Raw genomic sequence first — 40,922 nt, 5'->3', positions numbered from 1 at the left:
GCTCCAGCCCGCGCGGCGACTGGCGCCGCCAGCGGCACCGCCGCCTTGCGCCGCACCGGGCGCGCGGGCCGTGTCGCGCGCACCAGGGCCTTCAGGTTGCGCTGGTACGCCCGCGTCAGCGCTGACAGGGAGAACAGGCGGGAGCGTGGGGCCATGGTGTGCTGGTGTGGGGGAATAGAAAAAAATGAAGGACGGCAAACAAACGGCGGTGGGGCGTGGCCAGTGCAGGCGGTGGGACGCCCCACGGAACAAGGGAAAACCCTAATCACCATAACAGCATCTGGCCTCCCGCGCACGAAACTCTCAATTTGATAGCTGGAACCCCTTGACCATCCAGCGTGGCGGGCCATTTCCTCGGACTTTCCAGAGCCCTTGGGCACCTTGCCGGCATCCACGCGGCAGGTGTCGCCCGATATATGGCGCAAATTGATCGAAACCTGTCCCATCGAGTTCGGACACATCCAGTACCCGCAGGCACCATGAGCGCTGCAAGATACCCGCTGCAGAAGCAGGCCTCTTGAGATTTGTCCGATAGTGATCGGCACCGCACCCTTGCCCGCCCGCTTCCACCCTGCCCATGCCACGAGGATCCACCGCCATGCGCGCCACCGTCTGTGAACTTCCCTGCCAACCCGCGCTGCTGGAGGCCGCCTGGGCCGCCCTGTGCGCGCACACCCGCGCCGAGCGGTCCGGGCTGGTGCTGCTGCCCGAGTTCGCGTTTGTCGAACCCCTGTGGGAGACCCTGCCCCCCGAACCCGCCCGCTGGGATGCCGCCGTGGCGCTGAGCGACGCCTGGCAAGCCCGCCTGCACGCGCTGGACACCGACTGGGTGGTGGGCGCCCGCCCGGTCACGGTGGGCGGACAGCGCTTCAACGAGGGCTTTGCCTGGTCGCGCCAGGGCGGCTACCTGCCGCTGCGGCGCAAGTTCCACCTGCCCGACGAACCCGGCGGCTGGGAGGCGCACTGGTTCGAGCGCGGCGACGCCGCCTTCCCCCGCCTGCAGGCCGGTGCGCTCGGCTTCGGGCTCAATATCTGCTCCGAACTCTGGGCACTGGACACCTACGGCGCCTATGCCGCGCTCGGCGGCGTGCAGGCCATCCTGTCGCCGCGTGCCACGGCGGCGGCCACCACCGCCAAATGGCTGGCGGTGGGCACCGTGGCCGCCGTGCGCACGGGGGCCTACAGCCTGTCGTCCAACCGCGTGGATGCCGCCGCCGGCACCTATGGCGGCGCGGGCTGGGCCATCAGCCCCGACGGCGCCCTGCTCGCGCGCACCACGCCCGCACAGCCCTTTTGCACCGTGGACCTGGACTTGCAGGCGGTCGCCGCCGCGCAGGACACCTACCCGCGCTACGTCTTTTCCACCCCCACGCCACCCCAGCCCGCCACCGCACCATGACCGAAGCCACCCTTGCCCCCCATCCGCTGAAGATCGCCATCCTCGTCTTCGACGACGTGGAGGCCCTCGACCTCGCGGGCCCCTACGAAGTGTTCACCACCGCCACCCGCATGCAGCAGCGCCTGCGGCCCGGCGCACCCGTGCCCTTTGCCGTGCAGTGCGTGGCGCGCGGCATGCAGCCGGTGCAGGCGCGCGCCGGCCTGCGGGTGCTGCCCGATGCCGACTTCGCCACCGCCGTGGCGCCGGACGTGCTCATCGTGCCCGGGGGCGTGGTCGATGCAGCCGCCGCCTGCGCCCAGACGCGCGCCTGGGTGGCCCGGGCCGCGCGCGGCGCGCGGGTCACGGCCTCGGTATGCACCGGCGCGTTCATCCTGGCGGCGGCCGGCGTGGTCACCGAAGGGCCCGTCACCACGCACTGGGAGGACATCGCGGACCTGCGCGCGCAGTTTCCCGCGCTCAACGTGCAGGAGAATGTGCGCTGGGTGGACCGGGGCGCGCTCGTCACGTCTGCGGGCATCAGCGCGGGCATCGACATGAGCCTGCATCTGGTCACACGCCTGGCGGGCTCGGCGCTCTCCCAGCGCACCGCCCGCCAGATGGACACGCCCTGGAATCCCGCGCCCTGAAGGCCGCCCGTGCCGCCCCTCCCCCTCTCCCGCCGGGGCCTGGCAAGGCCGGCTCCGGGGGCACGGGCCCCGGCCGTGCCGATTCTCAAGGCCGCGGACGAAGCAAGGAAACACTGATGCAGGACATGCCACCCGCCCCCATCCACGTCTATTTCGCGCTGCTGCCCGGCAGCCTGGTGCTGGACTGGGCAGGCCCCGCGGAGGCGCTGCGCATCGCCAACCAGACGCTGCGCGCACGGGGCCTGCCCGAGCGCTTCGTGCAGCACTTCGTGAGCCCCACGCCCGAGTCCATGACCTCCGTGGGCGTCGCGCTCACAGGCCTGGCGCCGTTGCCCGAGGTGCTGCCCAGCCCCGCCTGGGTGGTGCTGGTGGGCCTGCCGGGCCGGCGCATCGACGTAGGCCACGGCGAGGCCCAGGCGCTGCTGCACTGGCTGCGCGGCCTGCGCCCGGTGGCCGCGCAGCTCGAGCTGGTCACCGTGTGCGCCGGGGCGGTGCTCGCCGCGCATGCCGGCCTGCTCACCGGCCGGCGCGCCACCACGCACCACCTGCACCTCGACGAACTGGCCGAGGTGGACCCGCGCTGCGACGTGGCCGCCAACCGCGTGTTCGTGACCGACGGGCCCATCTACACCAGCGCGGGCGTCACCACCGGCATCGACCTGCTGCTGCACCGCATCTCGGACCTGTGCGGCCCCACCGTGGCCGTGCAGGTGGCGCAGGCCATGGTGATCGGGCTTCGCCGGGGCCCGGACGACCCGCAGTTCTCGCCCTTCCTGCACCACCGCAACCACCTGCACGCCGCGCTGCACCGCGTGCAGGACGCCGTGGGCCAGCAACCCCAGGCCGACTGGAGCGTGCCCGCCATGGCGGAGGTGGCGCACACCTCGCCCCGGCACCTCACAAGGCTGTTCCTGGAGCATGCGGGCATCGCGCCGCTGGCGTACCTGCGCCGCATCCGACTGGCCACAGCCGAAGCGGCCCTGCAGTCCGGGCGCAACGTCACCCAGGCCGCGCAGATGGCGGGCTTCAGCTCCGACACGCAGCTGCGCCGCGCCTGGCACCAGTTCGGCCGGGGCGGCACGCCGTCCCAGGGCACGGCGCGGCGGCCCCACTGAGAAGGAACACCCAGGAGACCACTGTGCGGCGTGGCGTGGCCAATCCACAAGGGCCCTGCCCCGGGCACACGGACACCGCCGTGCCCGAGTCCCCTCCCGAAGGCGCTGCAGGAGCGGGATGTGGTCCCGACGGTCCAGAGGCTCAGGGGTGCGGCGCCGCAGTCCTGTACTTGAGGCCTTTCTGGCCTCCAGCGCTTGATGGTAAAGCGCTGACAGCTATATAAATAATAGCAATCATCTTGCCCCGAGGGCTTCAGTACGCCTCGGGCACGTACATCGACGCGGGCACCGGCTGGCGCAGGTACTCGGGGTTGCGCACGCGGTCGGGCAGCACCACCGCCGGATGCGGCACCTCCTGGTAGGGCAGCTGCGACAGCAGGTGGGCGATGCAGTTCAGGCGCGCCTTTTTCTTGTCCACCGCCTGCACCACCCACCAGGGCGCCTCGGGGATGTGGGTGCGCTCCAGCATGGTTTCCTTGGCCTTGGTATAGGCCTCCCAGCGCACGCGGCTTTCCAGGTCCATGGGGCTGAGCTTCCACTGCTTGAGCGGGTCGTGGATGCGCCCGAGGAAGCGCAGGTGCTGCTCCTCGTCGGTGATCGAGAACCAGTACTTGACGAGCGTGATGCCCGAGCGCACCAGCATCTTCTCGAACTCGGGCACCGTGCGGAAGAATTCCTCGTATTCGTCGTCGGTGCAAAAGCCCATGACCCGCTCGACACCCGCGCGGTTGTACCAGCTGCGGTCGAACAGCACCATTTCGCCGGCGGCGGGCAGGTGCGCCACATAGCGCTGGAAGTACCACTGCGTGCGCTCGCGGTCGTTGGGCGCGGGCAGCGCGGCCACGCGGGCCACGCGCGGGTTCAGGCGCTGGGTGATGCGCTTGATCACGCCGCCCTTGCCCGCCGCGTCGCGCCCCTCGAACAGGATCACCACCTTCTGGCGGCTGTGCTGCACCCAGTCCTGCAGCTTGACGAGCTCGCCCTGCAGGCGGAACAGCTCCTTGAAGTAAAGCTGGCGCGCCAGCTTGTCCGTGGGCTGGGGCGCGCCGAGATCGTCCACGTTGCGGTCCTCGATCTCCAGCTCCAGCTCTTCGTCGTAGCTGTCGATCAGGTCGTTGGCGATGCGCTGCATCAAGTCCTGGGTGTCAAGGGTGTTCTGGTGAAACATGGGCAACCGATCCGTGCAGGCAAATAGACAGAGAGATGCGCCATCGTGGCGCCGGCAGGTGACAGTGTTGTGACATCGGCGTGATCTGTCACGGCACTGTCACGCCCGCGCGCCAACATGCGGCGGTGCCAGCCTGTCTCCCTCCTTTCCGCCGCGCGCCCTCTTTGCCGTGAATGCCCACCTGAACTACGGCAGCGATGCCGCCGGGCTGATCTGCGGCTATCTGCTGGATGCCGACGCACCCCCGCGCGAAGTCGATTCGGCGCAGGCCGCGCAGTGGCTGAGCGCGCTGCGGCATCCGCCAGCCACGGGCACCGCAGCGCCGCAAGCGGAGCACGCCACCACCTTCCTGTGGCTGCATTTCAACCTGAGCCACGCGCAGGCCGTGCGCTGGATGGAGCGGCACGCCGGCCTGCCCGAGGCCTTCTTCGATGCGCTCAAGGACCGCTCGGTATCGACGCGCATCGAGCGCGACGACGACACGCTGATCGCCGTCCTCAACGACGCGCACTTCGACTTCGCGTTCGAGCCCTCGGACATCGCCACGCTCTGGACCAGCGTGGCGCCGCGCCTGATGGTGACCGGGCGCACGCGGCCGCTGCGCTCGGTGGATGCGCTGCGCACGGCGGTGCGCAGCGGGCAGGCGCCGCGATCCAGCGTGGCCCTGCTGGCCGAACTGATGCGCACCCAGGCCTCGGGCCTGGTGGACATCGTGCGCGGGGTGACCCAGCGCATCGACGACGTGGAGGACGAGCTGCTGGCCGGCCGCCTGGACCACAAGCGCGCGCGGCTCGGGGTGCTGCGGCGCCTGCTCGTGCGCCTGCAGCGGCTGCTGGCCCCCGAGCCCGCCGCGCTGTTTCGCCTGCTGCAGCACCCGCCCGCATGGATGGGCGCGGACGATGCCCAGGAACTGCGCGACTCCACGGAGGAATTCTCGGTGGTGCTGCGCGACATGCAGGGCCTGCAGGAGCGCATCAAGCTGCTGCAGGAAGAGATCGCCGCCAACGTGCAGGAAGCCAACAGCCGCAGCCTCTTCGTGCTGACGGTGGTGACCGTGCTGGCCCTGCCCATCAACATCCTGGCGGGGCTGTTCGGCATGAACGTGGGCGGCGTGCCGCTGGCGGACAACGGGCACGGTTTCTGGATCATCGTGGCCGTGGTGGCCGCCTTCACGGCGGTGGCGGGCTGGCTGGCGCTGCGGGACACCCACGATCGGTAGGTGCGGGCCCGGGCATGTCTACAATCGCGCCCCTTGCCCTGCTCCCGGACCGCTTTCCACCATGAACATCGTCGTCAACGAAGAACTCAAAGCCTATATCGAACCCCTGACCCCCGACGAGCACGAGGCCCTGGAGCGCAGCATCCTGGCCGAGGGCTGCCGCGACGCGCTGGTGCTGTGGGGCGACGTGCTGGTGGACGGCCACAACCGCTACGGCATCTGCCAGAAGCACGGCCTGCCCTTCCAGACGGTGCAGAACCCGCGTTTCCAGTCGATGGAGGACGTGCACCTGTGGATGATCGACCAGCACCTGGGGCGCCGCAGCGTGTCGGACTTCCAGCGCGGTGTGCTGGCACTGCGCAAGCGCGAGATCATGGCCGAGCGCAAGGCGCGCGCCCCGGAGCCTTCGGAGTCACCCGACACCCTGGCCGCGGACGCCCCGGCGGCGCCCGAGGCCACTGCCGCCCTGCCCGCCCCCGATCCGCTGGCCAGCCGCGAGGCCATCGCCCGGGCCGCGCGGCTGAGCAGCAGCCAGGTGGTGATGATCGAGAAGATCCAGAAGCAGGCCGCCCCCGAGCTGGTGGCCGCCGTGAAGTCCGGCACCATTTCCATCAACGCCGCCGCCGCCGTGTCCACGCTGCCCGCCGAGGAGCAGGTGGCGGCCGTCGCCGCGGGCAAGGATGAGCTCAAGCAGGCCGCCAAGCGCGTGCGCGAACTCAACAAGCGCAAGCCGCGCGACGAAGCGCGTTCAGAGGAAGAAGAAAAGGAAGAAAAGGCCGCGCCACAGCCGGGCACGGGCGCCGAGGGAAGTGCCGACGAGCTGCAGGCCCTGCGCCACCGCGTGGCGGAACTCACCGCCGAGAACACCGAGCTGCGCCGGCAGCTGGCACAGCTACGGGCCGACCAGCCCGCGCACAGCGCGCCGTTCTAGCCGCGCAGTGCGTTGAGGCGGTCGGCAATCAGGTCGATGTCCAGACCGTCTTCGGCATGGGCCAGATAGGCCTGCAGGTCGGCCACGGCCTCGGCGGTATTGCCCCGCTCGGCATGGGCCAGCCCCCGGTCGCGCCGCTCGCCCCAGGCCTCGGGCAGCAGCACGATGAGCCGGTCGAGCACGGTGATCAGGCGCTGCCAGTCCTGCTGGGTGCGGTGCACCTCCTTGAGGTTGCGCAGCATGCGCGCGATGATGTCGCGCGGCGTGGCCGCCTGGAGGTACAGGCCCAGCGGCACATCGTAGTCGTCCACCAGGCCATTGCGTCGCTTGTAGGGCTCCAGCCGCTCGGCCAGTTCCTCGCGGCTGAGCGACTGGCCCGAGATCGGGTCGAGCACCACCTGCCCCTTGGGCAGCAGCACCTTGACCATGAAATGCCCGGGGAACGCGATGCCCCGCGCATGCAGGCCCAGACCCTGGGCCAGCTCCATCCACAGCACGGCCAGCGAAATCGGGATGCCCCGGCGCGTGCGCAGCACGGCGTTGAGGTAGCTGTTCTCGGGGTCGTAGTAGTTGTTGACGTTGCCGCCAAAACCCAGGTCGGCGAAGAAGAACTGGTTGAGGGTGCGCAGGCGCTGCAGCGCGGGCGCATCGGCGGGCAGGCGGCGCTTGATGCGGGCGAGCAGCTGGTCCATGTCGCCCAGCAACTGCTGCACATCCAGTTCCGGGTACTCGTCGTGGGCCAGGCTGGCCGCGGCCTCCAGCAGCGGAAAGTGGTCGTCGCTCTGCACCAGCGATGCAAAGTACTCCAGCGAGGTGGGCACGGAATAGCTCAGGGACATATGGCAGGGTTGTAAGTGCCGCGCCGGCCTGCGTCAAGCGACAGAAGGCACCGCTTGGCAGCACATTTGCGGCCTTTGCCGCCGTCAGCGCCGCAGCAGCTGGCGCAGCTTGAGGCCGGCCGCCCACAGCGCGCCGAAGTACAGCACGGCCGCCGCAGCCATGAGCCCGGCCAGCAGCCCTATGCGCCGAAGGGTCTGCCCCTTCATCGCCACCCAGTCGAAGTGCTGCGCGCCCCACGCCAGCAGCAGGGCCAGCAAGGCGCTCGCGGCGATCACCTGCAGGGCGAACTTGCCCCAGCCAGGCAAGGGCCGGTAGCTGCCGCGCCGCAGCAGGCCGATCAGCAGCCAGGCGGCATTGACGAGGGCCCCGATGCCGATGGTCAGCGTCAGGGCGGCGTGCTGCAGGTAGCGCACCAGCACCAGGTTCATCAGCTGCGTCAGCACCAGCACCGCCACCGCAATGAGCATGGGGGTGCGCATGTCGTGCTTGGCATAGAAACCGGGCGCCAGCACCTTGATGGCCACAATGCCCACCAGGCCCACGCCATAACCCGTGAGTGCCAGGGTGGTTTGGCGCACGTCCTGGTCACCAAAGGCCCCATAGTGGTACAGCACCGCCACCAGCGGCTCTGAAAAGACCAGCAAGGCCACCATGCAGGGCACCGACAGCAACACCACCAGGCGCAGCCCCCAGTCAAGCATGGCCGAGTACCTTTCGTCGTCCTGCTTGGCGCGGGCGCTGGCCAGCTGCGGCATCAGCACCACCCCCAGCGCCACGCCCAGCAGCGCGGTCGGCAGCTCCATCAGGCGGTCCGCGTAGGTGATCCAGCTCACGCTGCCGGTGGCCAGGTGCGAGGCGATCTGCGTGTTGATGAGCAGCGAGACCTGCGCCACGCTCACCCCCAACAGCGCGGGCAGCATCAGGCGGATCACCTTGCGCGTGGTGGGGTCCGACCAGGCGGCCCGGATCGCCGCCCAGCGCACCCCGATGCGCGGCAGCAGCCCCAGGCGCGCCAGCGCGGGCACCTGGATGGCCAGCTGCAGCAGCCCCCCCACCATGACCCCGGCGGCCTGCGCGTAGATGGGCTCGATGCCATGGCGGGCGAACCAGGGCGCCCCCAGGACGATGGAGAGAATGAGCGCGATGTTGAGCAGCACCGGCGACGCCGCGGGCACCGCGAACTTCTTCCAGGTATTGAGAATGCCCCCCGCCAGGGCCACCAGCGACATGAAGCCGATGTAGGGGAACATCCAGCGCGTCATGGTGACGGCGGCGTCAAAACCCTGGGGCGACTGCTGGAGCCCGCTGGCCATGCCCCACACCATCCAGGGGGCGCCCAGCACACCGGCAATACACAGCAGCACCAGCGTCCATGCGAGCAAGGTGCCCACATGGTTGATCAGCGCCCGGGCCCCTTCGTCGCCCTCCTGGGCACGGGTGGCGGACAGCACCGGCACGAACGCCTGGCTGAAGGCCCCTTCGCCGAGGACCCGGCGAAACAGGTTGGGAATGCGGAACGCCACATTGAAGGCGTCCGTCATGGCGCTGACCCCGAAGACCGAGGCCATGAGCAGCTCCCGCACCAGCCCGGTGATGCGGGAGACGAGGGTCAGGAGGGAGACGGTGGAGGCGGCTTTGAACAGTGACACCGCAAGAAGTGTAGCCCCCCTGTGCCGCTGCGCGCCGTCCCCCAGGAGCGTCTCCCAGGGAGGCCGCACCCGGTGGCCTGGCAGAGCCGTTTCCAAGGGTGCGCAGGCGATGGCAACGCGCCGGCAGCAGCCGCCGTGACCACGGTAGGTGGCTCTGGGCTATAATCGCGGGCTTTGCTGGCATCATCCTCAGACTCAAGGAATCAAAACCATGGCATCCGCTAAACCCAAGAAGAAGAACCCGCGCCTGGCGTCGGGCCGCAAGCGCGTCCGTCAGGACGTCAAGATCAACGCTGCGAACACCTCGCTGCGCTCCAAATACCGTACCGCTGTCAAGAACGTCGAAAAGGCTGTTCTGGCTGGCGACAAGACCAAGGCGACCGAACTGTTCGCCAAGATGCAGGCCGTGGTCGACACCGTGGCTGACAAGGGCATCTTCCACAAGAACAAGGCTGCTCGCGACAAGAGCCGTCTGTCCGCCAAGGTGAAAGCCCTGGCCCTGGCCGCCTGACCCACTTCAGGCAAACAGCCCGAACGGCATCCGCCGTTCGCCGTTTGTAACGGGTGCGCTGCCAGCAAACGAACAAACCGCCTTCGGGCGGTTTTTTCGTTTCTGGATGCAAATGGCGCGCCCCGTCTCTTTACGATAAATTATTGAAGAACCATAATTATTGGAATTTCATAAAAACCAATAAACCATGACCTTCCGGCGAACCGCCCTCGCGCAGGAGATGGCCACGCAATTGCTGCGGCCCTCGTTTCTCGACACGTCGCTGCGCTCGGGCCTGTTCCTGGCGGGGCAGCGGCGCGTGGGCAAGACCACCTTCCTGGCCACCGACCTGATCCCCGCGCTGGAGGCCCTGGGCGCCATCGTGGTCTATGTGGACCTGTGGAGCCAGCCCCAGGCCAACCCGGCCGACCTGGTGCACGAGGCGATCCGCAAGGCCTTGAAGGAGCTCCAGACGCCGGGCTCGGCCATCCTCAGGCGGCTCAAGGATGTCTCCAGCATCGATGCCGGCGCGGCGGGGTTCAAGTTCGGGTTCAAGCTCTCCGATGTGGGCAAGGAAAAAGGTGTGAGCCTGGCCCAGGCGTTCAAGGAACTGATCGACCAGGCCCGCACGGACGTGGTGCTCATCATCGACGAGGTCCAGCACGCCCTGGGCAGCGCCGACGGCGACAACATGCTGCACGCGCTCAAGGCCGCGCGCGACGCCATCAACACCCGCCCCGGCACGCCCGGCTATTTCCTGTTCCTGGGCACGGGCTCCCACCGCGCGCGGGTGCAGGAGCTCACGCTCAAGGGCAACCAGGCGTTCAACGGCGCGGTGACCAACGAGTTTCCGGTGCTGGGCCGGGACTTCATCGACTACGTGCTGGAGCAGGTCCGCCCCCAGCTCGGGCCCATGCTCCCGGCCCCGGATGTCGCGGAGGCGGCCTTCAAAAGCATGGGGAGCCGGCCCGAGGAGCTGATGAAGGCCCTGAACATCCTGCGCAGCCTGCCGCCGGACGCGCGGCCCGACGAACATCTGCCGACCATCGCCCAATCGCTGGGCGCGGCCGCGGCCGACGTCGAACTGCAGAAGGTGGAAGCCATGGGCCCTCTGGCCGAGGCCGTGTTCTCGCGCATCTGCAGCATCGGTGGCGACGTCAAGGGCGTGTTCACCGCCGACGCCCTCAAGGCCTACGCAGCGCAGATTGGCCGCGAGGCCACGGCCCAGGAGGTACAGGGCGTGATCGGGATGATGACCTCGGCCAACCTGCTCATGCGCGTCCGGCACGGGCACTACGGGGTGACGGACCCGTTCGTGGAGAAGGCCTGGATGGCCAGGCTGCGGTCGGACCAGCTCCTGCGCGCCAGCCCCGCACCGGATCCTGACCACGGCGCAGCGTGATCGCAAAACACTGAACGGCGGTGGAACCGGGGCCCCGGAAGTGGCCGGCCACGCCACGAAAGACGCTCCGCACCCACCGGCGCACCGGGGGAAAGGTCAAGGCCTGGCGGAAGGCGCCGGGGGCGGGTCTGGCAACAGGCAGGCTTCGGCCACCTGCAGATTGTTGTCCCGTGCGAAGTTGATGACGAAGTCCCAGGCCATGGGTTCGTGGTCGCGCAGGTCGCGGTGCACCACCACGCACTTCACCCCGTTGAGCGTGGTCGGAATGCACCAGGGCGAGTAACTCAGATGGCTGCCGGGCCGCGCTCCGCCCGGGCGAAAACTGCTCATCACCCCGGCCAGCCGCTCGGCCCAATCACTGGGGCGAAAGGTCTTCCCGTCATGGGTAATGCCCTGGATGAAGACTTCTTTGGAGGTGGGGGAAACCATCGGGATTGGAGTGGTAGTGGGGCGCGGCCAAGGCAGGATCACTGCATGCTGCACCGCAACGCGCATTCTAACTCTTATATAAGAGCTGGGACCCTAATCCACATGCTGGACTCCGGATCAGGCCCCGAAACAGCGTGGGCCGCGCCGCATTGCAGTAATGCGCAATCGTCAACAGCCATTCATCGTGCTCCCCCTAGAATCGTGCTTCGCTTTCTCGGGCTTCGATCCCTCAAGGGCAGCCCATCACCGTACCGTCAGGAGATTTCTGCATGACCGCCACCACCCCGGCAGCTTCGCCCCACGTGATGAACACCTATGGCCGCGTACCCATCGCGCTGGCCCGTGGCCAGGGCAGCCGAGTCTGGGACGTGAACGGCAAGGAATACCTGGACGGCCTGGGCGGCATCGCCGTGAACACCCTGGGCCACAACCACGCCAAGCTCGTGCCCGCGCTGCAGGACCAGATCACCAAGCTGATCCACACCTCCAACTACTACCACGTGCCGCTGCAGGAACAGCTCGCGGCCAAGCTGGTGGAGCTGTCGGGCATGCAGAACGTGTTCTTCTGCAACTCGGGCCTGGAGGCCAATGAGGCGGCCCTGAAGATCGCCCGCAAGTTCGGCGTGGACAAGGGCATCGCCAAGCCCGAGATCGTGGTGTACGAGAAGGCCTTCCACGGCCGCTCCATCGCCACCATGTCGGCCACGGGCAACCCCAAGATCTACAGCGGCTTCGGCCCGCTGGTGGAAGGCTTCATCCGCGTGCCGCTGAACGACATCGAAGCCATCAGGAAGGCCACCGAAGGCAACCCCAACGTGGTGGCCGTGTTCTTCGAGACCATCCAGGGCGAAGGCGGCATCAACCCGATGCGCATCGAATACCTGCAGCAGCTGCGCAAGCTGTGCGACGAGCGTGGCTGGCTCATGATGATCGACGAAGTGCAGTGCGGCATGGGCCGCACCGGCAAGTGGTTCGCCCACCAATGGGCGGGCATCGTGCCCGACGTGATGCCCCTGGCCAAGGGCCTGGGCTCGGGCGTGCCGATCGGCGCGGTGGCGGCCGGCCCCAAGGCCGCCAACGTGCTGCAGCCCGGCAACCACGGCACCACCTTCGGCGGCAACCCGCTGGCGATGCGCGCCGGGGTCGAGACCATCCGCATCATGGAAGAGGACGGCCTGCTGCACAACGCCGTCACCGTGGGCGACCACCTGCGCGCGGCGCTGCAGCGCGAGCTGGGCAGCCTGCCCGGCGTGAAGGAGATTCGCGGCCAGGGCCTGATGCTGGGCATCGAGCTTGCCAAGCCCTGCGGCGCGCTGATTGGCCGCGCGGCCGAGGCGGGCCTGCTGCTGTCGGTCACGGCCGACAGCGTGATCCGCCTGGTGCCGCCGCTGATCCTCACCACCGCCGAGGCCGACGAGATCGTCGCCAAGCTGACCCCGCTGGTCAAGGCCATCCTGGCCGAATAGGCCCGCCGCGATACATTGCATCCATGAAACATTACCTGCAGTTCAACGACCTCACCGCCGACGAATACGCCTACCTGTTCGAGCGCGCCGCGCTCATCAAGAAGAAATTCAAGGCCTACGAAAAGCACCACCCGCTGGTGGATCGCACGCTGGCCATGATCTTCGAGAAGGCCAGCACGCGCACGCGCGTGAGCTTCGAGGCCGGCATGTACCAGCTGGGCGGCTCCGTGGTGCACCTGACCACGGGCGACAGCCAGCTGGGCCGCGCCGAGCCCATCGAGGACAGCGCCAAGGTCATCAGCCGCATGGTCGACCTGGTGATGATCCGCACCTACGAGCAGGCCAAGATCGAGCGCTTTGCCGCCAACTCGCGCGTGCCGGTCATCAATGGCCTGACCAACGAATACCACCCCTGCCAGATCCTGGCCGACATCTTCACCTTCATCGAGCACCGCGGCGCCATCAAGGGCAAGACCGTGGCCTGGGTGGGTGATGGCAACAACATGGCCAACACCTGGCTGCAGGCGGCATCGCTGCTGGGCTTCAAGGTGCACGTGAGCACGCCGCGCGGCTACGAAGTGGACGAGAAACTGGCCGCTGGCGCCCGCGGGATCAGCGCTGGCAGCTATCAATTCTTTAGCAACCCGCTCGAAGCCTGCCAGGGCGCCGACCTGGTGACCACCGACGTGTGGACCAGCATGGGCTACGAGGCCGAGAACGAAGAGCGCAAGAAAGCCTTCGCCGACTGGTGCGTGGACGCCGAAATGATGGCCGCCGCCAAGCCGGACGCCCTGTTCATGCACTGCCTGCCCGCCCACCGGGGCGAAGAAGTCGAAGCGGACGTGATCGACGGGCCGCAGTCCGTGGTGTGGGACGAGGCAGAAAACAGGATGCACGTGCAAAAGGCACTCATGGAGTACCTTTTGCTCGGCCGCGTGGCCTGATCCACTTCTCCACCATGCCCTGGCGCCGCCAGCCCGTCCATGGCGCCGAACTGCAGGCGCACTGGAACGCGCTGGGCCAGTCGCTGGGCCGCGACATCCCCGCCTGGCGCGCCGAGGGCCGGCGCCTCATCCTGGGCTGGGCCCACTGGCCCCGCGCGTACCACGACACCACGCACCTGTGGGCCTGCCTGCGGCACCTGCAGGCCGTGCAGGACCAGCAGCCCGGTGCCCTGCAAGACCCCCATGCCACCGCCCTCGCCCTGTGGTTCCATGACGCGATCTATTGGCCGTGGAGCAAGCACAACGAGGAGCGCAGTGCCGACGGGGCCATGTGCTTCCTGCGCAGCCAGAACCTGCCCGAGCCCATGGTCCTGCGCGTGCACCAGCACATCCTCGACACCCGCCACAACCCCGGCGCGCTGGCCGGTGATGCGCAATGGGTTGTCGACATCGACCTGGCCATCCTCGGCCAGAGCGATGCGGTCTACCGCCAGTTCGAGCGCAACGTGCGGCGTGAGTACTTCTTCGTGCGCTGGCCACGGTATGCAGCGGGGCGCAGCGCGGTGCTACAGGGGTTTCTGGAGCGGCCGCGCATTTACGGCACCGAATGGTTCCAGACACGCTATGAGGTGCAGGCCCGCAGCAACCTGGCCCATGCGCTGCACGCCTTGAAGGACGGCCGTCTGTACGCCTGAGGGGTGCAGCGACGGCACAGACCTCGCACCCGCCACCCCCCACATTCACGCTCCGCGCGTTAGTCGCAGGGCTGAAAGCGCTTGCACTCCGGGGTCAACTGGATCGAGGTCAGGGTGTTCTCGCCGTCCATGTGGCGCGCCGTGAACTTGACCCATGAGCCCTCCGGGATACCAGTCAGCAGCGCCCGATCGCTCACCTTGAACCTCTGCGTCGTGAAAGGGAGCTTCGTGCTTGGCAGCAGCTTCAGGCGCACATACAGCCGATTTCCATCTTCTTGCTGAACCGAAACCAGGCGCGCCCGGGTGAACACCGGTTCAGTGGGAGCGCTTGCTCCGGGTGCTGTCGCAGGTGCCATCGGGGTTGCGCCCGCCGGCAAAACCAAAGAGGCCAGCGATGACCATGCAATGAAGACCACGCACCGAGCCCATGGCCTCCAGCCCAGGCGTCCTGCAGCCTTCAAAACTGCGTCCCCACGGTGAGGTATGCGCGCGGTGTCCACTGCATGCTGCTGGTGCTCACAACCGGTACAACGCCCGATGCGTCGACGCGATCCCGGCGGAAATGGGCATCACCCACGTTGTAGACCCCCAACCGCCAGTAACCCAGCCCGCGTACCAGCTGACCCACATACAGATCCAGCATGGCGCTTGCGCGATTCTGCCCGGTCAACGTCCCGTTGATGTCCTGGTCGGCCGGCCCCGTCATCGACAGCGTGGCTCCGCCATACCAGCCGCCATTGCGCGGCATGGGTTTTGCCGCTGTCAGCGTGGCCACATAGCGTGCCTGCCCAGGAATGCGCCGTCCTTCGTTGGGCCCGCTGGTCATGCGTGACTGCAGCGCACTGGCATTGGCCGACAGCGTCCATTCGCTCCCCAGGCCCACCCAGCCCAACCCCGTGCGGGCATCGGCCTCCAGGCCCCACACGATGGCGTCTCCCACATTCCCACGTTGCTCCACCCAGCGTGCACCGATCAACTGCAGTGTGGGCGCCAGAACGTCGCTCATCCGGCGCACGAACAGGTTCACGCCCGCGTGGCCCGTGGCAAGACGCCGCTCAAAACCGGTGTCCAGTGTCCAGGCCACCTGGGGACGCAAGTTCGGATTGCCAATGGTGTCAGGATTGTTCAGGCTGTTGCTGCCCTGGCTGGGGATGGCGCGGTCCACCAGATCCCACACGCGCGGCAACTGGGTGACGCGCGCGAGATTCACGCGCCACTGCAGGTCCTCGGACAAGGGCGTGCGTGTATGCAGTGATGGCTGCAGGATGCTCCACTGCTTGCTGCCCGTCACTGCAGAGCTTCCACCGCTCAGCTCCACGCGCTCGCCGCGCAGGCCCAGCGTGAGCGTGGTGGTCGCGGGCAGCTCCCATTCGTTCTGCCCCCAGACCACCCACCGGCGAATGCCGGCATCCAGACCCGAGTTCACCGGCAGGTCGCCACTCGCCGTCGTGTTGACAAAAAGTTTGCGGTCTTCCAGCTGCGCCCCGGCGCTCCACAGCAGTGCGTCGGCCGTACCCGTGAGCTTGGTGCTGAGGTTCCAGACGTCTTCACGCCGGTCGTCCACAAAGCTATAGCTGTCCGTGACTGCAGCACCGCCAACGCCGATGTTGCGCAGCAAGTCGCCCCTGCGGTCCACGGTGTCGCTGGCACGGCTCGCTGACAACGTCGTTTCGAGCTTGCTGGCCGCAAAGCGGTGCGTCCAGTCGGCTGCGGCCTGCAGATAGCGCCGGTCGTAGTTGTGCGCTTCATGCGAACGCGCCGCATACGTACCATCGCCGCTGCCCACGCTGTCCGCGGTACCGCCAAAATCGGCCTTGCTGAGCGTGGCACGCAGCGTCAGCTGATCCGCAGCACCGATCTTTCCGCTGACACGCGGCACCAGTGCGTAGTCGGTGCGCTTGTAGCGGGCACTGGTATCGGACTGTGCGACCTCCGCACCGCCGACCTGCGTGCTGCGGTGGGTGTCCGAGCCCAGCAACAAACCCGTCGCAGAGGCCGCGACGAAATAGGACCACGGCTCCCTGTTCTCCGCCTCGAGCACCTCCTCGGCGCCATCGGAGCCTTGGGCGCCCTTAGCAGGCTTCACAGCGCCGCCCAAAGGCCCCGTGCGCGAAAAGAACGCCTGGCCCGCATTGCGTCCCCACACGTGGTTGTCGGTGAGGCGCAGCACCGTCTCGCGCTTCACAGTGGCCTGGCGCAACACGATGTTGAGCGTGCCGCCCGTGGCGCCCGAAAACTCTGCGCTGGGTGCGCGCACCACCTCAATGCGTTCGATCAGTTCGGGCGGCAGCTGGTCAATGGGCAGCTGCGTGCGCTTGCCACCCACGCGCTGGCCGTCGATCAGCAACTGCGTGGCGCCGCGCTCCATGCCGCGCATGCGGATCTCGACACTGCCATCGGCAGATGGCACTACCTGCACGCCTGGCAACTGGCGCAGCACATCGGCCACCGAGAACGCACCCATTTGCTCGATGTCGGCGCGGTCCACCACGACCAGCGAACCGGCGGCAAAAAAACGCTGCTCCAGCGAGCGGCGCGCGGTCACCGTGACGCCATCGAGCTGCGGCGTTGATGCCCCGGCCCCCGCTCCCTCGGGCGACGCTTGGGCCCATGCGGCGCCACCCGCCAGGCACGCCGCCCAGACGACGACACGGTGGGTGTGTGTTTTTCTCATAGACATCCTCTCTGCCAAGGATTGTCTGGGGACAAGGCTTAAGCGCAGCCTAAGACCAGCACGTTCTGCCCCATGGCGTCGCGGAACTGCTGTATTCCTGCGACAGGCAAATTGCGGCGCCAGCGCACGTTGCGCCTATACCTCGGGTACCACTAGCGGTTTTCGGTAGATCGTGTGGCGCTTGACCGTGTGGAACCCGCAGTCCTCATACACCCGGTTGGCGCCCGTCAGGTTTTCGCCGTCCACCACCAACGCCGACTCCGAAATGCCCTCCTGCGCCAGCAGGCGCAGGCTGCGGGCAATCAGCGCTCTGGCAAGGCCACGGCCACGCCAGCGGCGACCCACGCTGATGAACTCGGTGTAGCCCCGTCGCCTGGACAGATGGCGGTTTTCGTCCTCGTTGATATACGTGCGGACCTGGCCTGCGACCTCTTCGCCGTTCCATGCCACCTGCCAGCGTGCGGGCCGGAAAACTCTGCTGCCCAGCCACGCGTCGTAGTCCTGAGGCGTGGGCGGCGCCATCCCCCAATGGTCCTCAAATGCGGTGTGGTGCGCATCCCAGATGGTGAGGTAGTGCTCGGGCAACACGGGCCGCAGTTCCAGCCCTTCGGGCATGGGAAAGTCGGGCACAGCATGCAGCTGCGTCTGCAGCATTTCGAAGAAATACCGCATAGGCGCATAGCCGCTGGCCTGCAGCAGCCTGGCGCGCGCATCTTCACCTTGTTGCACATACGCATGGTGCACATGCGGGCCGCCCGGCTGCTGCGCTGCCACGGTGTGGTGCCGCTGCTCGATCCAGCCCTGCAGCAGACGGCCAATGCCGCGTCCGCGCCAACGCCCTGGCACAAAGCCAATTTGCGAGTGAAGCGTCAACCCGTCGGCCTGCGTGAATCGCCAGCAACGGCCATAGCCCACCAGTTCACCGTCCAGCTCGGCCATCACCGCGTCCTGATACGGATCGCACTGGGTGAACGCGGCGTAGTCGCGCGCCAGGTCTTCGGGTGCACGCCGTGCGAGCACCCCGTCGGCATCAAAGCTGGCGTTGGCTACCTCGGCCATGCCCGGGAAGTCCGATGGGCCGCGAAGGGGCCGCAGCACCAGCCGTGAAGGTGCCGATAGCCCCATCATCGATTTGTCCTCACCCACAAGGGCATCCTCCCCAGCTTCTTTCATTCATTCTTCTCTCTCAAACGTCGGTGAGCAAGCCATGTTGCGCTGCGCGCGCTGCCATTGTGCAAACCGCTGCCTTAACGTCAGCCAAAGGCGGACCTTCTGGCTCCGCCCAGCAGGCACCGCACCCGCCACAATCTCCCATGCACATCCTGCTCATCGAAGACGACCTCGACCTGGGCCGCGCGCTGCAGTCCGCGCTCAAGGTCGAGGGCCTGACCAGCGAATGGCTGCGCCGCGCCGTGGATGCGCCGGCCACGGTGGACGCAAACACCATCGACTGCGTGCTGCTGGACCTGACCCTGCCCGACGGCAGCGGGTTCGACCTGCTCGCCCGCTGGCGCGCGCAGGGCCAGCAGGTGCCCATCATCGTGATCACCGCGCGCTCGGCGGTCGAGGACCGGCTGACGGGGCTGGACGGCGGCGCGGACGACTTCGTGATCAAGCCCTTCGCCACGGCCGAGCTGATGTCGCGCATCCGTGCGGTGCTGCGCCGCAGCGCGCGGCAGGCCAGCGAGCGCTGGGTGCTGGGCGAGCTGGTGGTCGAGCCCCGGCGCCACCAGGCGCGGCGCGGCGGCGAGCCGCTGGATCTGTCGCCGCGCGAGTTCCAGCTGCTGCTGGAGCTGGCGCGCGAGCCCGGCGCCGTGGTGCCCAAGGGCGTGCTCGCCCAGCGGCTGGACCCGCTGGGCGAGCCGGTGGATTTCGGCGCCATCGAAGTGCACGTGTCCAACCTGCGCCGCAAGATCGGGCCGGAGCTGATCCGCACCGTGCGCGGGGTGGGCTATCTGCTGCAGGCATGACCCGCCCCATCTCCCTTCCCCGCAAGCTGCACACCGCCTGGACCAGGCTGGCGGAGCCCACGCTGGTGCGCCGCAGCGTGATCTCGGTCATGGTGGCCTTCGTCCTGGTGTGGGTTGTCCTGCTCGGCTACAACTACGTCAACTACAAGCAGGCCATCACCTATGACCCGGGCCTGCAGAAGTATGGCGACGCGGTGCTGGACTCGCTGGCTCACCTCACGGACCGTTCGCAAGCCTCCGCCGCTCTGGCCTCGACCGACCACTGGACCAACATCCGCCGCCGCCAGATCGGCCTGCTGCCCGGCACATTGCTGCATGAACTGAAAGACGCCGCCACCGGCCAGCCGGTATTCGCATCGCCCGGACTGCAACCGTTGACGCCGCCGCCCGCCACGCCAGAAGCGGTGGGCGTGATCACGGAGGCCCGTCTGGGCGGCACCGTCTACCGCATCTACACGGGCCACAACGCGCGCTGGGCCTTGCGGGTGATCGAGCCCAAACGCACGGACTCCAACTTCCTGCAGTACAACGGCCGTGCGCTGGTGCCCTATCTGCTGCTGGCCTCGCCCTTCGTGCTGCTGCCCGTCTGGCTGTCGGTGCGCAATGGCCTGCGCCCCCTGCAGCAACTCGCCCGGCGCATCGCACAGCGCAACACCGACGACCTGAAGCCCGTGGGCTTCAACGCGCGGCACCGCGAGCTCAAGCCGCTGGAACAGTCGCTGGACCACCTCTTCGCCCAGCTGCGCCAGAAGGTCGAGCGCGAGCGGGCCTTCGTGCAGGATGCCGCGCACGAGATCCGCACGCCGCTGGCCGTGATCACGGCGCAGGCCCATGTGATGGCGCGCTCGCAGAGCGAGGACGAACGCACGCAGGCCCAGGCGCACCTGGAGCAGGCCATTGCCCGCACCTCGCACCTGGCGCAGCAGCTGCTGGACCTGGCCGCGCTCGACGAGGCGCAGCGCCCCGCACCGCGCGACCTGGACGTGGCGCAGTGGCTGCGCGCCGCGCTCGCACAGGCCGCGCCGCAGGCGATGGCGCGGCAGATCGAGCTGTCGCTGGACGCGCCCGACAGCCTGCCCGCGCGGCTCGACCTGCCCGCCTTCGAATCCATCGCGCACAACCTCATCGACAACGCCGTGCGCTATGCCGAGTCGGGCGGCAGCGTGTCGCTCACCCTGCGCGAGGAAGCCGGCGAACTCCACCTGGCGGTGCAGGACGACGGGCCGGGCATTCCCGCCGCCGAGCGCAGCCGGGTGTTCGAGCGTTTCTACCGGGGCCTGGGGCATGCCGCCAACGGCTCGGGGCTGGGCCTGGCCATCGTGCGGCAGGCCGTGCTGCGCATGGGCGGGCAGGTGCGGCTGGGGGACGGCCTGAATGGCCGGGGCGTGGGCTTTTTCGTCGGCATTCCCCTCCCGCGCGCTGCCTGACAGGTCCTTCCTGGGCCGCCCCGCCAGGCGCATCCGGCCGCCTGCGGCATCTGCGCAGGGCGCCCGTCGCCCTGCCGGGGGGTTCCAGGCCAGAGACCGCGCCAGCCACCGGGCGCGCACGCGGCACGGGCTGCCGCCGCTGGCGGCAGGGCCGATCTTCCAGGCCTGCCACGCAGATCGTTTAGGCTTCAACAAAATGCGAAAGGTGTTGGAAATAACCGACACCATGGTTTTTGCGGGACATGCAAACTTTGTCCCATGCCAACCAGCCCCTCTTCTTCCACAGCCCGCAGGCTCTGGGACATTTCGCCGCCCGTGCACGCGGGCAGCCCCGTGTTCCCGGGCGACACGGCCTACAGCCAGCAGTGGTGCGCCGCCATCGGGCCCGGCTGCCCGGTGAACGTGAGCGCCATCACGCTGTCGCCCCACGTGGGCGCGCATGCCGATGCGCCCCTGCACTACGACGAGCATGGCGCCAGCATCGGCGACGTGCCGCTCGACGCCTTCCTGGGCCCCTGCCGCGTGATCCACGCCATCGCGCGCGGGCCGCTCATCACCTGGGACCACATCGCGCACGCGATGGACGCCACCCTGCCCCAGCGCGTGCTGGTGCGCACCTACGAACACATGCCGGTGGACCGCTGGGATGGCGCGCTGGCGGCCTATGCCCCCGGCACCATCGAGCGCCTGGCCGACCTGGGCGTGCTGCTGGTGGGCATCGACACCGCCAGCATCGACCCGGCGGACAGCAAGACGCTCGACAGCCACCAGGTCATTCGCCACCGCGGCCTGCGCGTGCTCGAAAACCTGGTGCTCGACGAGGTGCCCGAAGGCGACTACGAGCTCATCGCCCTGCCTCTCAGGCTCGCCACCGCCGACGCATCGCCGGTGCGCGCCGTGCTGCGGCGGCTGGCCTGAACCATCGCATTTTCAAACCTTTTTGGCCACCACCGCTTGATGGACAAGCGCCAATAGCTATCAAAACAGAAGCAAACCATCCACCTGCCACCATGACCCTCACCGCACAAGACTGCCGCGCCCTCGATGCGCAAGACCCCCTCGCCCCGCTGCGCGGGCACTTCACCCTGCCCCCGGGCGTGATCTACCTGGACGGCAACTCGCTGGGCGTGGCCCCCAAGGCCGCGGCAGCCCGCGTGGCCGATGTGGTGACGCGCGAGTGGGGCACGGACCTCATCAAATCCTGGAACACCGCCAGCTGGTTCGATCTGCCCCAGCGCCTGGGCAACCAGCTGGCCCCGCTGATCGGAGCGGGCCCGAACGAAGTGGTCTGCACCGACAGCACCTCGATCAACCTGTACAAGGTTCTGAGCGCGGCGCTGAACATCGCCCGCGAGGACGGCCCGGCGCGCAAGCGCGTCGTGAGCGAGCGCAGCAACTTCCCCACCGACCTGTACATCGCCGAGGGCCTGTGCAAGGAGCGCGGTCTGGAGCTGGTGCTGGTGGAGCCCGAGGAGATCGCCGCCGCGCTGGCCCCCGACGTGGCCGTGCTGATGCTCACCCACGTGAACTACCGCACCGGCGCCATGCACGACATGGCCGCCATCACGGCCGCAGCGCATGCCCAGGGCATCCTGTGCGTGTGGGACCTGGCGCACAGCGCGGGCGCGGTGCCGGTCGACCTGCATGGCGCGGGCGCCGACTTCTCCATCGGCTGCGGCTATAAGTACCTGAATGGCGGCCCCGGCGCACCGGCGTTTGTGTGGGTGCACCCGCGCCACGCCAATCGCTTCTGGCAACCGCTGTCGGGCTGGTGGGGCCACGCGGCTCCGTTTGCCTTCACGCCCGACTACCAGCCTGCGGCCGGCATCACGCGCTACCTGTGCGGCACGCAGCCCATCATCAGCCTGTCGGCGCTGCAGTGCGGACTGGACGTGTTCACGGCCGCGCAGGCGCTGGGCGGCATGGCCGCGCTGCGCACCAAGTCGCTGGCACTCACCGACCTGTTCATACAGCTCGTGGAAGAACGCTGCGCGGGCCACGGCCTGGGCCTGGCCACGCCGCGCGACCATACCCGGCGCGGCTCGCAGGTGTGCCTGACGCGCGACGAAGGCGCCGGCGTGAACGGCCAGGGCAGCGGCGCCTATGCCATCGTGCAGGCGCTGATCGCGCGCGGCGTGATCGGCGACTTCCGCAAGGGCGACGGCGGCCAGGGCCCGCACAAGGACATCCTGCGCTTTGGCTTCACGCCGCTGTACCTGGGCTTTGAAGACGTGTGGAATGCCGTGGAGCGCCTGCGCCAGGTGCTGGAGAGCGGCGACTGGCAAAAGCCCGAGTTCAACCAGACGCACGCCGTGACCTGACCGGGAAGGAGATTGACCATGTGCCCCTTCTCGCAAACCCCGTCGCAAGGCGCTGCCGGCGCAGCGTCCGCCACGCCCCTGCCCGAGTCCATCGTGCACGAGGAACGCGCCCAGCTCGACTTCAGCCAGTCGATGAGCTACGGCGACTACCTGCAGCTCGATGCCATCCTCACCGCGCAAAAGCCGCTCTCGCCCGCGCACGACGAGATGCTGTTCATCGTGCAGCACCAGACCAGCGAGCTGTGGATGAAGCTCATGCTGCACGAGCTGCGCGCGGCCATAACGCACATCGCCAACGACGAGTTGCAGATGGCCTTCAAGATGCTGGCGCGCGTCTCCAAGATCATGGAGCAGCTGGTGCACGCCTGGGACGTGCTGGCCACCATGACACCGCCCGAATACACCGCCATGCGCCCGTACCTGGGCCAGTCCAGCGGCTTTCAGAGCTACCAGTACCGCAGCATCGAATTCGCCCTGGGCAACAAGAACCGCGCCATGCTCAAGCCCCACGAGCACCGTGCCGACCTGCTGGCCCAGGTGCAGGCCGCGTACGAGGCGCCCTCGCTGTACGACGAAGCCCTGCGCCTGCTGGCGCGCCGCGGCATCCCCGTGCCCGCCAGCCACCTGGAGCGCGACTGGACCCAGCCCTACGCGGAAAGCGACGGCGTGGAGCGGGCCTGGCTGGTGGTGTACCGCAACCCCAAGGAGCACTGGGACCTTTACCAGTTGGGCGAGGAACTCACCGACCTGGAAGACGCATTCCGCCTGTGGCGCTTTCGGCACGTGACCACCGTGGAGCGCGTGATCGGCTTCAAGCGCGGCACGGGCGGCACCGGCGGCGTGAGCTACCTGCGCAAGATGCTGGACGTGGTGCTGTTCCCCGAGATCTGGAAGCTGCGCACGGACCTCTGAGCAGCGGGGCACGGGCCTGCCAGCACGCAAAAAAGAAGCCTGCCGCCCCCTGACGGACAGGCCCTCGAGATGCCGGCAGCGCTTTCCACACAAGCGCTGGCAGCTATTATTTTTGTAGTTTTTTCTCCCTTGAGCATGCGTCCCGCCCAGCCCGCCACTGGCCGCGCCGGGACGTTCATCCTGGCGCCGCCTTCAGTCCCCCACCTTGGTGAACACCTGCCCGCCCGAGAGCTGGTAGGCGGCGTTGTCCACCTGCAGGCTGCGCTCGCTGGTGATGTCGAAACGCTGGTGGAGCTCGGGCGTGTCGCCGTTCAGGATGGGCGTGGAGACGGCCATGGAGCGCAGCGCCAGCGTGCCAGCGCTGGTGTTCACTTCCAGCCGTGCGGCCCCCTGGTAGCCCCGCAGCGCAGACGATGTGCCGGCGGCCGTCGGGGCCTGGTAGACCCGGGCGGGAAACGCCAGGCGCACCCGGGTGTCCAGGGCCTGCACGTCGAGCACGGGGCGCGTGCTGTCGAGCGTGGTGATGCTGCCACGGCCACCCAGCTTCCCGGCCGCCAGCCGCCGGCCCTGCGCCGGGTTGCGCACGTCAAACAGCGCAAGCTGGATGCCCTCGGCCGTGCCGCCGAGCGTGCTGTCCTTGCCCACGCCCAGCAGCAGCCCGCCGGGCAGCGGGACCAGGTGGTCCGCATGGCCGCCAGCCGCCAGCTCGCCCGCCACCGTGGGGTTCGCCGGGCTGGCCAGGTCGAGCACCCACACGGGCTCGGCCGCGGCGAAGGTGGTGGCATAGGCCCGTGGGCCCGCGAAGAACACGGTGTCCACCTGCTGGTCGCCGCGTGCCGTGCGCGGCTTGAGGGCCAGCTTGGCCTGCACGCTCAGGCGGCTGTCGCTGCCACTGTCGCGCAGCACCGTCAGCAGCGCGGGCGAGGCCTGCTGCGCCTGGATGGTCACCGGCGGCATGCCGCTTTGGCCCGCCGCGCCCGTGAAGGTCAGCACGCGCAGGTCGTTCTGGTGCTCGTTCAGGCGCGACGGCATGCGGCGCAGGTCCCAGCCCAGGTGGCCGTCCACGCTGCCCGATGCGTCGTAGTCCACCTGCGCGCCCCGGAAGGTGAACTTGTGGATGTCGGTGCGGCTGCCCGCCGGGAACACGGTGTTGATCACGTCGCCGCCATAGCGGTACTGGCGCGAGCTGGCCACGTACACGCTGCGCGCGCCCAGGTGCACCGCCTCGCTGCCCCCCGCGAAGCACCGGCTCGTGCGCGCCAGGTTCGATGACGCCAGGTCGATGGCCGTGATGGAAGTGAGCTGCAGCGACAGCGAGGCATTGCCCGTCTGCACCAGGCAGTCGGCTTCGTTCACCAGCGGCTGGGGCTGGCCGCCGTCCACGCGCAGGGTCGGAATCAGCGCGGCGGTGTTCAGGTCCTTCAGCGCGGCCTCCACGGCCGATGCCGAAGCCCCGGCAGGCACGTTGAAGCGCAGAAGGTCGGGCGACCAGGTGGTGACCAGGTACAGCGTGTTGCCAATCAGGCGGCTGCCCACCAGCAGCCCGTCGATGCGCATCTGCTTGAGCTGCATCGGGGCCGCGTCCTTGCCGACCGAGAACAGGTCCAGCGACAGCATGCGGCTGTATTCGGGCATCACGGTGATGCCCGCGTCCGCCGCCACGATGGGCTGCCGGTCGGCATACGGGTCCTGCTGGGACAACACGGCGGCACGCGTGCCGCCGCCCGCCACGTACAGGCCATGGGGGATGAACTTCGCGTCCAGCGTGACGCGGCCCACGTTGCTCAGGCTGCCATCGGCCGCGCGGGCCAGGGTCGAGAAACGCGGAGGTTCGCGGCCCGCGTCCGTGGCGTAGGCCCGGTGCAGGCCGTAGAGCATGCCGCCCTCGGCCTTGATGAGGCCGTCTTCCTCCACCGCAGGCCCGGCCAGCGGCACGCCCGTGTTGGCGACCACGCTGCCCGCGGCGCTCAGCGCCCCCACGGTGGGCACGGTGATGGCCGTGCCGCTGTAGCCCAGCGCGGCACGCTGGGCGATCTTGGCCTTGAAGTACGCCACCAGATCGCCAGAGCGCGTGACCTGCAGCCGCGCCTCGTTGGGCGTGAGCGGCCCGCCGCCATCCCCGCTGCCCCCGCCGCACCCGGACACGAATGCGGCCGTTGCCACGGCCAGCCAGGCGGGCGGCACGCCCGCGACCTTCTTCATCAACCCTCGGTATGCCATTCGATTTTTCTCCCTGTGGATGGATCTGGGCCCCGGGCGCCTTCGCCACCGGCCTCGATTTGGATAAGTGGGATAATATCCCACAAAATTTCCACCGGTCAACCGTATGACAATGGCCACCCGCCCCTGACACGCCCCGCGCCCACACCCGCATGCCTTCCCGCTCCGCCATCGTCCTGGCTTCCGCCCTGCATGTGCTGCGCCCTCTGGCGCGGTTGCTGCTGCGCAATGGCGTGGCCTACCCGGCCTTCGCGGCGGCCATGAAGAAGGTGTTCCTGGAGGCCGCCCAGGACGAACTGCAGGGCACGGGCAAGAAGGCCACCGACAGCGCCCTGAGCCTGATGTCCGGCGTGCACCGGCGCGACGTGCGCAACCTGGGCCGCCTGGCCGAGCCCGCCGCCGAGGACGGGCCCGCCGAGACCCCCCTCAGCATGGCCAGCCAGGTCGCGGCGCGCTGGCTGAGCCAGGCCGATTGCCTGGACGACGAAGGCCAGCCCCGCGCGCTGCCCCGCAGCAGCAGCAGCAGCAATGGCGATGCGCCCCACTTCGATGCGCTGGTGGCCGGCATCAGCAGCGACGTACGGCCCCGTGCCGTGCTCGACGAGCTGGTGCGGCTGGGCATGGCCGAGGAAAGCGGGGACGGGCAGGTCCGGCTGCTGGCGGCGGGCTTCGTGCCGCGCCAGGGCTTCGCGGAAATGGCGCGGCTGATGCAGGACAACCTGCACGACCACCTGGCCGCCGCCAGCCTGAACCTGCAGGGCGGGCACAACTACCTGGAGCAGGCCGTCTTCGTGGACCAGCTCAGCGAGGAGTCCGCCCAGCGCCTGCATGCGGTGGCGGCCAGGGCATGGCGCCAGGCGTTCAAGACGGTGATGACCGAGGCCCAGGCCCGCTACGACCACGACCAGCACAACACCCCGCCCGGCGAGCGCAACCGGCGCGCCCGCTTTGGCAGCTACTTCTATGCCGCAGACAAAGATGAACGTCCTTCCTGAACGCCTGGCCCGCGGGGCCAGACTGCTCACACTGGCCACCTTGCTGGCCCTGGCCGCTTGCGGCCCCGGCACGGGCGGAACCGGCACGGGGCCCATCAGCGGGGTGCTCAACTTCTCGGGCTCGGGTTTCTCGGCGGGCGTGCCCTGTCCCACCTGCGGCCAGGTCAATCTGCGGCTGGAGGATGAGCTGGTCGAGCTGACCGTCACCTGCCGGCGCTTCATCCACACCGGCCCCTGGGAGATCGACGCCCAGGGCCTGGCCGTGCTGGAAGGCACCCTGGAGACCACGGGTTTCGACAATGGCCTGGCGCTGACGGGCACCGTGCCCGCGGTCCTGCGGCTGCAGTTCAGCGAAACGCGGGCTGACAACAGCCGGGAGGTGGCCGCCACGGTGCGCGACGCCCATGGCAACCACCTGGTGGAGCCGCTGACGCTGGAGCAGCGCCCGGCCGCCGCCTCGCCCGAGGCGTGCACCGCCGGCAGCTAGGGGCCGGGCGGGCGGCGGGCGGTGCGGCTGGCGGCACAGGCCGGGCGAACGGCCGGCGCAGCCCGCCTTCCGTCATCACATCCGCCCGCACGCACGCGCGCCGGATAGTTGGACTTCGGCCGCAGCCACGCGAAGTACGGGGTTCAAGGGAAGGGGATTGCCCGGGCCGCACGGAGCCTGGCGCGCGGGGCACCTGCCCGCGGCGTCGCACAGGCCCTGGGCACGAACATGGAGCGGGCGCCACGCAGCACACCGCAGGGATGGCCGGCGTGCGCCATGCCACCGGCCCCGCGGCCCCGCCTGAAGGAGAAGGCGAGGAAAAAAGCGGGGCGGAAAGGAAGGCTACCGGGCGCTGCCGGCCACCATCATGGGGCGGCTGCTGCGGCACCAGATCGGTGCCAGGTGGCCGATCTGGATGGTCAGCTCGTTGCCCTTGCCCAGCACGGTCGTCGGGCCATTGCTGTAGGCATACCCCGTCTCGGCCACCTGCTTGGGCAGATCGACCGTCCAGCCACTGCGCAGCAGCACACCCATGCCCTGTTCGGGATAGAACTGCATTTCCACCTTTTCGCCGTTGCCGCACGCGAACTGCATGCTGCTGCGGTCCACCGGCTCACTGAAAGCCTGCAGGGCGGGCGGCTGGCTCGCACAGCCCGTCAGCATCAGGGTCGCCAGCGCACCTGAACTCAGCAAAACCATCTTCTTCATCGGTCACTCCTGACGTCGCGGTGCACCTTGCAGCCCACCCGACAACTTCCAACGTCCAACGGCTCGAGGCCCCCTGGCCCCATAAGCACGAACCTTGCCACTACCACCCACTGCCTGCGCCATCCTGCTTGCGAGAGACCGAAACCAGCGACTTCAGAACCATGACCCACACCGGCGCAAGGCATGCCCACAAGAGTGCCTCAGGCCCCCTGGCCCGTCATTGGGGTGATCCCCACATCGAGAGCCTCCTCTAAAGTCTGCCCCGCCCCTGTGGCGCCCTCGTGACGGACCCCAAAGCCCCTTCGCGGGGTGCCATTGAAGCCACGCAGCGGCGCAATGCGCTGCGCTGCGCCCGATTGAGAGCACATTTCGCCAAAGATGCCGGGTGGCCGACACGCCGCGCTGGCCGCCGGCAGGGGATCGGGACATACCCTAGGCGCCCCTTCGCGCGGCGCCCTCGCAGCCGCCCGGCTTGTCCACCAGCGACAGCCAGGGCGCCGCCGTGCAGTTACCCTCGGTGGGCAGCGCGCCCTTTGCCTGGTTGAACCGCAGTCCGGGGCGCCGCGCACTACAGGAGATCCATCACCGTGCAGGCGCCCCCTTCCCCCACGCCCTCCCCGCTTCTGGCGCCCCGCGCCGCCTGGGCCATGCTGCTCGCGCTGGTCTCCGGCTTCGCGCTGAGCCAGGCGTTTCGCACCATCACCGCCATCATGGCCACCGGGCTGCGCGCGGAGTTCGGCCTTTCGGCCGAGGCACTGGGGGTCTTCGCGGGGGCGTTTGCCTTCGCCTTCGGCACCATGCAGCTCTTCATGGGCATCGGCATCGACCTGTACGGCGTGCGGCGCACGCTGCTGGTGGCGTTTCCGCTCGCCATCGCGGGCTCGCTGCTCTCGGCGCTGGCCCCGAGCTACGGCGGCGTGTTGCTGGGCCAGGTGCTCATCGGCGTGGGCTGCGCGCCCGCGTTTCTGGTCTGCACGGTGTTCATCGCGCGCTACTTCCCCGCCAGCCGCTTCGCGATGGTGTCGGGCGTGGCCATGGGCGTGGGCGGGCTGGGCATGCTGTTCACGGGCACGCCGCTGGCCTGGCTGGTGCAGCAGTCGTCCTGGCGCATGGGCTTCGCCGTGCTGGCGGGCCTGGCCGCGCTGGCCTGGCTGCTGATCTTCTGGAAAGTGCATGAACCCACCCACCCCGTTCACGCCGCGCAGGCCCCGCAGCCGCGCGAGTCGGTGGGTGATGCGGTGCGCGGCTTCGGAGCCCTGTTCCTGCTGCCGCACACGGCGGGGATCATGCTGCTGGCGCTGATGACGTATGCGTCGTTCCTCACGCTGCGCGGGCTGTGGCTGGGGCCGCTGTTGATCGAGCGGCACGGCTATTCGCTGGTGGCCAGCGGCAACGTGGCCATGCTGTCGTCGCTGGTGTCGCTGTTCACCCCGGCCTATTTCGGCCGGCTGGACCCGGGCCCCGCGCGGCGCAGGCGCTGGCTGGCGGGCTTTACCGTGCTGCTCGCCGGGCTGTTCGCCGCCATCGGCTTCCTGCACGCCGAGTGGCTGGACGTGGGCGGCTCCATCGCCGTGGGCCTGCTGTCGGGCTACATGGTGCTGCAGTACGCAGACGTGCGCTCGTCCTACCCGGCGGCCATGACGGGGCGTGCCATGGCGGTGTTCACCATGGCGCTGTTCCTGGGCGTGGCGCTGATGCAGTGGGTGACGGGCCTGGCCGCCTCGCAGGCGGCCGCGCGGGGCGCGGACCCGTACGTGGCCGTGATGCTCACCATCGCCGGCATGCTGGCCGCGGGCGTGCTCGCCTTCAGGTTGCTGCCCGCACCGGCTCCCGCGCATTGACGCGGCCGCGGCCGGGCGGGCAGGCCGCCAGGCCCGCGCCCGCCACGCGCCACCACTGCAGCACGCCGAACAGCAGCTCGAACGCGGTGAAGCCCAGCACGATGGCGCTGGCCCCATGGGCCACGGCATAGATCTGCCATGCCGCGAACAGGAAACGGGCCACGCCATCGAGCCGCCCCAGCAGCAGCGAAGGCGCCGCGATGCGCGCCGCCGACCACACGACCACCACCGACCCCAGGAGGTTGGCCAGCAGCATGTGGGTGGTATCAAGCGGGTGCAGCGTGCCTGGCAGGGCCAGCGCCTGGGCGACAAGCCCCAGCTGCGCGTAGAGCCAGGCAAAGGTCCAGGGCAGCGCGAACGGCCAGGTCACGAGCAGGTCGTACCAGCCGCTGGCACGCACGACGCGCAGGTAGCGGGATTCGGAAAAGGCTGGGAACGTGGCAGCGAAAGTGGCCATGGCGGTGCGGTCATCGAAGTGGAAGAGGCCCCGAGCTTCAGGCCTGAAGTACGCTTCAGGGTCAAGCACTTTTTTGGGGCATCCGCATGGACCTTCTTCAGCTGGCCGACCTGCAGCCTGCCGACATACGCCAGATCTGGGCGCTCGCGGGCGGCGCGCCGGGCCCCGCGTTGGCGGGCACCGTGGCGTGGTCGTTCGAGGGCAACGGCATCCGCACGCGCACCACGTTCATCCAGGCGTTCCGGCAGCTGGGCCTGGCGTTCACCGAGCTTCCCCATCTGCTCAAGACCTGGGAGCGGCCCGAGGACCTGGCCGGCTACCTGGACCCGTTCTACGCGCTGTACGTGGTGCGCGAGTCCGACCACCCCCGGCTCTCGGCCTTCGCGGCGGCGTCGCGCCGGCCCGTGATCAATGCGATGTCGGCCCAGGGCCACCCCTGCGAGGTGCTGACCGACGCGTACTACGTCGACAGCCGGATCAAGCCGCTGCGGGAAGCACGCGTGTGCCTGTGGGGGCCCAGCACCAACGTGTTCCGCTCATGGCACGAACTGGCACGGGTGATGGGGTTCGGGCTGGTGCAGGTGTGCGACCGGCGCTTTCACGAGGCGCTGCCGAACGTGCAATTCGTGGAACCGTCCGCGCTGCCGGACGCGGTGGATGTGGTGGTCACCGACAGCTGGCCCGCCAGCGCCGAGGCCGGCGCCACCACGCAGGCCGACCTGGCGCCGTTGACCGAAGAGCATCTGGCCGCGATGGGCCACCCCGCCCTGCTGCCCACGCCGCCTTTCACCCTGGGCCGCGAGCTGGCGGTGGACCCGCTGGCCTACCCCGGCTTCGTGGGCTACGCACAAAAGGAACTGCTGCTGCCGGTACAGGCTGCCATCCTGCGCTGGGTGCTGGCATCGGAAAAAAAGGCCGGCACCGGGGACGCCCATGCGGATCGGTGAGCTCGCCGCCGCCTCGGGACTGAGCCGCGAGGCGCTGCGCTTTTATGAGCAGCAAGGGCTGATCCGCTCGCGCAGGCTGGCCAACGGCTACCGCGACTACCCACCCGAAGCGGTGATGCTGGTGCAGTACATCCGCATGGCGCAGCAGCTGGGCTTCACGCTGGCGGAGATTGGCGACCGGCTGCCCGGCATCTGGGACACGCCCGACCCCGCGCCCGCGCTGGCGCAGGTGCTGGCCACCAAACTGCAGGAGATCGACACGCGCATCGCCGCGCTGCAGGCGTTGCGCCAGACGCTGGCCGAACGCGTGGCCACCGACTGCCCGCTGCGCGCGGCGCAGGCTGGCTGAGGCCCGCTCCGCTTCAGAACTTTCAGCAAAAAGAGGCTCTTGCGCTTATCCATAAAGCGCTGCAAGCTATTTAATTAATAGCATCAAGGCAGTGATTGCAGTGGCGCCACGGGCACGGCAGGGCCGTTCCAGCCACCGCAGCGGCGGCTGGAACGCGCTCACGCAATGGACCCAGGCACCGTGTGCAGCAGCACCGGGTGGTTGCCGTAGGCGTCCACGCTCTCGATCTGCACGCCAAAACCCCACAGGCGCGCCACGTGCCTGAGCACCTCCTGCGTGTCGTCGCCCAGCGGGCGGCCCTGGTACTGGGTATGGCGCAGGGTCAGGCTGCGGTCACCGCGCAGGTTCACGTTCCACACCTGGATGTTGGGCTCGCGCGTGCCCAGGTCGTATTGCTGCGAGAGCATCTGGCGCAGGCCGCGGTAGCCGTTCTCGTCATGGATCTCGCTGACCACCAGCTCGCGCTCGTTGGCATCGTCGTGCAGGGCGAACAGCCGCATCTCGCGCATCAGGTGCGGGCTCAGGTACTGGCCGATGAAGCTCTCGTCCTTGAAGTTGCGCATGGCATGGTCGAGCGTGGGCAGCCACGGGGAGCCCGCGATGTCGGGGAACCAGCGCCGGTCTTCGGCCGTGGGGTTCTGGCAGATGCGCTGGATGTCGCGGTACATGGAAAAACCCAGCGCGTAGGGGTTGATGCCGCTGTAGGCGCGGTGCCCCACGGGGGGCTGGAAGATCACGTTGGTGTGCGAGCCCAGCCATTCGATCATCACCCCGTCGCTCAGGTAGCCCTCGTCGTACAGGGTGGTGAGCAGGGTGTAGTGCCAGAAAGTGGCCCAGCCCTCGTTCATGACCTGGCTCTGCCGCTGGGGGTAGAAATACTGCGCGATCTTGCGCACGATGCGCACGATCTCGCGCTGCCAGGGCTCCAGCAGCGGCGCGTTCTTCTCGATGAAGTACAGGATGTTCTCCTGCGGCTCCTTCGGAAAGCGGTGGTGCTCCTGCGCCGCGCCGTCCTTGCCGGGCCGGGTGGGCAGGGTGCGCCACAGCTCGTTGACCTGCTGCTGCGCGTAGGCCTCGCGCTGCTCGCGCTCCAGGCGCTCGCGTGCCAGGTTCTTCTTGGAGGGACGGCGGTAGCGGTCCACGCCAAAGTTGGCCAGCGCGTGGCACGAATCCAGAAGCCGCTCCACCTCGTCGAAGCCGTAGCGTTCCTCGCACTGGGCCACGTAGTCCTTGGCATACACCAGGTAGTCGATGATGGAGGAGGCGTCCGTCCACATGCGAAACAGGTAGTTGCCCTTGAAGAAGCTGTTGTGCCCGTAGGCCGCATGCGCGATCACCAGCGCCTGCATGGCGGTGGTGTTCTCCTCCATCAGGTAGCTGATGCAGGGGTTGGCGTTGATGACGATCTCGTAGGCCAGCCCCATGTGGCCGCGCCGGTAGCGCCGTTCGGTGGCCAGGAACTCCTTGCCGTAGCTCCAGTGGCGGTAGTTCACCGGCATGCCCACGCTGGAGTAGGCGTCCATCATCTGCTCGGCGGTGATGACCTCCAGCTGGTTGGGATAGGTGTCCAGGCCGAAGCGCTCGGCGGTGGCGGCGATCGCGCCGTGGTAGCGCTCGATCAGCTCGAACGTCCAGTCGCCCGGGTCGGGCAGCGGCTGGGCGGGCCGCGCCCCGGCGGGCAGGAGCTGCTCGGGCACGGTGCGGTGGCGGCGCTCGCCGACGAGGGCGGTCTTCCAGGGGTTGTCGCGGATGCGACGCTCCAGCACCGGGTATTGGGTCATGTTCATACCTGCACCCCCTCGCTCTTGAAGAGGTCGCGGAACACGGGATAGATGTCGCCCGGCTCGGAGACCTTGCGCATGGCGAAATGGGGATGGAGCGCCAGCAGCTGGCTGTATTCGTCCCACAGGTTCTGCTCTTCCTGGGCCACCTGCACATAGGCAAAGTAGCGCACCAGCGGGAGGATCCGCTCCACCAGCAGGCTGCGGCAATTGCCGCTGTCGTTGGTGAAGTTGTCGCCATCGCTGACCTGGGCGGCGTAGATGTTCCAGTCCCCAGCGGGGTAGCGCGCGCGGATGATCTGGTCGAGCAGCACCAGCGCGCTGCTGACCACCGTGCCACCACTCTCGGTGGAGTGGAAGAACTGCTCCTCGCTCACCTCGGTGGCCTGGGTGTGGTGGCGGATGAAGACGATGTCGATCGTCTCGTAGTGCCGCGTGAGGAACAGGTACAGCAGGATGAAGAAGCGCTTGGCCAGGTCCTTGCGGGCCTCGTCCATGGAGCCCGAGACGTCCATCAGGCAGAACATCACCGCCTGGCTGTTGGGCACCGGCACCTGCACCCTGGCCCGAAAACGCAGGTCGATGGGGTCGAGGTACGGAATCCGGTCGATGCGCTGCCGGAGCGTGTCGATGCGGCGCTGCAGCTCGGCCACCGCCTCGCTGGTGCCGTCATCCTGCGCCAGCAGCGCGTCGAGCTGCGCCTGCAGCGCCACAAGCTCGCGGTGTGGCGCCTTGCCCAGCGCGATGCGCCGCCCCAGCGCCCCGCGCATGGTGCGCAGCACCGCCAGGTTGTTGGGAATGCCGTCCTGGCTGTAGCCGGCGCGGCGCGACTTCCATTTCGGGTTCTCGCCGATGTGCGTGCGCAGCAGGCGCGGCAGCGCGAGGTCTTCGAAGAAGAGCTGCATGAACTCTTCCTTGGTCAGCGTGAAGGTGAAGTCGTCCTCTCCCTCCCCGCTGTCGCTGGCCTGCGAGCCGCTGCCGGTGCCCCCCTTGGGCCGCGCGATGCGGTCGCCGCGCACATGCTCCGCATTGCCGGGGTGCACCACGTCGTGGATGCCGCCCTGGCCATGGTGGAACACGGGCTCGCCAATGTCCTTGCGCGGGATGGTGACGCTCTCGGCCTGCTCGATGTCGCGGATGCTGCGCCTGGACACAGCGCGGCGCACGCTGTCCGCGATCTGCTCCTTGAAGCGGCGGACAAAGCGCTCGCGGTTCCCGACCGACTTGTTCTTGCCTGCGAGCCTGCGGTCGATGATTTGCAATGCCATCTGCTTAGCTCCCATGCATGGACAGGCGCCCCGGCGGGACGCGCTGGCAACCCCGATCAACTGCTTTTTCGAACGCGCAGGTACCACTCGCACAACAAACGCACCTGCTTGGGGGTGTAGCCCTTGTCCACCATGCGGGTGACAAAATCCTCGTGCTTGCGCGCCTCCTCGGCACTGGCCTTCGCGTTGAAGCTGATGACGGGCAGCAGCTCCTCGGTGTTGGAGAACATCTTCTTCTCGATCACCAGGCGCAGTTTCTCGTAGCTGGTCCAGCTCGGGTTGTTGCCCTGGTTGTTGGCGCGCGCGCGCAGCACGAAGTTGACGATCTCGTTGCGGAAATCCTTGGGGTTGGCAATGCCCGCGGGCTTCTCGATCTTCTCGAGTTCGGCGTTGAGCGCACTGCGGTCGAACACCTCGCCGGTGTCGGTGTCGCGGTACTCGTTGTCCTGGATCCAGTAGTCGGCGTAGGTGACGTAGCGGTCGAAGATGTTCTGCCCGTACTCGCTGTAACTCTCCAGGTAGGCCGTCTGTATCTCCTTGCCGATGAACTCGGCATAGCGCGGTGACAGGAACTCCTTGATGTAGCTGGTGTACTTGGTTTCCAGCTCGGAGGGGAACTGCTCGCGCTCGATCTGCTGCTCCAGCACATACATGAGGTGCACCGGGTTGGCCGCCAGCTCGGCGCTGTCGAAGTTGAACACCTTGGACAGGATCTTGAACGCGAAGCGCGTGGAGATGCCGGTCATGCCCTCGTCCACGCCGGCGTAGTCGCGGTACTCCTGGTAGCTCTTGGCGCGCGGGTCGGTGTCCTTCAGGCTCTCGCCGTCATACACCTGCATCTTGCTGAAGATGCTGGAGTTCTCGGGCTCCTTCAGGCGCGTCAAGATGGCGAACTGCGACATCATCTTGAGCGTGCCCGGCGCGCACACGGCGTTGCCCAGCGACGATTCGCGGATCAGCTTCTCGTAGATCCGTATCTCCTCGCTCACGCGCAGGCAGTACGGCACCTTGACGATGTAGATGCGGTCCAGGAAGGCCTCGTTGTTCTTGTTGTTGCGAAAGGCCTTCCACTCGCTCTCGTTGCTGTGGGCCAGCACCACGCCGTCGAACGGGATCGCGCCGAAGCCCTCCGTGCCCTTGTAGTTGCCCTCCTGCGTGGCGGTGAGCAGCGGGTGCAGCACCTTGATGGGCGCCTTGAACATCTCCACGAATTCCAGCAGCCCCTGGTTGGCCAGGCACAGGCCGCCGCTGTAGCTGTAGGCGTCGGTGTCGTCCTGGGCAAAGGTCTCGAGCTTGCGGATGTCCACCTTGCCCACCAGGCTGGAGATGTCCTGGTTGTTCTCGTCGCCCGGCTCGGTCTTGGCAATGCCCACCTGCTTCAAGATGCTGGGGTAGCGCTTGACCACGCGGAACTGGCGGATGTCGCCGCCGAACTCGTCGAGCCGCTTGACCGCCCAGGGCGACAGCACGCGCTGCAGGTAGCGCCGGTGAATGCCGAACTGCTCCTCCAGCACCGGGCCGTCCTCCATCGCGTCGAACAGCCCGAGCGGCGACTCGTTCACCGGCGAGCCCTTGATCGCATAGAACGGCACCTTCTGCATCAGGTACTTGAGCCGCTCGGCGATGGAACTCTTGCCCCCGCCCACCGGCCCCAGCAGGTAGAGGATCTGCTTGCGCTCCTCCAGCCCCTGCGCGGCATGGCGAAAGAAGCTCACCACCTGCTCGATGGCATCCTCCATGCCGTAGAACTCGGCGAACGTGGGGTAGCGCTTGATCACCTTGTTGGCGAAGATGCGCGACAGGCGCGGGTCGTTGCGCGTGTCCACCATCTCGGGATCGCCGATGGCGGCCAGCATGCGCTGGGCCGCCGTGGCATAGGCCATGGGATCGCGCTTGCACTCGGCGAGGTACTCGTCGATCGACATTTCCTCTTCGCGGCTGCGGGCGTAGCGCGCGGCGAAACTGCTGATGGCATCCATACGACCTCCTGTGGCGGCACCCCTGGCGGGCCCGGGAAGTGCCACGGTGTTGCAGTGGGAATCGCTACTGGCTCATCTCTTTGTAGCACCATGGTCCGCCCTTGAACAGGGTGTTTGTGTGCGCATGCGGTGCTTTTTACATCCATGCCCGCCCATGGATAGAGCAGGCATGCCGCGCAAAGTTCATTGGTGCGAGGGCCCCGCCATCCAGCGCGGCCAGCTATCGCGCAAGGGCATCACAGCGAACTGGCAATGGAGCCATCGCCCCGGTACAGCCAGGGCACGTCCAGCAGCCGTTCGCCCAGCAGGCGCAATGAGAGATCCCGCCCCCAGCGCACGGGGCCCATGGCGTGGAAGATGCGCCCGTTGCGCGTGGAGCGGGCCTGCACGCGCGCATTGCGCTGCCAGCGGTTGAGGGCATACCGGGTCAGGCGCAGCGGCACCTCCAGGTCGTGCATGGCCAGCGCGCGCTGCAGTTCCGCCGCGTCCTCGATGGCCATGCCCGCGCCCTGGGCCAGGTAAGGGCGCATGGGGTGGGCGGCATCGCCCAGCAGGGCGACCAGGCCCTGCGCCATGTCGCCCGCGCCACGCACCGGCGGCCGGTCGCACAGCGGCCACAGGCGCCAGCCGCCCGCGCCGCCCGCGCCGCCCTGGTCGCTCACGCTGCGCACCACGTCCTGCAGCGCGGTGCAGGTGCCCTGCAGGGCGTGTTCCAGCCCCGTGGCGTTGGCAGCATGGTCCCAGTTCTCCAGGTCTTGCGGCGCGGGGCCCTGCACGATGACGACGATGTTCTGCAGTTCGCCCCGGCGCACGGGGTACTGCACCGCATGCAGGCGCGGGCCCAGCCAGGCCGTGACCTGCGCGGTGCGCAGCGCGCCGGGCAGTGCGTGCTGCGGCACCAGGGCGCGGTAGGCCAGGTGCCCCGTCACGCGCGGCGCCACCGCGCCCAGCAGCTGCGTGCGGGTGCGGCTCCACAGGCCGTCGGCGCCGATGAGCGCATCGCCTTCCACCTCCTTGCCCCGGCTCGTGCGCACGGTGACGACGCCATCGCCGTCGGCAAAGCCCTCGATCGCGTGCGCGAGGTGCAGCTGCGTGTCGGTGTATTTGGTCAGCGCCGCCAGCAGCAGGCCGTGCAGGTCGGCGCGGTGGATGGTGGCGTAGGCGGCGCCGTAGCGCTGCACCGCTGTCGGGCCCAGCGGCAGCACGGCCAGTTCGCGGCCGCTGACGGCATTGCGCACCTGCAGCCGGCTCGGAAACGCCGCCACGGCCTGCAGCGGCTGCTGCAGTCCCCAGGCCTGCAGGCGGCGCACCACGTTGGGCCCGATCTGCACCCCCGCGCCCACCTCGCTGAAGGCTGCGGCGCGCTCGTACAGCCGCACGTCCCAGCCCGCCCGCGATGCGCCCAGCGCCGCTGCCAGCCCCCCAATGCCGCCACCGGCGACCAGTACCTGCTTCTTCATGCACCGATTGTGCCGTGCGGACGCCCGCCGCGGCTTGTCATGGCGCAGGGCCCGCGCGAGGAAGGCTGCGCGCCGTCACAGCGCGGGCCGCAGGGCGCGCTCCAGCACCTCCGCCGGCATGGGGCGGCCAAACAGATAGCCCTGGAAAGCCTGGCAGCCGTGGCGCTGCAGGAACTCCAGCTGCCCCGTGGTCTCCACGCCCTCGGCCACCACGGCCAGGTCCAGGCTGTGCGCCAGGGCCAGGATGGTGCGCACGATGGCCGCGTCGTTGGGGTCGGTCTGCAGGTCGCGCACGAAGCCCTGGTCGATCTTGAGCTGGTCCAGCGGCAGGCGCTTGAGGTAGCTCAGCGACGAGTAGCCCGTGCCGAAGTCATCGAGCGAGAACCCCACGCCGTAGCGCCGCAGGTATTCCATGCGCGAGATCACGTCCTCCACATCCGCCAGCAGCAGGCTTTCGGTCAGTTCCAGCTTCAGGCGCTCGGGGTTGGCGCCGCTCTTGTGCAGGATGCCCAGCATCTGCTCGACGAAATCGGGCTGGCGGAACTGCCGCACGCTCACGTTCACCGACAGAAAGAACTGGCGCGTGAGCGAGCTGCGCGACCAGGCCACGAGCTGCGCGCAGGCAGCTTCGAGCACCCAGTGCCCGAGCGGCAGGATCAGCCCCGTCTGTTCGGCCAGCGGAATGAACTCGGCCGGTGATACGAGACCGCGCCGCGGGTGCTTCCAGCGCACCAGGGCCTCCGCGCCCTGCAGGCGGCCCTTGCCGTCCACCACGGGCTGGAAATACAGCACCAGTTCTTTTTCCTGCAGGCCCCGGCGCAGGTCGGCTTCCAGCGCCGAGCGGTTGCTGACGGCGGCCTGCATGTCGGGGTCGAAGAAGCGCTGGGTGTTGCGCCCCGCGGCCTTGGCCTGGTACATGGCCAGGTCTGCGTGCTTGAGCAGTTCGTCCACGCTGCAGGTCTGCTGGCCAAACAGCGCGATGCCGATGCTGGGCGTGCTGTGGTGGCTGGTCTCGCCCAGCGCGTAGGGCTTGCCCAGCGTGGTGGCGATGTGGCTGGCCACCAGGGCGGCCTCGGCGCTGGCATGGGGGCCGTCGGCGCTCAGGCCTTCCACCAGCACCACGAACTCATCGCCGCCAAAGCGCGACACGGTGTCGGCCTCGCGCACGCAGCCCTTCAGGCGCTGGGCCACCTGCAGCAGCAGCTGGTCGCCCGTGTCATGGCCCAGGGTGTCGTTGAGGTCCTTGAAGTTGTCCAGGTCGATGAACAGCAGCGCGCCCTGCGCACCCGACCGGGCGACCACCGCCATCGCGCGCTGCAGGCGGTCCACCAGCATGCGGCGGTTGGGCAGGCCGGTGAGCATGTCGTAGAACGCCAGACGCTCGATCTGGCTTTCGACCTCCTTGCGCTCGGTGATGTCGCGGCCCACGCCCCGGTAGCCCCACAGCGCGCCCTGGGCATCGAACACGGGCACCCCGCTGACCGAGATCCAGTGCATGCTGCCATCGGGCCGGTGGCGCTGCAGCTCCAGGTCGCGAAACGGCTGCCGGGCCTGCAGCACCGCGCGGTGCGCCGCCCAGTCGGCCTCGGTCATGTTGAGCGCGCCGATCTCCCAGCGGGTGCGGCCCATCACGTTGGACAGGGGGATGCCATTGACGCTGAGATCGCCCGCCAGCTGCACGAAGCGGCCTTCGGCGTCGTGCTCCCAGTACCAGTCGGACGACAGGTCGCTCAGCGAGCGAAAGCGTGCCTCGCTCTCGCGCAGCTCGTTCTCCACGCGCACGTAGTCGCTCACATCGGCGAAGGTGCGCACCAGGCCGCCGTCGGGCAGCTCGGTGGTGCGCACCTCGAAGGTACGGCCATCGCGCGTGGTGCGCCAGTAGACCGACGGGGCGGCGGCGACCGCGCCGCCCGCCACGTAGGCATGCCCGCGCCGGTCCACGAGGCGATGGCCTTCGCCAAAATCGCCCCGCTCGGCCTGGATGCGGGTCAGGTCGGCCAGGGTGGGCCGCGTGGCCATCAGGGATTCGGGCAGGTCCAGCAGCTCGAGCACGCGCTGGTTGTAGACGGTGATGCTCCCATCCGGCGCGGTCTTGAAGATGCCCTGGCTCATGCTGGCAAGCGTGACCTGCAGCGTGGCGCGCTGCTCCTGCAGCAGGGTCAGCGCATCCTGCCAGATGCGGGCGTCCACCATGCGCACGGGCTGGCTCTGCCCCTGGGTCCTGTGCAGCAGCGCGGCCAGCCGGTGCAGCAGCTCGCCCAGGTGGGCCACGCCATCGGCGTCGCGCACCATGTAGTCGCCCAGTCCGCAGCGGAACGCGCGCGCGGCCAGGGCCTCCTGGTGGGCGTCGATGCACATGAGCACGGGGCGCCCGGCGCACAGCTCCAGCACGCCGGGCAGATCCTGCACCGAGGGCTTGAGGCACAGCACCACGGCATCCCAGGCCTGCGAGGCCAGCGGCGCCCGCGCGGTGTCCGGCGTGGGGCTGTTGACCACGCGCCAGCCCGGGTGGTGCGCGGCGATCAGGCGCCGCGCCACCGCGGCATGCTGCGTGTCGCTGTCCACCCAGAGGATGCCTGGCCCGGCGGTCATGGCTTGCGCCCCTCGGCCACGGCCACCACGGGCTGCGCGAACAGGCCCAGCTGGTGCTCGCGCACAAATACGTCGATGGGCACCGGCCGCCCGAAAAGAAACCCCTGGAACCCCTCGCAGCCATGCAGCCGCAGGAACGACAGCTGCCCCGTCGTCTCCAC

The 40,922-nt window shown here is 68.6% G+C and carries 35 protein-coding genes; 20 read left to right on the top strand and 15 right to left on the bottom strand.

Features of this window, described 5'->3' with window-relative positions:
* Positions 1 to 598: 598 nt before the first annotated feature.
* From AC07PV_RS24430 to AC07PV_RS24420, 3 genes are all read left to right on the top strand, one after another.
* The gene (locus tag AC07PV_RS24430) at positions 599 to 1,399 is read left to right on the top strand and encodes a carbon-nitrogen hydrolase family protein (RefSeq protein ID WP_218293685.1); all 801 of its coding nucleotides are present in this window, start codon (positions 599 to 601) and stop codon (positions 1,397 to 1,399) included.
* Complete coding sequence (locus AC07PV_RS24425; RefSeq protein ID WP_218341854.1) at positions 1,396 to 2,025, top strand: DJ-1/PfpI family protein; 630 nt, start codon at positions 1,396 to 1,398, stop codon at positions 2,023 to 2,025. The genes AC07PV_RS24430 and AC07PV_RS24425 overlap by 4 nt, the downstream gene beginning before the upstream one ends.
* Before the next feature lie 116 nt (positions 2,026 to 2,141).
* Positions 2,142 to 3,140 (top strand): GlxA family transcriptional regulator, encoded by a 999-nt coding sequence (locus AC07PV_RS24420; protein WP_494631553.1) that lies wholly within the window; start codon positions 2,142 to 2,144, stop codon positions 3,138 to 3,140.
* A gap of 253 nt (positions 3,141 to 3,393) precedes the next feature.
* On the opposite strand, the gene ppk2 is transcribed toward AC07PV_RS24420, so the two are convergent.
* Complete coding sequence (ppk2, locus tag AC07PV_RS24415; protein WP_218341856.1) at positions 3,394 to 4,308, bottom strand: polyphosphate kinase 2; 915 nt, start codon at positions 4,306 to 4,308, stop codon at positions 3,394 to 3,396.
* 169 nt (positions 4,309 to 4,477) lie between these two features.
* Between ppk2 and AC07PV_RS24410 the strand changes: the two genes are divergently transcribed.
* Both AC07PV_RS24410 and AC07PV_RS24405 read left to right on the top strand, forming a co-directional pair.
* On the top strand, positions 4,478 to 5,527 hold the full coding sequence (locus AC07PV_RS24410) for a transporter (protein WP_494631552.1): 1,050 nt from the start codon (positions 4,478 to 4,480) through the stop codon (positions 5,525 to 5,527).
* Between the two features lie 61 nt (positions 5,528 to 5,588).
* Positions 5,589 to 6,458 carry a plasmid replication/partition related protein gene (locus tag AC07PV_RS24405; RefSeq protein ID WP_218341858.1) on the top strand — a complete coding sequence of 290 codons (870 nt, stop codon included), beginning with the start codon at positions 5,589 to 5,591 and terminating at the stop codon, positions 6,456 to 6,458.
* Here the strand turns inward: AC07PV_RS24405 and AC07PV_RS24400 are convergent.
* Together AC07PV_RS24400 and murJ are read right to left on the bottom strand one after the other, a co-directional pair.
* Positions 6,455 to 7,297 (bottom strand): SirB1 family protein, encoded by an 843-nt coding sequence (locus tag AC07PV_RS24400; RefSeq protein ID WP_218293679.1) that lies wholly within the window; start codon positions 7,295 to 7,297, stop codon positions 6,455 to 6,457. The two genes, AC07PV_RS24405 and AC07PV_RS24400, sit on opposite strands and share 4 nt — an antisense overlap.
* An 84-nt stretch (positions 7,298 to 7,381) precedes the next feature.
* Entirely contained in the window at positions 7,382 to 8,947 is a 1,566-nt protein-coding gene (murJ, locus tag AC07PV_RS24395) for a murein biosynthesis integral membrane protein MurJ (RefSeq protein WP_218293678.1), read from the bottom strand.
* Positions 8,948 to 9,158: 211 nt separating this feature from the next.
* Between murJ and rpsT the strand changes: the two genes are divergently transcribed.
* Together rpsT and AC07PV_RS24385 are read left to right on the top strand one after the other, a co-directional pair.
* Complete coding sequence (gene rpsT / locus AC07PV_RS24390) at positions 9,159 to 9,458, top strand: 30S ribosomal protein S20 (protein ID WP_218293677.1); 300 nt, start codon at positions 9,159 to 9,161, stop codon at positions 9,456 to 9,458.
* A gap of 187 nt (positions 9,459 to 9,645) precedes the next feature.
* Positions 9,646 to 10,839, top strand: coding sequence for an AAA family ATPase (locus AC07PV_RS24385; protein ID WP_218293676.1), 1,194 nt, complete (start codon positions 9,646 to 9,648; stop codon positions 10,837 to 10,839).
* 96 nt (positions 10,840 to 10,935) lie between these two features.
* On the opposite strand, the gene AC07PV_RS24380 is transcribed toward AC07PV_RS24385, so the two are convergent.
* On the bottom strand, positions 10,936 to 11,268 hold the full coding sequence (locus AC07PV_RS24380) for a DUF3579 domain-containing protein (RefSeq protein ID WP_218293675.1): 333 nt from the start codon (positions 11,266 to 11,268) through the stop codon (positions 10,936 to 10,938).
* Between the two features lie 269 nt (positions 11,269 to 11,537).
* On the opposite strand from AC07PV_RS24380, the gene AC07PV_RS24375 reads away from it, so the two are divergent.
* The 3 genes from AC07PV_RS24375 to AC07PV_RS24365 are packed head-to-tail and all read left to right on the top strand — an operon-like array spanning position 11,538 to position 14,373.
* On the top strand, positions 11,538 to 12,734 hold the full coding sequence (locus tag AC07PV_RS24375) for an aspartate aminotransferase family protein (protein ID WP_494631551.1): 1,197 nt from the start codon (positions 11,538 to 11,540) through the stop codon (positions 12,732 to 12,734).
* Positions 12,735 to 12,757: 23 nt separating this feature from the next.
* The gene (argF, locus tag AC07PV_RS24370; protein ID WP_494631550.1) at positions 12,758 to 13,678 is read left to right on the top strand and encodes an ornithine carbamoyltransferase; all 921 of its coding nucleotides are present in this window, start codon (positions 12,758 to 12,760) and stop codon (positions 13,676 to 13,678) included.
* A gap of 14 nt (positions 13,679 to 13,692) precedes the next feature.
* A complete protein-coding gene (locus AC07PV_RS24365) occupies positions 13,693 to 14,373 on the top strand; it encodes an HD domain-containing protein (RefSeq protein ID WP_494631548.1) in 681 nt (226 codons plus the stop codon).
* A gap of 59 nt (positions 14,374 to 14,432) precedes the next feature.
* Here AC07PV_RS24365 and AC07PV_RS24360 read toward each other — a convergent pair whose 3' ends face one another.
* The 3 genes from AC07PV_RS24360 to AC07PV_RS24350 all read right to left on the bottom strand — a co-directional run bounded on the left by AC07PV_RS24360 (position 14,433) and on the right by AC07PV_RS24350 (position 18,106).
* Positions 14,433 to 14,789, bottom strand: coding sequence for a copper-binding protein (locus AC07PV_RS24360; RefSeq protein ID WP_494631547.1), 357 nt, complete (start codon positions 14,787 to 14,789; stop codon positions 14,433 to 14,435).
* A gap of 41 nt (positions 14,790 to 14,830) precedes the next feature.
* On the bottom strand, positions 14,831 to 17,047 hold the full coding sequence (locus tag AC07PV_RS24355) for a TonB-dependent receptor plug domain-containing protein (RefSeq protein ID WP_494631546.1): 2,217 nt from the start codon (positions 17,045 to 17,047) through the stop codon (positions 14,831 to 14,833).
* A gap of 135 nt (positions 17,048 to 17,182) precedes the next feature.
* Positions 17,183 to 18,106 (bottom strand): GNAT family N-acetyltransferase, encoded by a 924-nt coding sequence (locus AC07PV_RS24350; protein WP_494631544.1) that lies wholly within the window; start codon positions 18,104 to 18,106, stop codon positions 17,183 to 17,185.
* 254 nt (positions 18,107 to 18,360) lie between these two features.
* Between AC07PV_RS24350 and AC07PV_RS24345 the strand changes: the two genes are divergently transcribed.
* The 5 genes from AC07PV_RS24345 to kynA all read left to right on the top strand — a co-directional run bounded on the left by AC07PV_RS24345 (position 18,361) and on the right by kynA (position 23,677).
* The gene (locus AC07PV_RS24345; protein WP_492245821.1) at positions 18,361 to 19,017 is read left to right on the top strand and encodes a response regulator; all 657 of its coding nucleotides are present in this window, start codon (positions 18,361 to 18,363) and stop codon (positions 19,015 to 19,017) included.
* Positions 19,014 to 20,444, top strand: coding sequence for a sensor histidine kinase (locus tag AC07PV_RS24340; RefSeq protein ID WP_492245822.1), 1,431 nt, complete (start codon positions 19,014 to 19,016; stop codon positions 20,442 to 20,444). Before AC07PV_RS24345 ends, AC07PV_RS24340 begins: the two co-directional genes overlap by 4 nt.
* 258 nt (positions 20,445 to 20,702) lie before the next feature.
* On the top strand, positions 20,703 to 21,362 hold the full coding sequence (kynB, locus tag AC07PV_RS24335) for an arylformamidase (RefSeq protein ID WP_494631543.1): 660 nt from the start codon (positions 20,703 to 20,705) through the stop codon (positions 21,360 to 21,362).
* A 92-nt stretch (positions 21,363 to 21,454) separates the two neighbouring features.
* Positions 21,455 to 22,765 (top strand): kynureninase, encoded by a 1,311-nt coding sequence (gene kynU, locus AC07PV_RS24330; protein WP_494631542.1) that lies wholly within the window; start codon positions 21,455 to 21,457, stop codon positions 22,763 to 22,765.
* An 18-nt stretch (positions 22,766 to 22,783) separates the two neighbouring features.
* Complete coding sequence (gene kynA, locus AC07PV_RS24325) at positions 22,784 to 23,677, top strand: tryptophan 2,3-dioxygenase (RefSeq protein WP_494631540.1); 894 nt, start codon at positions 22,784 to 22,786, stop codon at positions 23,675 to 23,677.
* A 192-nt stretch (positions 23,678 to 23,869) separates the two neighbouring features.
* Here kynA and AC07PV_RS24320 read toward each other — a convergent pair whose 3' ends face one another.
* Positions 23,870 to 25,897: a beta-propeller domain-containing protein gene (locus AC07PV_RS24320; protein ID WP_494631539.1), complete on the bottom strand. Its 2,028-nt coding sequence runs from the start codon at positions 25,895 to 25,897 to the stop codon at positions 23,870 to 23,872.
* 152 nt (positions 25,898 to 26,049) lie between these two features.
* Between AC07PV_RS24320 and AC07PV_RS24315 the strand changes: the two genes are divergently transcribed.
* The gene (locus AC07PV_RS24315) at positions 26,050 to 26,892 is read left to right on the top strand and encodes a DUF6502 family protein (RefSeq protein ID WP_494631538.1); all 843 of its coding nucleotides are present in this window, start codon (positions 26,050 to 26,052) and stop codon (positions 26,890 to 26,892) included.
* Positions 26,876 to 27,379 carry a hypothetical protein gene (locus AC07PV_RS24310; RefSeq protein ID WP_369641783.1) on the top strand — a complete coding sequence of 168 codons (504 nt, stop codon included), beginning with the start codon at positions 26,876 to 26,878 and terminating at the stop codon, positions 27,377 to 27,379. Before AC07PV_RS24315 ends, AC07PV_RS24310 begins: the two co-directional genes overlap by 17 nt.
* Positions 27,380 to 27,721: 342 nt before the next feature.
* Here the strand turns inward: AC07PV_RS24310 and AC07PV_RS24305 are convergent, their stop codons facing one another.
* A complete protein-coding gene (locus AC07PV_RS24305; protein ID WP_218293660.1) occupies positions 27,722 to 28,087 on the bottom strand; it encodes an MliC family protein in 366 nt (121 codons plus the stop codon).
* A gap of 647 nt (positions 28,088 to 28,734) precedes the next feature.
* Between AC07PV_RS24305 and AC07PV_RS24300 the strand changes: the two genes are divergently transcribed.
* Positions 28,735 to 29,928: an MFS transporter gene (locus AC07PV_RS24300; protein WP_494631555.1), complete on the top strand. Its 1,194-nt coding sequence runs from the start codon at positions 28,735 to 28,737 to the stop codon at positions 29,926 to 29,928.
* Here the strand turns inward: AC07PV_RS24300 and AC07PV_RS24295 are convergent.
* A complete protein-coding gene (locus tag AC07PV_RS24295) occupies positions 29,894 to 30,385 on the bottom strand; it encodes a hypothetical protein (RefSeq protein ID WP_218341871.1) in 492 nt (163 codons plus the stop codon). The two genes, AC07PV_RS24300 and AC07PV_RS24295, sit on opposite strands and share 35 nt — an antisense overlap.
* A gap of 86 nt (positions 30,386 to 30,471) precedes the next feature.
* On the opposite strand from AC07PV_RS24295, the gene AC07PV_RS24290 reads away from it, so the two are divergent.
* Both AC07PV_RS24290 and AC07PV_RS24285 read left to right on the top strand, forming a co-directional pair.
* Positions 30,472 to 31,332: an ornithine carbamoyltransferase gene (locus AC07PV_RS24290; protein WP_494631537.1), complete on the top strand. Its 861-nt coding sequence runs from the start codon at positions 30,472 to 30,474 to the stop codon at positions 31,330 to 31,332.
* On the top strand, positions 31,319 to 31,681 hold the full coding sequence (locus AC07PV_RS24285; RefSeq protein ID WP_218341873.1) for a MerR family transcriptional regulator: 363 nt from the start codon (positions 31,319 to 31,321) through the stop codon (positions 31,679 to 31,681). The genes AC07PV_RS24290 and AC07PV_RS24285 overlap by 14 nt, the downstream gene beginning before the upstream one ends.
* Positions 31,682 to 31,839: 158 nt before the next feature.
* On the opposite strand, the gene AC07PV_RS24280 is transcribed toward AC07PV_RS24285, so the two are convergent.
* From AC07PV_RS24280 to AC07PV_RS24260, 5 genes are all read right to left on the bottom strand, one after another.
* Positions 31,840 to 33,468 carry a SpoVR family protein gene (locus tag AC07PV_RS24280; RefSeq protein WP_218341874.1) on the bottom strand — a complete coding sequence of 543 codons (1,629 nt, stop codon included), beginning with the start codon at positions 33,466 to 33,468 and terminating at the stop codon, positions 31,840 to 31,842.
* Positions 33,465 to 34,730, bottom strand: a complete 1,266-nt coding sequence (locus tag AC07PV_RS24275; RefSeq protein WP_492245830.1) for a YeaH/YhbH family protein — start codon at positions 34,728 to 34,730, stop codon at positions 33,465 to 33,467. Before AC07PV_RS24275 ends, AC07PV_RS24280 begins: the two co-directional genes overlap by 4 nt.
* A gap of 56 nt (positions 34,731 to 34,786) precedes the next feature.
* Entirely contained in the window at positions 34,787 to 36,709 is a 1,923-nt protein-coding gene (locus tag AC07PV_RS24270; RefSeq protein ID WP_218341875.1) for a PrkA family serine protein kinase, read from the bottom strand.
* Between the two features lie 236 nt (positions 36,710 to 36,945).
* The gene (locus AC07PV_RS24265) at positions 36,946 to 38,169 is read right to left on the bottom strand and encodes an FAD-dependent monooxygenase (RefSeq protein ID WP_494631536.1); all 1,224 of its coding nucleotides are present in this window, start codon (positions 38,167 to 38,169) and stop codon (positions 36,946 to 36,948) included.
* Between the two features lie 75 nt (positions 38,170 to 38,244).
* The gene (locus AC07PV_RS24260; protein ID WP_218293652.1) at positions 38,245 to 40,761 is read right to left on the bottom strand and encodes a putative bifunctional diguanylate cyclase/phosphodiesterase; all 2,517 of its coding nucleotides are present in this window, start codon (positions 40,759 to 40,761) and stop codon (positions 38,245 to 38,247) included.
* Positions 40,762 to 40,922 lie beyond the last annotated feature (161 nt).

The organism is Acidovorax sp. GW821-FHT09A11, from assembly GCF_059418365.1.
This window is presented reverse-complemented; position numbering and strand designations above follow the sequence as displayed.

Excerpts from the sequence above, each read along its gene's own strand:
- AC07PV_RS24430 (WP_218293685.1), top strand. The coding sequence starts at position 599 with ATGCGCGCCACCGTCTGTGAACTTCCCTGCCAACCCGCGCTGCTGGAG.
- AC07PV_RS24425 (WP_218341854.1), top strand. The coding sequence starts at position 1,396 with ATGACCGAAGCCACCCTTGCCCCCCATCCGCTGAAGATCGCCATCCTC.
- AC07PV_RS24420 (WP_494631553.1), top strand. The coding sequence starts at position 2,142 with ATGCAGGACATGCCACCCGCCCCCATCCACGTCTATTTCGCGCTGCTG.
- ppk2 (WP_218341856.1), bottom strand. The coding sequence starts at position 4,308 with ATGTTTCACCAGAACACCCTTGACACCCAGGACTTGATGCAGCGCATC.
- AC07PV_RS24405 (WP_218341858.1), top strand. The coding sequence starts at position 5,589 with ATGAACATCGTCGTCAACGAAGAACTCAAAGCCTATATCGAACCCCTG.
- AC07PV_RS24400 (WP_218293679.1), bottom strand. The coding sequence starts at position 7,297 with ATGTCCCTGAGCTATTCCGTGCCCACCTCGCTGGAGTACTTTGCATCG.
- rpsT (WP_218293677.1), top strand. The coding sequence starts at position 9,159 with ATGGCATCCGCTAAACCCAAGAAGAAGAACCCGCGCCTGGCGTCGGGC.
- AC07PV_RS24385 (WP_218293676.1), top strand. The coding sequence starts at position 9,646 with ATGACCTTCCGGCGAACCGCCCTCGCGCAGGAGATGGCCACGCAATTG.
- AC07PV_RS24380 (WP_218293675.1), bottom strand. The coding sequence starts at position 11,268 with ATGGTTTCCCCCACCTCCAAAGAAGTCTTCATCCAGGGCATTACCCAT.
- AC07PV_RS24375 (WP_494631551.1), top strand. The coding sequence starts at position 11,538 with ATGACCGCCACCACCCCGGCAGCTTCGCCCCACGTGATGAACACCTAT.
- argF (WP_494631550.1), top strand. The coding sequence starts at position 12,758 with ATGAAACATTACCTGCAGTTCAACGACCTCACCGCCGACGAATACGCC.
- AC07PV_RS24365 (WP_494631548.1), top strand. The coding sequence starts at position 13,693 with ATGCCCTGGCGCCGCCAGCCCGTCCATGGCGCCGAACTGCAGGCGCAC.
- AC07PV_RS24355 (WP_494631546.1), bottom strand. The coding sequence starts at position 17,047 with ATGAGAAAAACACACACCCACCGTGTCGTCGTCTGGGCGGCGTGCCTG.
- AC07PV_RS24350 (WP_494631544.1), bottom strand. The coding sequence starts at position 18,106 with ATGGCCGAGGTAGCCAACGCCAGCTTTGATGCCGACGGGGTGCTCGCA.
- AC07PV_RS24345 (WP_492245821.1), top strand. The coding sequence starts at position 18,361 with ATGCACATCCTGCTCATCGAAGACGACCTCGACCTGGGCCGCGCGCTG.
- AC07PV_RS24340 (WP_492245822.1), top strand. The coding sequence starts at position 19,014 with ATGACCCGCCCCATCTCCCTTCCCCGCAAGCTGCACACCGCCTGGACC.
- kynB (WP_494631543.1), top strand. The coding sequence starts at position 20,703 with ATGCCAACCAGCCCCTCTTCTTCCACAGCCCGCAGGCTCTGGGACATT.
- kynU (WP_494631542.1), top strand. The coding sequence starts at position 21,455 with ATGACCCTCACCGCACAAGACTGCCGCGCCCTCGATGCGCAAGACCCC.
- kynA (WP_494631540.1), top strand. The coding sequence starts at position 22,784 with ATGTGCCCCTTCTCGCAAACCCCGTCGCAAGGCGCTGCCGGCGCAGCG.
- AC07PV_RS24320 (WP_494631539.1), bottom strand. The coding sequence starts at position 25,897 with ATGGCATACCGAGGGTTGATGAAGAAGGTCGCGGGCGTGCCGCCCGCC.
- AC07PV_RS24315 (WP_494631538.1), top strand. The coding sequence starts at position 26,050 with ATGCCTTCCCGCTCCGCCATCGTCCTGGCTTCCGCCCTGCATGTGCTG.
- AC07PV_RS24310 (WP_369641783.1), top strand. The coding sequence starts at position 26,876 with ATGAACGTCCTTCCTGAACGCCTGGCCCGCGGGGCCAGACTGCTCACA.
- AC07PV_RS24305 (WP_218293660.1), bottom strand. The coding sequence starts at position 28,087 with ATGAAGAAGATGGTTTTGCTGAGTTCAGGTGCGCTGGCGACCCTGATG.
- AC07PV_RS24300 (WP_494631555.1), top strand. The coding sequence starts at position 28,735 with ATGCTGCTCGCGCTGGTCTCCGGCTTCGCGCTGAGCCAGGCGTTTCGC.
- AC07PV_RS24295 (WP_218341871.1), bottom strand. The coding sequence starts at position 30,385 with ATGGCCACTTTCGCTGCCACGTTCCCAGCCTTTTCCGAATCCCGCTAC.
- AC07PV_RS24290 (WP_494631537.1), top strand. The coding sequence starts at position 30,472 with ATGGACCTTCTTCAGCTGGCCGACCTGCAGCCTGCCGACATACGCCAG.
- AC07PV_RS24285 (WP_218341873.1), top strand. The coding sequence starts at position 31,319 with ATGCGGATCGGTGAGCTCGCCGCCGCCTCGGGACTGAGCCGCGAGGCG.
- AC07PV_RS24280 (WP_218341874.1), bottom strand. The coding sequence starts at position 33,468 with ATGAACATGACCCAATACCCGGTGCTGGAGCGTCGCATCCGCGACAAC.
- AC07PV_RS24275 (WP_492245830.1), bottom strand. The coding sequence starts at position 34,730 with ATGGCATTGCAAATCATCGACCGCAGGCTCGCAGGCAAGAACAAGTCG.
- AC07PV_RS24270 (WP_218341875.1), bottom strand. The coding sequence starts at position 36,709 with ATGGATGCCATCAGCAGTTTCGCCGCGCGCTACGCCCGCAGCCGCGAA.
- AC07PV_RS24265 (WP_494631536.1), bottom strand. The coding sequence starts at position 38,169 with ATGAAGAAGCAGGTACTGGTCGCCGGTGGCGGCATTGGGGGGCTGGCA.
- AC07PV_RS24260 (WP_218293652.1), bottom strand. The coding sequence starts at position 40,761 with ATGACCGCCGGGCCAGGCATCCTCTGGGTGGACAGCGACACGCAGCAT.